This window comes from Streptomyces sp. NPDC086554, from assembly GCF_040686095.1.
GTDB lineage: Bacteria > Actinomycetota > Actinomycetes > Streptomycetales > Streptomycetaceae > Streptomyces.
Genome location: NZ_JBFBJK010000015.1, coordinates 57672 through 113965 on the forward strand (window position 1 = coordinate 57672; position 56294 = coordinate 113965).

Sequence of the window (56294 nt, forward strand, 5' to 3'; positions counted from 1 at the left end):
CTGCTGGGTCTCGGCGAGGCCCAGCTCCCAGGGGCCGCCCGCGTGCTTCAAAGAAGTCAGAGGCGAGGCGCCCGTACCGCCGTCGTGACCCGAGATGAGTACGACATCGGCGTGCGCCTTGGAGACGCCCGCGGCGACCGTGCCGACGCCGACCTCGGAGACCAGCTTCACGTGAATCCGCGCCTGCGGGTTCGCGTTCTTCAGGTCGTGGATCAGCTGGGCCAGGTCCTCGATGGAGTAGATGTCGTGGTGCGGCGGCGGGGAGATCAGGCCCACGCCGGGGGTACTGTGCCGGGTCTTGGCGACCCAGGGGTACACCTTGTGTCCTGGCAGCTGGCCGCCCTCGCCGGGCTTGGCGCCCTGGGCCATCTTGATCTGGATGTCGTCGGCGTTGACGAGGTATTCACTCGTCACGCCGAAGCGGCCGGACGCGACCTGCTTGATGGACGAGCGCCGCGCCGGGTCGTACAGACGGTCCGGGTCCTCGCCGCCCTCACCGGTGTTGGACTTGCCGCCCAGCTGGTTCATGGCGATGGCGAGGGTCTCGTGCGCCTCGCGGGAGATCGAGCCGTACGACATGGCGCCGGTCGAGAACCGCTTGACGATCTCGGAGGCCGGCTCGACCTCGTCGATGGAGATGGCGGGGCGGTCGCCCTTCAGGTTGAAGAGGCCGCGCAGCGTCATCAGGCGCTCGGACTGCTCGTTCACGCGGTCCGTGTACTTCTTGAAGATGTCGTAGCGGCGGTTGCGCGTGGAGTGCTGCAGGCGGAAGACCGTCTCCGGGTCGAAGAGGTGCGGCTCGCCCTCGCGGCGCCACTGGTACTCGCCGCCTATGTCGAGCGCGCGGTGTGCCGAGGGCACGCCGGACGCCGGGTACGCCTTGGCGTGCCGGGCGGCGACCTCCTTGGCGATGACGTCGAGTCCCGCGCCGCCGATCTTCGTCGTCGTACCGCTGAAGTACCGCTCCACGAAGGCGGATTCGAGACCGACGGCCTCGAAGACCTGGGCGCCGCGGTAGGAGGCGACGGTGGAGATGCCCATCTTGGACATGACCTTCAGGACGCCCTTACCGAGGGCGTAGATCAGGTTGCGGATGGCGTCCTCGGCCTCGATGCCCGGCAGGAACGTACCCGCGCGGACGAGGTCCTCGACGGACTCCATCGCCAGGTACGGGTTGACCGCCGCGGCGCCGTAGCCGATGAGGAGGGCCACGTGGTGGACCTCGCGCACGTCGCCCGCCTCGACGAGCAGACCCACCTGGGTGCGCTGCTTCGTGCGGATGAGGTGGTGGTGGACGGCCGCGGTGAGAAGCAGCGAGGGGATCGGCGCGTGCTCGGCGTCGGAGTGCCGGTCGGAGAGCACGATCAGGCGGGCGCCGGCCTCGATGGCGGCGTCGGCCTCGGAGCAGATCTCGTCGATGCGGGCCGCGAGGGCGTCGCCGTCGCCGCTGACGCGGTAGAGACCGGACAGGGTCGCGGCCTTCATGCCGGGCATGTCGCCGTCGGCGTTGATGTGGATGAGCTTGGCCAGCTCGTCGTTGTCGATCACCGGGAAGGGCAGCGTGACGCTGCGGCAGGTCGCGGCGGTCGGCTCCAGGATGTTGCCCTGCGGGCCGAGCGAGGAGTGCAGCGAGGTGACGAGCTCTTCACGGATGGCGTCGAGCGGCGGGTTGGTGACCTGCGCGAACAGCTGCGTGAAGTAGTCGAAGATCAACCGCGGGCGCTCGGAGAGTGCCGCGATCGGAGTGTCCGTGCCCATCGAGCCGAGCGGCTCGCCACCGGACTTGGCCATCGGCGCGAGGATGATGCGCAGCTCTTCCTCGGTGTAGCCGAAGGTCTGCTGGCGGCGCGTGACGGAGGCGTGCGTGTGCACGATGTGCTCGCGCTCGGGCAGGTCGGAGAGCTCGATCTCGCCGGCTTCCAGCCACTCCTGGTACGGAGCTTCGGCGGCGAGTCCTGCCTTGATCTCGTCGTCCTCGACGATGCGGTGCTCGGCGGTGTCGACGAGGAACATCTTGCCGGGCTGCAGACGGCCCTTGCGGACGACCTTGGCGGGGTCGATGTCGAGGACGCCGACCTCGGAGCCGAGGACGACGAGGCCGTCGTCGGTGACCCAGTAGCGGCCCGGGCGCAGGCCGTTGCGGTCGAGCACGGCGCCGACCTGGGTGCCGTCGGTGAAGGTGACGCAGGCCGGGCCGTCCCAGGGCTCCATCATCGTGGAGTGGTACTGGTAGAAGGCGCGTCGCGCCGGGTCCATCGAGCCGTGGTTCTCCCACGCCTCGGGGATCATCATCAGGACGGAGTGCGGCAGCGAACGACCGCCGAGGTGGAGCAGTTCGAGCACCTCGTCGAAGGACGCCGAGTCGGAGGCGTCCGGCGTACAGATCGGGAAGACGCGATCGAGCTTCTCGGCACCGAAAAGGTCCGAGGCGAGCTGCGACTCGCGGGCCCGCATCCAGTTCCGGTTGCCCTTGACCGTGTTGATCTCGCCGTTGTGCGCGACGAAGCGGTACGGGTGGGCGAGCGGCCAGCTCGGGAACGTGTTCGTCGAGAAGCGGGAGTGGACGAGCGCGACGGCCGAGGCGAAACGGCGGTCGGACAGGTCCGGGAAGAAGGGCTCCAGCTGGCCGGTGGTCAGCATGCCCTTGTAGACGATCGTGCGGGCGGAGAGCGAGGGGAAGTACGTCCCGGCCTCGCGCTCGGCGCGCTTGCGCAGCACGAACGCCTTGCGGTCCAGCTCGAGGCCCGTGCTCTCGCCGTCGGCCACGAAGATCTGCCGGAAGACCGGCATCGTCGAGCGGGCCGTGGCGCCGAGCAGCTCGGGGGCGACGGGGACATCGCGCCAGCCGAGGACGGTCAGGCCTTCCTGGGAGGCGATCGTCTCGATCTGTGAGACGGCGGCGTCGGTGGTGCCCGCGGTGTCGACCGGCAGGAAGGCGATGCCGACGGCGTACGCACCGGCCTCGGGGAGCGCGAAGCCGGTGGCCTCGCGCAGGAACGCGTCCGGGACCTGCAGCAGGATGCCCGCGCCGTCGCCGGAGTCCGGCTCGGAGCCGGTGGCGCCACGGTGTTCGAGATTGCGCAGTACGGTCAGCGCCTGTTCGACCAGCTCATGGCTGGCTACACCGGTGAGGGTGGCCACGAACCCGACGCCACAGGCATCGCGTTCGTTACGGGGGTCGTACATGCCCTGGGGGGCAGGGCGACCATCCATGGGCGACCAGGCGTGCGTACGCATTGGCTCTCCCGTCGTCGTCGTGGCATATGCAGAGCGAGGGACGACGTTGGCCCAGGCAAAATTTCGTGCAGGTTACATGATGGAACGCTTCTCGAAAAGCGGATAGCTCATTCCACCATGTGGACACCGCTCGGAAATGTGGAGAGCGGCAGGGAAGGGGCCTATGCGGACAGATCCATGACCGTAGGCCCAGAGCGACACAGGCCTCATTGCCCGCAGCGCTTACGGCTCATGCCCGGTGGTTAAGGAATCGAAACCGCCGAGTAACGGCTACTTATGCAGGACCCCGCATAGGACTGCATCGGCTCATCCTACGGCGGTACCGAACAAGCTGCCCAGGGCGTACGTCACACCCGCCGCCGCCCCGCCGAGCGCGAGCTGCCGCAGACCGCTGAACCACCAGGAGCGCGCGGTCACCTTCGCGACGACGGCACCGCAGGCGAAGAGCCCGACGAGCGCGAGCAGCAGAGCGGGCCAGAGCGAGGTCGCGCCGAGCAGATACGGCAGTACGGGAAGCAGCGCGCCGAGCGCGAAGGCGCCGAAGGACGACACCGCGGCGACGGTCGGCGACGGCAGATCGCCCGGGTCGATGCCGAGTTCCTCACGGGCGTGGATCTCCAGGGCCTGCTCGGGGTCCCTGGAGAGCTGCCTGGCGACCTCGCGGGCCAGCTCCGGCTCGACGCCGCGCGACGCGTACAGCTCGGCGAGCTCCTTCTCCTCGTCCTTGGGATGCTTGCGCAACTCCCGGCGCTCGACGTCCAGTTCGGCCTGCACGAGCTCGCGCTGCGAGGCGACGGAGGTGTACTCGCCCGCCGCCATGGAGAAGGCACCGGCGGCGAGCCCCGCGAGGCCGGTAATGACGATCGTCTGCTGCGAGACGGCGCCGCCCGCGACGCCGGTCATCAGGGCCAGGTTGGACACGAGACCGTCCATCGCACCGAAGACCGCGGGACGCAGCCAGCCGCCGTTGACGTCGCGGTGGGTGTGGTTGTCGCGGTGCGCCTCGTGCAGCGTCGCTTCGGTCTCGATGATCGCCATGGTGTGGACCCCCTCAATATTTGGACGAGTTCCAAAGTACGCGCGAAAAATCACTCCCGCCAGCAAGGAAGGCCGTACTTACCTGCGAAAACGCGGGTCGGCGGAGGGGGTGCCGACGGCCTCGGAGAGGCGAGCGAAGGAGTGATCTGAGCTCTGGGATGCTCGTGTGAGCACCCCATGTGGCAGGGATGAACCAAGCACCGCATCCAGCGGTTCGCGCACCACCTGCGCAACAGGGAGGCTCGGCATGGCATCCATCGCATGCGTTCCCTCGGTCCCGACGCCCGGCGACGCCGGCGACCTCCGTGAACGGGCGCGCGGCGCGCTGCTCGGCCTGGCGGTCGGCGACGCGCTCGGCGCACCCGCGGAGAACATGAAACCGTCCGAGATCCGGGCCCGTTGGGGCCGCATCACCGGTTACGTCGCCGAACATCCGGCGGGCACGGACGACACCGAGTACGCGATCTTCTCCGGCCTTCTGCTCGCCCGGCACGGCTCGGCGCTGACCGTCGGGCATGTCGAGGCCGCCTGGCACGAGTGGATCGCCGACCTGGACGAGGGCCCGTTCCGCGGCGCGGGCTTCAGCGAGCGCGGCACGCTGGAGAACCTGCGGCGCGGTCTCGCCGCCCCGATCTCCGCCCAGCACCGGCACGCCTGGAGCGACGGCCTGGCGATGCGGGCCGCGCCCTTCGGCGTCTTCGCCGCGGGCCGGCCCGCCGAAGCGGCCCGACTCGTCGCGATCGACGGCTCGGTCAGCCATGACGGTGAGGGCATCTACGGCGGGCAGGCCGTGGCGGCGGGGGTCGCGGCGGCCATGGGCGGCGCCCCGGTGGACTCCGTGGTGGCCTCCGCCCTGTCCGTCATCCCGGAGGACTGCTGGACCTCCCGCTCGCTGCGGCGTGCGGTGGCGGTGGCACACCGCGGGGAACGCGCGGTCCGCTCCGCGGTGGTGATCGGCGGCTACCCCTGGACCGACCTCGCTCCGGAGGCGGTGGGCCTCGCCTTCGGCGCGTACGCCTCGGCGGCGGGCCGCTTCCGGGGGGCGGTGCTGACCGCGGTCAACATGGGGCGCGACGCGGATACCACTGCCGCGGTGGCCGGCGCGTTGGCCGGGGCGACTTGCGGGGTCTCGTCGATCCCCCTGCCGTGGGCGGCGGCGGTCGCTCCCGCGCGGGGAAGCTGCCTGCCTTCGATGCGGGGGCATCACGTCCTGGACGTGGCGGAGCTGCTGATCCCTGACGGGGAGTCGCGATGACTGCCGACAAAGCCGCCGCTTCGCGGCGGATCTCTCCCGCCCACCCACCCGTTTACCCCGCATCGGCCTCAGGCGCCGACACGGCCGTTCCGGCCGCCCCCGCCGTGGGCACAACCCCTCCAGCCGCACCCGCCGTGGGCACACCCCCTCCAGCCGCACCCGCTGTGGGCAGGCGTTCCGCACGGCGGAACGGGTGGGCACAGCCCCCAGCGCCGGGTGCCGATGAACGGGGCGTCCGGGAAAGTGAGGCAAGTCGCACAGAGGGCCTGCTCCTTGGCCTCGCCGCTGGCGACGCCGCCGGTTGGCCCGCCTCAAAGCACCGCGCAGCCCGCATGCCCGAGTGGACCCGCAGACTCACCCGCGAACTCGACACCTTCGCCGAGCAGAACGCAACGACCACCCTCCCCGTCCCCATCGCACTCAACCAGCCCCCAGAGCCCCTCCGCCTCGGCCCCTCCGACGACGCCGAATGGGCAGCCTTCACCGCCGAATCACTGCTCCGCGCGGCGGACGGAACGCTCGACCCCCACCTGCCCCCGGACCGCCGGGTCCGCGCGGCCCTGGACCTTGCCTGGGGCGCCCTCGCCAGCGAAATCGCAGCGGCAGCGGCCCGCGCCCCCGAAGTCGAGTCCGCTGTACTCCCCCTCCGCGCCCGCATCTCCGTACGCGCCGGCCTCGGCAACCTCGCCGCAGGCCTGCGCCCACCCGCCACCGGCCACGACAACCCCCACTTCTTCGACGACGCCGCCTGCGTACGCGCCTGCGTCCTCGCCCTGGTCCACCCGGGCGACCCCGAACAGGCCGCCGCCCTCGCCGAGTTCGACGCCCGCTACACCCAGGACGGCGACGGCGTACACGGCGCCCGCGCGATGGCCGCGGCGATCGCGGCGGCGCTCGGCGGCGCGGAAGTCGACGCCACCGTGGAGGCCGCTCTCGCCCAACTCCCCGAGCACACCGAGATCGGCCGCAACGCCTGGCACGCCGTCAAACTCGCCCGCACCCAGCCGGAGGAAGACGGGGCGTTCGGCCTCGTCCCCCGCCTGGAGCACCAGATCGTCGACCACGTCTACAGCTACGGCATCGCCGCCGCCGAGACCGTCCCGGTGGCCCTCGCCCTGACCACCGCGGCCCGCGGCCGGATCCGCGACGCGGTGCCCGCCGCCGCGTGCCTCTCGCGCGTCGCGGACTCCGCGCCCGCCCTCGCCGGCGCGCTGACCGGCGTGCTCGGCGGTGCGACCGCCATCCCCGAGGCCTGGCGCGACGCCTGCCGCACCCTCTCCGGCTGCGCGCTCCCCCGCCTCGCCGGCACCGACCTGGTGGAACTCGCCAGGCACCTGGCAGCCACGGAACCGACTACCCCAGGAGGACAATCCCGACATGACGCAAGCAATGGAACCACCAGCGGTATCGCTCCCTGAACGCGTCACCGCCTGCCTCGTCGGCGCCGCGGTCGGCGACGCCCTGGGCGGCCCCGTCGAGGGCTACTCCCCCGAGCAGATCCTCGAACGGCACGGCGGCCGCGTACACGGCATCGTCGGCCCCTGGAACGCCGAGCGGTGGCGCACCGCACGCCCCATCGCGCCGTACCACAAGGGCGACGGACACGTCACCGACGACACCTTGATGACCCATGCCCTCGTACGCGTGTACGCCGCCGTCCGCGACCACTTGGACGCCTACGCCGTCGCCGACCACCTGGTCCCCGACCTCATGACGAACCCCCGCTGGATCCCGGAACTGGAGGCCGACGCCCTCCCCCTCCAGCGGATCTTCCTCGCCGAGAAGTGGATCGTCGCCCGCATCCACTACGGCCACGTCGACCCGCGCGAGGCGGGCACCGGAAACATCGTGAACTGCGGCGCCGCGATGTACATGGCGCCGGTCGGCCTCGTCAACGCGGCGAACCCGGCGGGTGCGTACGCCGAGGCGCTCGACGTCGCGGGCGCGCATCAATCGTCGTACGGACGGGAGGCCGCCGGAGTCTTCGCGGCAGCGGTGGCGGCGGCGTGCGTGCCGGGCGCCACTGCGACCTCGGTGATCGACACCGCCCTCTCCCTCGCGAAGGACGGAACCCGGTCCGCGATCGAGGAAGCGGCCGAAGTGGCTTCCCAGCACCGGGAGTTCGAGTCGGCGCTCGCCCCCCTCCGCACCGCGGTCACCCCCTTCGACACGGTCGGCCCCGACTACCGCAACCCGTCCCTCGGCGCCCGCCGCCCCTCGCGCCTCCACTCCATCGAGGAACTCCCCATCGCCCTCGCCATGCTCCTGATCGGCGACGGCGACTACCGCCACACGGTCCTCGGCTCGGTCAACTACGGCCGGGACTGCGACTCCATCGCGACGATGAGCGGCGCGATCGCGGGCGCCCTTGGCTCCGGCGCCCCGCCCGAGTGGGCCAAGACGGTGGCCGAGGCCAGCCGCCTGGACCTGCACGCCCCCGCGACCACCCTCACGGAGGTCACCCAGGAGGTCTTCACCCGGGACGTACACCGCCGCCGCGCCCACGAGTCGGCGTACACAGCCTTGACGGCGACGACATGATCCGCCTCACCTGGGTCCAGCCGGAGGACCTGCTCGGCCACGAACTCCGCCAGGCGGAGGAAGAGGGCCACAACATCACGGCGGTACGCTCCCGCTGGCTGGCAGCAGGCGGCCACCTGGCCCCCGCCAGAGCGGGGGCGTCCCCGACCCCGCCCTCCCCGCACTTGCGGGCCCTTGCGGAGGAACTACTGGCCGAGCTGTCCGACCGGCCCCCGCCCCTGTTGTGGGCAGGCGTTCCGCACGGCGGAACGGGTGGGCACAACCCCCATGCCGGGCCACCGCAAAAGCAGCCCAAGGGCGTCATCAGGCCGAGGCTCCACGCCGCGTGGCTAGGCAGAGCCGCAGGCTGCCTACTGGGCAAGCCAGTAGAGAAGCTCCCCCTGACGGGCATCAGAGCCCTAGCCAAAGCAACGGGCAACTGGCCCCTCACCACCTGGTTCACGGAAAGAGGCGTCCCCAAAGAACTCAGGGAGGCCCACCCCTGGAACAAGCGCTCGGCCACAACAGCCCTCGCCGAAAACATCACCGGCATGCCCGAGGACGACGACCTCAACTACCCCCTCCTCAACCTCCGCCTCCTCCAACGCCACGGCAAATCCTTCACCACCACGGACGTGGCAAAGCTCTGGCTGGACGAGCTCCCCGCGGCCCGCACCTTCACCGCCGAACGCATCGCCTACCGCAACCTCCTCAACGGCATCGAACCCCCGCACACCGCCACCCACCACAACCCCTTCCGCGAGTGGATCGGCGCCCTGATCCGCGCCGACGTCCACGGCTGGACCAACCCCGGCGCCCCCGCGAAAGCCGCCGAACAGGCCCAGCGCGACGCGGCCCTGACCCACACCGCCAACGGCGTGTACGGCGCGATGTTCGCGGCGGCCACCATCGCAGAGGCGGCGGCAGGCACCGGCGACGTCCACCACTGTCTGCGCACCGGCCTCACCGTCGTACCCGAGGACTCCCGTCTCGCCCGAGCCGTCCGCCACAGCATCCAACTGGCCGGAAAGCAGAGCCAGTTCGAGCACGTGGTGGACGAGCTCCACGCCGCCTACGGCCACTACCACTGGGTGCACGTCGTCCCCAACGCCGCCCTCCTGGCCGCCGCCCTCACCCACGCCGAAGGCGACTTCAGCGGCTCCATCACTCGCGCCGTATCCGGCGGCTGGGACACCGACTCGAACGGCGCCACCGCGGGCTCGATCGCAGGCCTGCTCGCGGGCAACCCGGACGCGCTCCCCGACCGCTGGACATCCCCGCTCCAGAACCGTCTCGCCACCTCCATCCCCGGCTTCGACGGCATCGGCTTCGACACCCTCGCGGACCTCACCACCGAACTCGCCCACGAGACCAACGAGATCAACGAGACCAACGCGACCCAGGAGACCCCCCGCCCATGACCCATATCGCCGTGCTCGGCAGCACGAACATGGACCTCATCGCGTACGTGGCCAAGGCGCCGCAGCGCGGAGAGACCGTCACCGGGCGGGAGTTCCGCACGCTCCCCGGCGGCAAGGGCGCCAACCAGGCCGTCGCCGCGGCCCGCGCGGGCGCCGACAACGTCTCGATGATCGGCGCGGTCGGCGCCGACGCCTTCGGCACCCAGCTCCGCAGCACGCTGGAGCACTCCGGCGTCGACACCGACCTGCTGCGCACCGTCGACACCGCGGCCACCGGCACGGCCCACATCGTGGTCGACGACGAGGGCGGCAACGCGATCGTCGTCATCCCCGGCGCCAACGGCACGCTCACCGCGCTCGCCCCCGGCGACGAGGGCCTGATCGCCTCGGCCGACACCCTGCTGCTCCAGCTGGAGATCCCCGTCGAAGGCGTGCTCGCCGCGGCCGAGGCCGCCCGCCGGCACGGCGTACGCACCGTCCTGACTCCCGCACCCGCACAGCCCCTGCCCCCCGAACTCCTCGCCGTCACCGACCTGTTGGTGCCCAACGAGCACGAGGCGGCCACCCTCACCGGCATCACCGACCCGCACGCGGCCGCCAAGGCGCTGCTCGCCCAGGTCCCCGAGGTCGTCGTCACCCTGGGCGCGCGCGGCAGCCTGTACGCGGCCCGCGACGCCGAGCCGGTGCTCGTGGAGGCCCCGCACGTCACCGCCGTGGACACGACCGGCGCTGGCGACACCTTCGTCGGCACCCTCGCGGTGGCACTCGCCGAGGGCGGGTCGGTGCCGGAGGCACTCGCGTGGGCGTCGACGGCGGCCGCGCTCTCCGTCCAGCGTCCCGGGGCTTCGGCGTCCATGCCGTACCGCTCGGAGATCGACAACGAAGCGAACGGACCAGTGTCATGACCCCGCCTCTCACCGGTCTACGCGTCCTCGATGTCGCGACCCTCTTCGCAGGACCGCTCGCCGCGACGATGCTCGGCGACTTCGGCGCGGAGGTCGTCAAGGTCGAGCACCCCACCCGCCCCGACCCGTCGCGCGGCCACGGCCCGTCGAAGGACGGCGTCGGCCTGTGGTGGAAGCTGCTCGGCCGCAACAAGCGCACCATGACCCTCGATCTCTCGACACCGGGCGGCCGCGCCACGCTCCTGCGACTCGCCGCGACCGCCGACGTACTCATCGAGAATTTCCGCCCCGGCACCCTGGAGAAGTGGGACCTGGGCTGGGAGGAGCTGAGCGAGGCCAATCCCCGCCTGGTCCTGACCCGCGTCACGGGCTTCGGCCAGTTCGGCCCGTACGCCCGCCGCCCCGGCTTCGGCACGCTCGCCGAGGCGATGAGCGGTTTCGCCGCGATCACCGGCGAGCCGGACGGGCCGCCGACCCTTCCGCCCTTCGGCCTCGCCGACTCGATCGCGGGCCTGGCGACGGCGTACGCGGTGATGACGGCGCTTGCGGCACGCGACCGCACGGGCCGTGGCCAAGTCGTCGACATGGCGATCATCGAGCCGATCCTCACGGTCCTCGGCCCGCAGCCGCTCTGGTACGACCAGCTGGGCCACGTACAGCCCCGCACGGGCAACCGCTCGACGAACAACGCGCCCCGCAACACCTACCGCACGGCGGACGGGAGTTGGGTCGCCGTCTCCACCTCCGCGCAGTCGATCGCGGAACGTGTGCTGCGCCTGGTGGGCCGCCCGGATCTGATCGCCGAGCCCTGGTTCGCGAGCGGCGCCGAGCGGGCCCACCACGCGGACGCGCTCGACGAGGCGGTCGGCGGCTGGATCGCCCGCCACACCCGTGCGGAGGTGATCGAGACGTTCGAGAAGGCGGAGGCGGCGGTGGCCCCGATCCAGGACGTACGCGACGTCATGACGGATCCTCAGTACGAGGCCCTGAACACGGTCACCACCGTCCCGGACCCCGAACTGGGGCCCCTGCGCATGCAGAACGTCCTCTTCCGTCTCTCCGAGACACCGGGCGGCATCGGCTGGGCGGGCCGCCCGCACGGCGCGGACACGGATGCGGTCCTGACGGAACTCGGCCTGTCCGAAAGGGAGATCACCGAGCTGCGCAAGGCGGGCGCGCTGTGAGAGACACCCCGCTGACCTGGCTGTACGCCCCCGGTGACCGTCCGTCCGTCGTGGCGAAGGCGCTGCTCGCGGGCGCCGATGCCGTCATCGTCGACCTGGAGGACGCGGTCGGCCCCGACCGCAAGGAGTACGCGCGATCGGCCACGGCCGAGCTCCTCTCCGAGCCTCAGCCCGTGCCCGTCCACGTCCGTGTGAACGCCCTGGACGGCCCGCTCGCCGCGGCCGATCTCCGGGCGATCGCGCACCTTCCCGGTGTCTCCGGCCTTCGCCTGCCGAAGGTGACGTCCGCCGCCGACGTCGTCCGCGTCGCCGAGCAGGCGGCCCCCGCGGACGGCGGCGCCCCGGCCCTGCACGCCCTGCTCGAATCGGCCGTCGGTCTCGAGCACGCGTACGCCATCGCCACCGCGCACCCGGCCCTGCACGGCCTGTCCATCGGCGAGGCGGATCTCCACGCGGATCTGGGAGTACGGGACGACGCGGGCCTCGACTGGGCGCGTGCCCGAGTGGTGGTGGCCGCGCGGGCGGCGGGGCTCGCGCCGCCCGCGCAGTCGGTGTACCCGGACATCCTCGACCTGCCGGGCCTCGCCGCGTCCTGCGCCCATGGCCGCGGGCTCGGCTTCCTGGGCCGCGCGGCGATCCATCCCCGGCAGCTCCCGGTGATCGAGCGGGCGTACCTCCCCACCCCGGAGGAGGTGGACCGTGCCGAACAGATCCTCAAGGCGGCGGCAACGGAATCGGGGGCGCTGGCCCTGCCGGACGGCACGTTCATCGACGCGGCGGTGGTGGAGGGCGCTCGGCGGACCCTCTCCCTTACGCACCGCCAACTCTGACCCCGCAGCGCAGCCTCACCGAACAAGCTTTCCCGCCCACCCACCCGATTACCCGGGGCTATCTCCCCGCCCCCTCCGCACACGCGAAGGGGCCGCCGGATCAAACGATCCGGCGGCCCCGTCAACGTACAAAGAAGAAGGCGACTCAGCCCTTCTTGGCGGACTCGGCACCGTCGTTGTCCGCGTCCTCGGCGTCCGCATCCTCGGCCTTGTCCTTGGACGGCTCGGCGTCCCCGCCCTCGGCGGTCTCCTCACCGGCGGGCACAGGCTCCACGATCTCCTCGCGCCCGGGGCGCGACTTCGCCGACAGGACGAAGTAGACGACCGCGAGGATGAACACCGCGATGGCGGTCCAGACGTTCAGGCGGAGGCCGAGGACATGGTGGGCGTCATCGACGCGCATGTACTCGATCCAGCCGCGCCCGGCGCAGTACGACGCCACGTACAGGGCGAACGCCCGACCGTGTCCGAGCTTGAAGCGCCGGTCGGCCCAGATGACCAGGAAGCCGACGCCGATGCACCAGAGGGACTCGTAGAGGAACGTCGGGTGGTACGTGCCGGGTACCCGGCCGTCCTCCGCCGACGTGATCTTCAGCGCCCACGGCAGATCCGTGGCCTTGCCGTACAGCTCCTGGTTGAACCAGTTGCCCCAGCGGCCGATCGCCTGCGCGAAGGCGACGCCGGGAGCGAGCGCGTCGGCCCAGGCGGGCAGCGGGATGCCGCGCCGGCGACAGCCGATCCAGGCACCGACCGCGCCGAACGCGATCGCGCCCCAGATACCGAGGCCGCCCTCCCAGATCTTGAAGGCGTCCACCCAGTCACGGCCCTCGCTGAAGTACAGCTGGTAGTCCGTGATCACGTGGTAGAGACGCCCGCCGACGAGGCCGAACGGCACGGCCCAGACGGAGATGTCGGCCACGGTGCCTGAGCGGCCCCCGCGAGCGATCCACCGCTTGTTGCCGAGCCAGACGGCGACGAAGACGCCGATGATGATGCAGAACGCGTAGCCGCGCAGCGGAATGGGTCCGAGTTCGACCACACCGCGCGACGGGCTGGGAATGAAGGCAAGGTCCATGGCAGGTCCGACGCTACCGTGCCGGGTGGTGCCCAAGGCAACCAGCCCGGCTACGGCTCCATAACTACGCCGCGTCAGCTATGCCGCGTTCGCCTTCTCCACCATCGTCTTCAGCTTCGCCGGGGTCAGCGGGTTCTTCTGGTCCGCGAAGATGTTCTTCCCGTCGAGCAGCACGCTGGGCGTGCCCTGCAGGCCCGCGTCCTGGAAGGCCTTGTTCGACTTGGCGACCCAGCTGTCGTGCTCGCCGTCCTCGACGCACTTCTTGAAGGAGGCGGTGTCGAGTCCGTCGACCTGGCCCGCGAGCTCGATCAGCCGGCTGTTCTTGGCGAAGGCGTCGTCCGTCTCCGCGGGCTGGTTCTTGAACAGCACGTCGTGGTACGGGGCGAACTTCCCGGCGTCCTGGGCGCAGGCCGCCGCGTTCGCCGCGCGCAGCGAGCCGCTGCCGCCCATGTTCCCGTCGATGAGCGTGGCCAGGTGATACTCGGCCTTGAGCTGGCCCTTGTCGGTGAGCTCATGGATCGTCGTGCGGTACGCGTCCTCGAAGGACTTGCAGGCCGGGCAGCGGAAGTCCTCCCAGACGGTGAGGGTCGACTTGGCGCTGTCCTTGCCCGCGGGGAGCGCGAGCTGATCCTTGCCGATCGCCCCCTGCGGGATCGCGACGGGACCCGAAGTGTCCTTGTCGTCGCCCGAGTTGGAGGCGAGCAGGCCCGCCACGGTGGCCAGCGCGAGGACGCCGACGACGGCGGCACTCACGATCAACACCCTGCGCTGCTTCTCCCGCGACTTCTGCCGCTCTCGCTCTTCCGCCAGCCGGTCGCGGGCCGCGCGCTTTCCCTCACGGTTCTTCTCGCTCACACCCCGCCAACGAACCGGGGAGGCACGAGCATGCCTCCCCGGTCCCAGGTCCACCCGTACGAGTTACGCGTTCCCGCGCACACCCTTGGCGAGATCACCCGCGAGCGCGCGGACCGCGGCGAGACCCTCGGCCTCGTCCGAGGCGTCCAGGAGACGCTGGACGAACGCGGAGCCGACGATCACGCCGTCGGCGAAGCCGGCGACCTCGGAGGCCTGCTCGGCGTTGGAGACGCCGAGGCCTACACAGACCGGCAGGTCGGTGGTGGCCTTGGTGCGCCGTACCAGCTCCTGCGCCTGCTCGCCGACGGACTCCCGGGTGCCGGTGACGCCCATCAGGGACGCCGCGTACACAAAGCCCGAACCGGCCGCCGTGATGGTGGCGAGGCGTTCGTCCTTGCTGCTCGGCGCGACGACGAAGACCGTCGCCAGGCCGTGCTTCTGGGCGTGCTCCCTCCAGAGCGCGGACTCCTGGACGGGCAGGTCGGGCAGGATGCACCCGGCACCGCCCGCATCGGCGAGCTCGGCGGTGAAGCGCTCGATGCCGTAGCGGTCGATCGGATTCCAGTACGTCATGACGAGCACCGGCTTGCCGGTCGCCTCGTGGGCCTCGCGGACCGTGCGCATCACGTCGGCGATCTTCAGGCCCGCCTTGAGCGCGATGTCGTCGGCGGTCTGGATGACGGGACCGTCGAGGACGGGGTCGCTGTGCGGGAGACCGACCTCCACGACGTCGGCGCCGCCGTCGAAGACGGCCTTGATCGCCGCGATACCGCCGTCCACGGTCGGGAACCCGGCCGGAAGGTAGGCGATGAGGGCGGAGCGGCCCTCGGACTTGGCCGCGGCGAGGGTGTCGCTCAACAGCTGGCTCTTGCCACCCATGGATACAGCGCCGCTCACTTGGCGTCCCCCTTGATCTCCGCGCCGTTGGCGGACGCGTCCGCCTCGACGGTGGCGTCCGTGTCGTACAGGCCGAAGTACCGCGCGGCCGTGTCCATGTCCTTGTCGCCGCGGCCGGACAGGTTGACGATCATCAGCCCGTCCTTGCCGAGCTCCTTGCCGACCTCGATCGCCCCGGCCAGCGCGTGGGCGCTCTCGATGGCCGGGATGATGCCCTCGGTCCTGGAGAGGAGCCGCAGCGCCTGCATGGCCGCGTCGTCGGTGACCGCGCGGTACTCGCCGCGGCCGCTGTCCTTGAGGAAGGCGTGCTCGGGGCCGATGCCGGGGTAGTCGAGTCCGGCGGAGATCGAGTAGGGCTCGGTGATCTGGCCCTCCTCGTCCTGGAGGACGTACGACCGTGAGCCGTGCAGGATGCCCGGCTCGCCCGCGGTCAGGGTGGCCGCGTGCTCGCCGGTCTCGACGCCGTGCCCCGCGGGCTCGCAGCCGATGAGGCGTACGTCGGCGTCCGGGATGAAGGCGTGGAAGAGGCCGATGGCGTTGGAGCCGCCGCCCACGCAGGCGACGGCGGCGTCGGGCAGCCGTCCGGCGCGCTCCAGGATCTGCCGCCGGGCCTCCACCCCGATGACCCGGTGGAAGTCGCGGACCATGGCGGGGAAGGGGTGCGGCCCCGCGACGGTCCCGAAGAGGTAGTGCGTGCGGTCCACATTGGCGACCCAGTCGCGGAACGCCTCATTGATGGCGTCCTTCAGGGTCCTGCTGCCGGACTTCACGGCGATGACCTCGGCGCCGAGCATGCGCATGCGGGCCACGTTCAGGGCCTGGCGCTGGGTGTCGATCTCGCCCATGTAGATGGTGCAGTCGAGGCCGAAGAGCGCGCAGGCGGTGGCGGTGGCGACGCCGTGCTGGCCCGCTCCGGTCTCGGCGATGACGCGGGTCTTGCCCATGCGCTTGGTGAGCAGGGCCTGACCGAGCACGTTGTTGATCTTGTGCGAGCCGGTGTGGTTCAGGTCCTCGCGCTTGAGGAAGATCCGTGCGCCACCGGCGTGCTCCGCGAAGCGGGGCACCTCCGTGAGGCTGCTGGGGCGGCCCGTGTAGTTGACGAGCAGGTCGTCCAGCTCGGCGGCGAAAGCAGGGTCGTTCTTGGCCTTTTCGTACTCGACGGCTACCTCGTCGACCGCGGCGACGAGGGCCTCGGGGATGAATTTCCCTCCGAACGCGCCGAAGTAGCCCTCGGCGGTGGGGACTTGACCCTCGGGGTCGGGGATGAAGAACTGGCTTGACATGGCTGAATCCTTGTCAGGGCTCGCGATGACGATGGGCGGTGGTGCGCCCCGTCAGGGGCGCGGGGAACTGCGCGACCAGCCCAGGACGGGCCGCAGGCGCGACGAAACCCTGGCCGACAACGGCGCGGGGTTCTTCAGTTCAGGCGGCGCACAAGGCGCCGCTCCGCCATCGCATCCCAGGGATCTGCCCCGGCTCCGCCCCGATGTGGTACCGCACCCGCCTGCCCCGCACGCGCCGCGCAGGCGCCCGGCAGCCGCGAGGGCGGCAGCCGGGTGCGAGGCGGGCGAAGGCGGTCATCGGGAGGGGTCAGCTCCGTCCGTGGCGGAGGGCCGGGTGCGCGCCCGCGGCGACCAGGTCGGAGACCGCGGACTTCGGGTCGCGGCCGGTCACCAGGGACTCGCCGACAAGCACCGCGTCGGCGCCCGCGTTGGCGAAGGCGATGAGGTCGTGCGGCCCGCGCACACCGGACTCCGCGATCTTGACGACGCTGTCCGGCAGCTCGGGCGCGACGCGCTCGAAGGTGGAGCGGTCGACCTTGAGAGTCTTGAGGTCGCGGTTGTTGACGCCGATGACCCGTGCCCCCGCGTCGACGGCCCGCTCGGCCTCGTCCTCGTCGTGCACCTCGACGATCGGCGTGAGGCCGATCGACTCGGCGCGCTCGATGAGCGACTCCAGGGCGGGCTGTTCAAGTGCGGCAACGATCAGCAGAACGAGATCGGCGCCGTAGGCCCGTGCCTCCCACAGCTGGTACGAGGTGACGATGAAGTCCTTGCGGAGCACCGGGATGTCGACCCTGGCCCGGACGGCCTCCAGGTCGGCGAGCGAACCGCCGAAGCGGCGCTCCTCGGTCAGTACGGAGATGACGGCCGCGCCGCCCGCCTCGTAGTCGGCGGCGAGCCCCGCCGGATCGGCGATCGCGGCGAGCGCGCCCTTGGACGGGCTGGAGCGCTTGACCTCACAGATGACCTTGACCCCGTCGCCGCGCAGTGCGGCGGCGCCGTCCTTGGCCGCCGGAGCCTTCGCCGCGCGCTCCTTGAGCTCGTCGAGGCTGACGCGCGCCTGCCGTTCCGCGAGGTCGGCACGGACTCCGTCGATGATCTCGTCGAGCACACTCACGCGAGCGGTCCCCTTCCCTGACGGTAAAGCTGCTGTTTGAACCTCAAGCTGTCCGGCTGCCTCATCAGGCATTCCGTTGGTCACTGCGATGGTATCCGCAGGAGGGCGAAGGCCCCGCATCCGGTTGACACCAGTCCCACGTCCTGGACACTCCGCAACCCCTCGGGCCTGCGCGTTCACCGTTCAATCAAGGGTGCAGCCATGCCCCGAACGGCAGATTGCGTACGAGGGTGAAGACGGCGATCAGCGCCCCGATGCCGTACAGCTGTGCGGTTCCCAACGCGATCCGCAGAGGCCGCCCGCGCACCGCCCGCACCGCCCACAGGGTCCACACCGCGGCGAACACGACGTACCCGGCGACGGCGAGCGCGTTGGCGCCGAGTGCCGTGCCGATGTCGCCGTGGATGAAGGCGTGGGCGCTGCGCAGTCCGCCGCAGCCGGGGCAGAAGATGCCGGTCAGCCGGAGCAGCGGACAGGCCGGGTAGTGGCCCGGCTCGTTCGGGTCGACGGTCCCCACGTACGCGAAGGCGGCCACGACCGAGCCGAGCACGCCGACGGGCACGGCGAGGCGCCGCAGCGCGAGGCCTGCGGCCGGTGCCGTGCTCCCGGGTTCAGCGTTCACCCGACGCATTCTGCCCTCCGGGGGCGCCCGCCGCCCTGCGGGGAGACACGCATGAGGCGGCCCGGCACCTGCCGGACCGCCTCATGCGTGTGCGTACGAGAAACCCGTACGGGAATCCCGTACGAGAGAAACTCAGCCCTCGGAGTGCGCGAGCTGGGCCGTCTGCGGCTGCCGCTTGGGGGCCTGGCCGAGGCCCGCGGCGCGCATGGCGACGCCCACGAGGCCGCCGACGCCGATGATGACCATGCCGGCCCAGAATCCGAGCGGGTTCGCCATCACCATGAAGGCACCCGATACGCAGAAACCGATGAAGGCGATGATGACACCGGTCCAGGCGGCCGGGGTGTGTCCGTGGCTGCTGCCCGCCATGACTTGCTCCTCGTTGCTGTATGCGTGGTGGTGAGTCGAACGCTCACTGCTCCATTGTCCCGTACTCGCGGGAATGCCGTGAGCGGGGGGTCATGCCTCGCGGGTCGGGTCCTCGCCGCGGTCGAGTGCCTTCCACAGGTCCTCGGGCCGGTCGGGGTCCACCTTGGGGGCCGCCTTGCGGGGGCGGGGGGCGCCGTCACGCTCGTAACGCCCGGACATCGCGGGCCAGGACCTGCCGTACGTCAGGGCGAGCAGCCCGGCGACCAGGATCAGCGCGCCTGCGGCAGCCGCGGCGTACGGCCAGCCGGTGTGGCTGAGATCACTGATCGTCGCGGCGGCGTCGCCGGAGGCCTCGGCGGCCTTCTCGTCGAGCGCGCCGCTGTCGTTCGCGGCGAGGAGGGCGGCGGCCACCATGCCCGCGCCGCTCAGCGCGAGCAGCAGCGAGACGAGCATCCGGCCCGCCTTGCGGACCGCGAAGACGGCGACGAGGGCGGCCAGGCCCACTATCGCCAGGGCCGCGGGCACGCCCGTGACATCGCTGCCCGTGGCGGTCAGCGGCAATTCGCCGCCCGCCACCGACGCGGTGCCGTGGGCCCAGGCCCGGCGGGACGCGAGCAGTGCGAGAGCCGCGCCGACGGCGCCGAGCAGCAGGGCCACGGCGATGCTGCGGCGGCCGCCGCGCCGGGCCCGGGTCTCGGGTTCGGCGTCGGCCGTGGCGGCGTCGGTTCGGGGCGTTGGTACGGCAGAAGTCACCCCTCCACTATCCCTCACGTCCATCCGTGGGCCGCAGCCGGTTCGCCGTGTGGACGGCCCGCAGGACCGCGGCCGCCTTGTTGCGGCACTCGGTGTCCTCGGCGACCGGGTCGGAGTCGGCGACGACTCCCGCGCCCGCCTGCACATACGCCGTGCCGTCGCGAAGCAGCGCGGTGCGGATGGCGATGGCGGTGTCGGAGTCGCCCGCGAAGTCGAGATAGCCGACACAGCCGCCGTAGAGGCCGCGCCGGGACGGTTCGACCTCGTCGATGATCTGCATCGCGCGCGGCTTGGGCGCCCCGGAGAGGGTGCCCGCGGGGAAACAGGCGGTGAGGACGTCGAAGGCGGTGCGGCCTTCGGCGACCTGTCCGGTGACCGTCGACACGATGTGCATGACGTGCGAGTACCGCTCGATCGACATGAAGTCGACGACCTCGACCGAACCGGGCTCGCAGACGCGCCCCAGGTCGTTGCGCCCCAGGTCGACCAGCATCAGATGCTCGGCACGCTCCTTGGGGTCGGCGAGCAGTTCGTCGGCGAGCGCCTGGTCCTCCTGCGGGGTGGCGCCGCGCGGCCGGGTGCCGGCGATGGGGTGCACCATGGCGCGCCCGTCCTCGACCTTGACCAGGGCTTCGGGCGAGGACCCGACCACATCGAAGCCGTCGAAGCGGAAGAGGTACATGTACGGCGACGGATTGGTCGCCCGCAGCACCCGGTAGACGTCCAACGCGCTTGCTTCACAAGGGGTTTCGAAGCGCTGCGAGGGGACGACCTGGAAGGCCTCGCCCGCGCGGATGCGCTCCTTGATGTCCTCGACGACTGCCTGGTACTGCTCGCCGCCCCACAGCCCCGTGTACTCCGGGAGCTCGGACGGCGGCAGGGCGGAAGCGGGCTGGGCGACGGGCCGGGACAGATCGGCCTCCATCGCGTCGAGCCGGGCGACCGCGTCGGCGTACGCCTCGTCGACGCCCGTCTCCAGGTCGTTGTGGTTGATCGCGTTGGCGATCAGAAGCACGGACCCGTCCCAGTGGTCGAGGACGGCGAGATCGCTGGTGAGCAGCATGGTCAGTTCGGGCAGCCGGAGATCGTCCCGCTCGCCGGGGCCGATCTTCTCCAGGCGGCGCACGATGTCGTACCCGAGATAGCCGACCATCCCGCCGGTGAACGGCGGCATCCCGGACCCCAGGTCGTGCGGGGTGTGCAGGGTCTGGACGGTGGCGCGCAGGGCGTCGAGCGGGTCGCCGGACGTGGGGACGCCGATGGGCGGGGTGCCGAGCCAGTGGGCCTCGCCGTCGCGCGTGGTGAGGGTGGCGGCGCTGCGGACGCCGACGAAGGAGTAGCGAGACCATGAGCGGCCGTTCTCCGCGGACTCCAGGAGGAAGGTGCCGGGCCGCTCGGCGGCGAGCTTGCGATAGAGCGCGACCGGAGTGTCGCCGTCCGCAAGGAGCCTGCGGCTGACGGGGATCACTCGGCGGTCGCTCGCGAACTTGCGGAAGGTCTCGAGATCCATGGGAGGAGCTTACGGCCGTGTGGGTGGGGGCCGGTGTCGGTGGCGCTCGCGTGCGACGCGAGCCGCTAGAAGGGGACGATGAAGACGACCGGACACCGCGCCCTCACCCCTCTCGCCCTCCTCGTCGCCGCGACCGCGTTCGCGGCCGCCGCGCCCGACCAAGTGGTGTGGCCCGCCCCCAAGGACGTACCGGAGCGGGTCCGGGCGGCGGGCCTGGAGATGCTCGACGCCGAGGCGATGGACATGCACATCCACACGACCCTGAAGGTGTACTCCGACGGCCGCCCCGTCACGGTCCCCGCGGACCTGGGCATCGACCGCTCGGGCCCGAAGCCGCGTTACAGCCCGCTGCACACGCACGACACGAGCGGCACGCTGCACGTCGAGTCGGAGCGGTGGCAGGACTTCACGCTGGGTCAGCTGCTGACCGAGTGGGGCGTACGCGATCGGGTACGGGAGGACAACTGCCACGCCGACATCGCGGGGCACCGGGTGCCCGGCGACCCGTCCCGCATCGTGCTCAGGGACGGCGAGACGATCACGGTGCGGTGCCGGTGACGTGGGCTTCGGTCACTCCTCGGTGCCGGTGAAGGTGACCGTGAGGGTGTCGGTGTCGAAGCAGGTGCGGGTGCCCGTGTGACAGGCGGCGCCGATCTGGTCGACCTGGACCAGGACGGTGTCCGCGTCGCAGTCGAGGGCCACGGACTTCACGTACTGGAAGTGGCCGGACGTGTCCCCCTTGACCCAGTACTCCTGGCGGCTGCGCGACCAGTAGGTGCAGCGCCCCGTGGTGAGCGTGCGGTGCAGCGCCTCGTCGTCCATCCAGCCCAGCATCAGCACCTCGCCGGTGTCGTACTGCTGGGCGATGGCGGGGACGAGCCCGTCGGCGCCGCGCTTGAGGCGGGCGGCGATCTCGGGGGCGAGGCTGCTGGGCGGGGGCGTGGCGGTCATACGGCCATTGTGCCGCGCCGGTGTGGTCCGGTCGGCCCGCGTCCACTGCACGGACGGCCTACTCGGTCGTAGGCTGGGGGTATGTCGACCCATGCAAAGCGTGAACGACTCCTCCTCGCCGATCTGTTGGAGGCGGCGGGCCCCGACGCGCCCACCCTCTGCGAGGGCTGGAACGCCCGGGATCTCGCGGCCCATGTGGTGGTGCGCGAGCGCCGCGCGGACGCCGCGGGCGGGCTCCTGATCAAGCAGCTGGCCGCGCGGCTCGAACGGGTGCAGGCCGAGTTCGCCGCGAAGCCGTACGAGGAACTGATCCAGCTGATCAGGACAGGTCCGCCGCGCTTCTCGCCCTTCTCCCTCAAGCAGATCGACGAGGCGTCGAACGCCGTCGAGTTCTACGTCCACACCGAGGACGTGCGCCGCGCCCAGCCCGACTGGACGCCGCGCGATCTTGACCCCGTCTTCTCCGACGCACTCTGGTCCCGCCTGGAGCGGATGGCCCGCCTGGTGGGCCGCAAGGCCCCCGTCGGCGTGGTCCTGCGCCGCCCCGACGGCCGGACGGCGGTGGCGAACCGCGGCACCCCGGTGGTGACGGTGACCGGGGAGCCCGCCGAGCTCCTGCTGTTCGCGTACGGCCGCCAGGACGCGGCCAACGTGGAACTGGACGGCGAGAAGGACGCGGTGGCGAAGCTGCACGAGGCCAAGCAGCTGGGGATCTGACAGGGGTCCGGGCGGGCCCTTCCCGCCCACCCGCCCGATCACCCCGCAGCTCGGCCGCGCCGAACAAGCCTTTCCCGCCCACCCGCCCGAAACCCCGAATTGCCCGCCCACCCCGCCGGTAGGTAGGGGCGGGGCTGGGGAAAGAATCAGCTCGGCAGCTCAGCCCCCCGCAACCCCCGCGAGCACACCCCATACAGCCCCGCCAGGCCGCAGGCCACCGCGCTCGAGGTGAAGACCGGCGCCGTCCCCCACGCCTCCACGGCGACCCCTGCCACGGGGTACGTCAGCGGCGCCACGCCCAGGCTGACAAGACCCGCGACGGCGGTGACCCGCCCCAGGTAGGCGGGATCGGACGCGGTCTGGGCGAGGGCCCCGGACACCGCCCCCGTGAGACCCACGACGAGCCCCGTCACGAACGCCACCCCCACGGCGCCCCAGAGCTGCGGCACAAAGGCGATCCCGGCGACTCCCACCGCTCCCAGAAGACACGTGACGGACAGGACGAGCCCCGCCCTCGCCACCCGCCCCCGCACCGTCAGCCACAGCGCCGACGCCCCGGCCCCCGCCCCGAATCCGGCCAGCACGAGGCCCATCCCCGACGCGCCCCACCCCCGCTCGTCGGCCAGCATGACGAGCCCGATGTTCAGCGGCCCGACGAACCCCAGGTCGGCGAGGGCGACGACGACCATCAGCGGCGCGAGGACCCGGTGCCGCCGGATGTAGCGCAGCCCGTCCCCCAGTTCGCGCCACGCCGTCCGCCCACCGTCCGCCGCGTCGTCGGGCGGCAGCTCCCCCATGCGGACGGACATCAGCAGCGGCAGCGACACCGCGAACAGCAGCCCCGCGATGCCGAACGCCGCCGCCGGACCGCCGAGCGCGACACCGAGCCCGCCGAGCGGCGCCCCGACAACATGGGCGAGCCGGATCACCAGCCCCCGCATGCCCTGCACCCGCGCCAGCTGGTCCCGCCCCGTGACCCGGGCGGGCAGCGCACCCACGGCCGGCATGAACAGCGCGTCGACCGCCCCGAAGACCAGACCGAGTAAGGCGAGCAGCCACAGCCCGGGGCTCGTCACGACCAGCAGCACCGCCACCGTGAGCACCGCCGCACACCGCACCGCGTCACTGCCGATGACGACCCGCCGCGGCCCGAACCGGTCGGCGATCACTCCCCCGCCCAGCATCAGCAGGGCCCGCGGGACGGCGCTCACGGTCATCACCAGGCCCGCCTGCGAGGGACTTCCGGACTGCACCGCCGCCCAGGACAGGGCCAGGTAGTAGATGTTGTCGCCGACGGCTGACGCGCTGTACGCGCCGAGCCAGCGCAGGACGTTGCCGTCGCGGTGCGCGGGGCGTTCCCCGGCGGGGGCCGTGCGTATGACGGGCGTCGCGGTCACGGTGGGAAGCCCTTCAGGGAGTCCGGAACGGGAAGCTGTACAGATGCAGCGCGACGTTCTCGCGCCCCTCGGTGTCGCCCGCCGCCTCAGCGGCCTTGCCCTGCTCCTCGTACGTCTTGATGAGGGCGTGGATCTCCTCGTTCAGCCGCGTGAGCTCGCCGGGGTTCAGCCGGGCGAGGAAGTCCGACTGGTCGGCGGCCAGGCGCCACCGCTCGCCCCAGGCCGTCTGCTGGTCCAGGTAGGTCTCGTACTGCTCCTTGCGGAATGCGATCATCCGGCGGACGAGCGCCGCGTGCGCCGCGACCCCCTCCGGCGTGTCCTTGAAGTCCTCGTGCCGGAAGCTCACGGTCTCCTGCGCGGCCTGCCACCACCGCTCCCGCGCGTCCCCGCTCTGCGCATCGGCCTCCTCGATGAGGCCGTGCTCGGCCAGCTTGCGCAGGTGGTAGCTCACGAGTGAGACGGCCTCGTCGACCTGTGCGGCGAGGTGCGACGCGGTCGCCGGGCCCGCCACCCGCAGCGTGCCGTAGATCTTCAGGCGCAGGGGATGCCCGAACGCCTTGAGGGTGCCGAGGTCGGTGATCCGACGGGGCTCGGGGGGCTTGGGCTGCTTGTCGTCCATGCCCTGAAACGTAGATGTGAAAGAAAACTTGCGCAATATAAATTGCGCAAGTTTCCCTTCGCATCTCGGCAGCAGTAAGCCCCGGCCGCCACAGGGCGACCGGGGCTTACCAACGGAAAAGCGCCTCAGCGGACGGGGTGCCCCGCCCCCCGCAGCGTCTCCTTCACCTCGCCGATCCGCAGATCCCCGAAGTGGAAGACCGACGCGGCGAGCACCGCGTCCGCGCCCGCGGCGATGGCGGGCGGGAAGTGCTCCAGCTTCCCCGCGCCACCGGAGGCGATCACCGGAACCGTGACGTGCCCCCGCACCGCCTCGATCATCTCGATGTCGTAGCCGTCCTTCGTGCCGTCCGCGTCCATCGAGTTGAGCAGGATCTCCCCCGCGCCCAACTCGGCGGCCTGGTGCGCCCATTCGACGGCGTCGATCCCGGCGGACTTGCGGCCGCCGTGGGTCGTCACCTCGAAGGAACCGGAGGCAGTCCGCCGCGCGTCCACCGAGAGCACAAGCACCTGGCGGCCGAAACGCTCCGCGATCTCGCGGATCAGCTCGGGGCGCGCGATGGCGGCCGTGTTCACGCCCACCTTGTCGGCACCGGCCCGAAGGAGCTTGTCCACGTCCTCGGCGGTGCGCACTCCCCCGCCCACCGTGAGCGGGATGAAGACCTGCTCGGCGGTGCGCCGGACCACGTCGTACGTGGTCTCGCGGTTGCCGGAGGACGCGGTGATGTCCAGGAAGGTGAGCTCGTCGGCGCCCTCGGCGTCGTACACCTTGGCCATCTCGACGGGGTCGCCCGCGTCGCGCAGATTCTGGAAGTTGACACCCTTGACGACGCGGCCGTTGTCCACGTCCAGGCAGGGAATGACTCGTACGGCCAGGGTCATGACGGCTCAGCTCCCCGGTACGCCTCGACCTCGACCTCGACGACCAGGCTCGGGTCGATGAAGCCGGAGACGATGATCATGGATGCGGCGGGGCGGACGTCGTCGAAGAGCTCCTTGTGGGCCCTGCCGACCTCGTCCACGTCCCGCGCGTGGGTCAGATACATGCGGGTGCGTACGACGTGCTCGCGGCCGAGGCCCAGCTTCTTGAGGGCCTCGACGGCTACGTGGAACGCGTTGGCAGCCTGCTCGTAGGGGGTTCCGGCGTCTATGACGCCATTGACCACCGACGTACAACCCGACACCAGGACAAGGCCGTTGGGCAGCTCGACGGCGCGGGAGTAGCCGACGGCTTCCTCCCACGGTCCGCCCGAGCTCACCCTGCGGACGATGTCGCTCATGACGACACCGCTGCGAGGGCCTCTTCCAGCGTGAAGGCCTTCGCGTAGAGCGCCTTTCCGACGATCGAGCCCTCGACGCCCTGCGGGACGAGCTCCGCGATCGCGCGCAGGTCGTCCAGGGACGAGACACCGCCGGAGGCGACCACCGGGCGGTCCGTCGCCGCGCAGACGTTGCGCAGGAGCTCCAGGTTCGGGCCCTGCAGCGTGCCGTCCTTGGCGATGTCGGTGACGACATAGCGGGCGCAGCCCTCGGCGTTGAGGCGCTCCAGGGTTTCGTAGAGGTCGCCGCCGTCGCGGGTCCAGCCGCGGCCGCGCAGGGTCGTGCCGCGTACGTCGAGGCCGACCGCGATCTTGTCGCCGTGCGAAGCGATGACCTTGGCGACCCACTCCGGGGTCTCCAGGGCCGCCGTACCGAGGTTCACGCGCGTGCAGCCGGTGGCGAGCGCGGCCTCCAGGGACGCGTCGTCGCGGATGCCGCCGGACAGCTCGACCTTGATGTCCATGGCGCCCGCGACCTCGGCGATCAGCGCGCGGTTGTCGCCGGTGCCGAACGCGGCGTCCAGGTCGACCAGGTGCAGCCACTCGGCGCCCGACCGCTGCCAGGAGAGGGCGGCCTCCAGCGGGGAGCCGTAGGAGGTCTCCGATCCGGACTCGCCATGGACGAGGCGCACGGCCTGGCCGTCACGGACGTCGACGGCGGGGAGGAGTTCGAGCTTGCTCACAGAGGTCCCTGACATTCCTAGAGGGTTCCGATCCAGTTGGTGAGGAGCTGGGCGCCGGCGTCGCCGGACTTCTCGGGGTGGAACTGGGTGGCCCACAGTGCGCCGTTCTCGACGGCGGCCACGAAGGGCTCGCCGTGCGTGGTCCAGGCGACCTTGGGGGCACGGAAGGCGGGGTTGCCGACCTCGAAGTCCCAGTCGTGCACGGCGTACGAGTGCACGAAGTAGTAGCGGGCGTCGGCGTCGAGGCCCGCGAACAGCTGGGAGTCCTCGGGCGCCTTGACTGTGTTCCAGCCCATGTGCGGCACGATGTCGGCCTTCAGCGGCTCGACGACGCCGGGCCACTCGTCGAGGCCCTCCGTCTCGACGCCGTGCTCGATGCCGCGGGCGAAGAGGATCTGCATGCCGACGCAGATGCCCATCACGGGTCGGCCGCCCGCGAGCCTGCGGCCCACGATCCAGTCGCCGCGCGCCTCCTTGAGCCCCTGCATGCAGGCGGCGAAGGCGCCGACGCCGGGGACGAGCAGGCCGTCGGCGTTCATGGCCTTGTCGTAGTCACGGGTGATCTCGACGTCCGCTCCCGCGCGTGCGAGGGCGCGCTCGGCGGAACGGACGTTCCCGAAGCCGTAGTCGAAGACGACGACCTTCTTCTGGGGAGTCTGGGGAGTGCTCATGGCGTGTGCGTTCCTCCTCAGTTCCAGTAGTCGAGCCGCAGGACGCCCGCGGCCAGGCACATGGCGGCGCCGATGGACAGGAGCGTGATCATGCTCTTCGGCATCCCCTGCTTGACGAAGGAGATGACACCGCCGATCAGGAAGAGTCCGACGACGATGAGGATGGTGTTGAGACCAGTCATGGTTTTACAGCGCGCCCTTCGTGGAGGGGAGGATCCCGGCGGCGCGCGGGTCACGCTCGGAGGCGTAACGCAGGGCGCGGGCCAGGGCCTTGAACTGGCACTCCACGATGTGGTGGGCGTTGCGGCCGTAGGGCACGTGCACGTGCAGGGCGATCTGGGCCTGCGCGACGAAGGACTCCAGGATGTGCCGGGTCATCGTCGTGTCGTACGTGCCGATCATCGGCGCCATCGTCTCGGGCTCGGTGTGCACGAGGTAGGGGCGGCCGCTCAGGTCGACGGTCACCTGGGCGAGCGACTCGTCGAGCGGGACCGTGCAGTTGCCGAAGCGGTAGATGCCCACCTTGTCGCCGAGCGCCTGCTTGAAGGCGGCGCCGAGCGCGAGGGCCGTGTCCTCGATGGTGTGGTGGGTGTCGATGTGCAGGTCGCCCTCGGTCTTGACCGTGAGGTCGAAGAGGCCGTGGCGGCCGAGCTGGTCGAGCATGTGGTCGTAGAAGCCGACACCCGTCGACACCTCGACCTTGCCGGTGCCGTCGAGATCGATCTCGACGAGGACCGACGTCTCCTTGGTGGTTCTTTCGACCCGTCCAACGCGGCTCATGCCTGCTGCTCCTTCTTCAGTTCGCGTACCGCATCGAGGAACGCGTCGTTCTCTTCGGGGGTTCCGGCGCTGACCCGCAGCCAGCCGGGCACTCCGTTGTCCCGGACCAGGACGCCCCGGTCGAGGATCCGCTGCCAGACCGTGTGGGCGTCTTCGAACCGCCCGAACTGCACGAAGTTGGCGTCCGAATCGGTCACTTCGTAGCCGATCGCACGCAGCTCGGTGACGAGCCGGTCGCGCTCGGCCTTGAGCTGCTCGACGTACTTCAGGAGCGTGTCGGTGTGTTCGAGGGCGGCGAGCGCGGTTGCCTGGGTGACGGCCGACAGGTGGTACGGCAGGCGTACGAGCTGCACGGCGTCGACGACCGCCGGGGCGGCGGCCAGATAGCCGAGGCGCAGACCGGCCGCGCCGAACGCCTTCGACATGGTGCGCGAGACGACCAGATGCGGCCGTCCCTCGATCAGCGGGAGCAGCGAGTCGCCGTGGCTGAACTCGACGTACGCCTCGTCGACCACGACCATCGACGGCTTGGCGGCCTGCGCGGCTTCGTAGAGCGCGAGGACCGTCTCGGCCGAAACGGCGTTGCCCGTGGGGTTGTTGGGCGTGGTGATGAAGACGACGTCGGGCTGGTTCTCGGCGATGGCCTTCGTCGCCGCTTCGACGTCGATGGTGAAGTCGTCCGTGCGGGGGCCGGAGATCCAGCCCGTGCCGGTGCCGCGCGCGATGAGGCCGTGCATCGAGTACGACGGCTCGAAGCCGATGGCGGTGCGTCCTGGCCCGCCGAAGGTCTGCAGGAGTTGCTGGATGACCTCGTTGGAGCCGTTGGCCGCCCACACGTTGGCGAGAGTGACCTCGTGGCCGCCGGTGCGGGTGAGGTAGCGCGCGAGCTCGGTGCGCAGCTCGACCGCGTCCCGGTCGGGGTAGCGGTTGAGGTCGCGGGCGGCCTCGCGGACCCGCTCGGCGATGCGCTCGACGAGCGGCTCCGGGAGCGAGTAAGGGTTTTCGTTGGTGTTCAGGCGTACGGGTACGTCGAGCTGGGGCGCCCCGTAGGGGGACTTGCCGCGCAGTTCGTCGCGTACGGGGAGATCGTCGATGTTGGTCACTTGTTGCCCGGCACCTTCCACCCGAAGCGGGCCTTGATGGCGGCACCGTGCGCGGGCAGGTCCTCAGCCTCGGCCAGCGTCACCACGTGGTGGGCGACATCGGCGAGCGCCTCGCGCGTGTAGTCGACGATGTGGATGCCGCGCAGGAAGGACTGGACGCTGAGCCCCGAGGAGTGGCAGGCGCAGCCGCCGGTAGGCAGGACGTGGTTGGAGCCGGCGCAGTAGTCGCCGAGGGAGACCGGCGCCCAGGGGCCGACGAAGATCGCGCCCGCGTTCTTCACGCGCTCCGCGACGGCGGCGGCGTCCGCGGTCTGGATCTCCAGGTGCTCGGCGCCGTACGCGTCGACGACGCGCAGGCCCTCGTCCAGGCCGTCGACCAGGACGATCGCGGACTGGCGGCCCGCGAGCGCGGGCACGATCCGGTCCTCGACGTGCTTGGTCGCGGCGACCTGCGGCTCCAGCTCCTTGGCGACCGCGTCGGCCAGGTCGACGGAGTCCGTGACGAGCACGGCGGCCGCGAGCGGGTCGTGCTCGGCCTGGCTGATCAGGTCGGACGCGACGTGCGCCGCGTCGGCCGTGTCGTCCGCGAGGACCGCGATCTCGGTGGGTCCCGCTTCGGTGTCGATGCCGATGCGTCCGGTGAAGTAGCGCTTGGCGGCGGCGACCCAGATGTTGCCGGGCCCGGTGACCATGTTGGCCGGGGCGCAGGTCTCGGTGCCGTACGCGAACATCGCGACGGCCTGGGCGCCGCCGACCGCGTACACCTCGTCGATGCCGAGGAGCGCGCAGGCGGCCAGGATGGTGGGGTGCGGAAGCCCGCCGAATTCCTTCTGCGGCGGGGACGCAAGCGCCATCGACTCGACGCCGGCCTCCTGGGCCGGGACCGCGTTCATGATCACGGAGGACGGGTAGACGGAGCGGCCGCCCGGCGCGTACAGGCCCACGCGCTCGACCGGCACCCACTTCTCGGTGACCGTGCCGCCGGGCACGACCTGCGTGGTGTGCGGGGCGCGGCGCTGCTCGCGGTGGACGATGCGGGCGCGCCGGATCGACTCCTCAAGGGCTTCGCGCACGGCGGGCTCGAGACCCGCGAGGGCCTCGGCGAGCGCGGCCGCGGGGACGCGGACCTGGTCGAGCCGTACGCCGTCGAACTTCTCCGCGTAGTCGATCAGCGCCGTGTCGCCACGATGATGCACGGCCTCGCAGATGGGCCGTACCTTCTCCAGGGCGGCCGCGACGTCGAAGTCGGCACGGGGCAGCAGGGCGCGCAGGGCGGGGCCCTCGGGGAGGGCGTCGCCGCGCAGATCGATTCGAGAGATCACGTGGCCAATTCTCTCAGACCAGGATTCCGCGCCGGACCCTGTATCACTGGCTGATATAGATCCCGGAAGACCACGTTCACCACTAGCGTTCAGCTGCTCACTGAGCGGGCATGAACAGGTGTACGAGGCGCAAACGCAGCGCGGCACGGGATCGCAGTACGGGGAGGACAACAGCAGTGGTCGACGGCACCGGCACCGGGGACCCGCCGGATGGACTGACCGCCGCCGAGATCGGCATGTGGCAGGCCTTCCGCAACGGCAGCGTCTACGACCTCCGGTCGGGGGACGCGATGGCCGACGATCCGCACGGCGGCCACCCCTGGGGTCCGGAACGCAGCGTGCGCGCACGCATCGTGTGCTGGCTGCTGCTCGAGGGGCCGCCCGCGCTCTCGGGCCGGGTCTCGTCGCTGAAGCTCTCGGGCCTCCAGATCACGGACGTACTCGATCTGGCGGGCGGCGAGATCCTTCCCTACGCGGAGCTGAAGCACTGCCGCTTCGAGAAGGAAGTGCTCGTCCCCGAGGCCAAGTTCACCACCCTGCGCCTGGTCAACTGCTCGATCCCGCGCGTGGAGGCGGCCCGCGTGCACACGGAGGGCGATCTGCATCTGCCGCGCTGCCGGATCCACAACGGCATGCGGCTCACGGACGCCCAGATCGGCACCGACCTGCTGCTCAACCAGGCCGTGATCTACCGCGACCGGCGCGGGTACTCGATCATGGGCGACGGGCTCTCGGTCGGGCAGGACCTGCAGGCCGAGATGATGGAGTCGCACGGTCAGCTGAGCCTGCGCGGCGCGAAGATCGGCGTCTCCTTCAGTCTGCGCGGCAGCAAGCTCGCCAACCCGTACGGACCGCGCGCGCTCAACGCCCCGCAGCTGACCGTGGAGCGCACGCTCTACATGACGCCCGGCTCGCCCGGTGACCCGCTCAGGACCAGCGGCCAGACACCCGCGCGCGGCACGCGCGTACAGCGCTTCGAGTCCCAGGGCGGCATCCGGCTCGACGACGGGCGGTTCGGTGACGCCGTCGACATGGGCCAGGCGCGCTTCACCCTTGAGAACGACCAGGAGGTGTCGCTGCGCCGCGTCCAGACCCCCGAGCTGCGCTTCCTCGGCGAGGCCCCGCAGCGCGGCAAGATCATTCTGTCCGGTGCGAAGGTCGTCAACCTGATCGACAAGTCGACCAGTTGGCCAGGGCCCGGCGGCCTCCAGATGGGCGGCTTCAGTTACGAGAACCTCGTCCCGCAGGGCAGCTTCCCGCTCTCCCGGCGGCTGAGCTGGGTGGCGGCCGCGACCGCCGAGTACAACCCCGAGCCGTACGAGAAGCTGGCCACGGTGCTGCGCAACGGCGGCGAGGACGCCGACGCCCGCGAGGTACTGCTCGCCAAGCAGCGCAGACGCCGCGAGACGCTTCCGCTGGCGGCGAAGCTCTGGGGCTTCGCCCAGGACTGGACGGTCGCCTACGGCTACCGGCCCGGCCGGGCGGCCCTCTGGATGGCGGTGCTGTGGGCGGTGAGCGCGGTGGCCTTCACGCGCGCGGACCATCCGGCGATCAAGCCGGGCGAGCACCCGAACTGGAACCCGGCCCTGTTCTCCCTCGACCTGCTGCTCCCGGTCATCAACCTCGGCCAGGACAGCTACTGGCAACTGCGCGGCGGCTGGCAGTGGTTCGCGGCGATCCTCATCCTGCTCGGCTGGGTGCTCGCGACGACGGTCGCTGCGGGGGCGACACGGCTGCTGCGGAGGAACTGAGGAGGGCCCCAGGGGGGCGCCAGGGGGCTAACGGGGCTTCAGATTTTGCCTGCCCTTGACCGTTCCCCAGGCAACCGAACGACCGATGCCAAAGCGTCACCAACTACCCCCTGGTACTGCTCCCACCTGCGGTTTTCAATACCCACACCATGCACCTGCTGCGCGCTCTGATCCGCACCTCCCGGATGGTCAAGCACACCCCGCTCCTCGCCGCCGGTCTGACCCCCGACGACGAGGTGCTCCTCGACGTGCCCGACGACCGGCTCGGCCCGGCGCTCGTCGCCGCGGGCCGGGGCGACCACGGCCCGGCCGCCAAGCTGCTCGCCATGACCCGCGAGGCCGCCGAGTGGGAGAACCGCGACCGCTACACCACCCGCCTCGCCGCCTTCGCCCGCTCCCGCTCCGAGTGGTTCGACGACTGGCAGTCCGCCGCCCCGCACGACCCGGACGCGCTGCTCCTCAAGGCCGAACTCGCGGTCGTCCGCGGCTGGGAGTCGCCCGCCCGCGCCGAACTCCTCCGCGAGACGGCACCGCTGCTCACCGCGGCCGCCGAGGCCGACCCCCGCGACCCCGTGCCCTGGCGGATCGCCCTTGACCACGCCCGCGGCACCCACGCGTCCCAGACGGTCTTCGACGAGGTGTGGGCCGAAGCGGTGCGCCGCTCGTCGCACCACTACGGCTGCCATGCCTCGGCCCTGCAGTACCTCTCGGCCACCTGGTACGGCTCGCACCGCCAGTGCTTCGACTTCGCCGAGTCCGCGGCCCGTGCCGCGCTGCCAGGATCGCTGATCCAGGCGCTGCCCGCGCGGGCCGCCTTCGCCTATCTGACCAGCGCGTCGGGGAACGTGCCGCGCGAGCGCCTGGACGCGGCGGCCGACCTGGGCATCGCCCTGTCCGCCGAGTACGAGGCCGGGGACCCCTGGCCGGCCGAGGTCCGCAACCTCCTCGTCTGCGTCCTGGTCCGCCTGGAGCGCTGGCACGACGCCCTGGAGCAACTGCGCCTCATCGGGCCGTACGCGACGTCGTTCCCCTGGGACCGTCTTGCCGACGATCCGCTCGGCCAGTTCCTCGAACTGCGCGACGGCGTGCGCATCGAGGTGGCGTCCACGACCCCGCTGCGCACCGGGCGAGGACGTGCCCACCGCGGCGACCATTAGGCTTTTGGCTCGTGACCACCGTCCGGCTTCCGCTCTTCCCGCTCAACTCGGTGCTGTTCCCGGGGCTCGTGCTCCCGCTGAACGTGTTCGAGGAGCGTTATCGCGCCATGATGCGCGACCTGCTCAAGACTCCCGACGAGGAGCAGCGGCTCTTCGCCGTCGTAGCGATCCGCGACGGACTCGAAGTGGCGCCGAGCGCACCGGGCCTCCCGGACCCGACCTCGCAGCCCGAGCAGGGGCCCGCCGCCGGGTTCGGTGACGACCCGCTCAAGGCCTTCCACGCGGTGGGCTGTGTGGCGGACGCGGCGACGATCCGGGAGCGCGCCGACGGCGGCTTCGAGGTCCTGGCCACCGGCACCACCCGCGTCCGGCTGCACTCGGTGGACGCGTCGGGCCCGTTCCTCACCGCCGAGGTCGAGGAGCTGCCCGAGGAGCCGGGCGAGGAGGCGGGCACGCTGGCCGCGGGCGTCCTGCGGGCGTTCCGCGCCTACCAGAAGCGGCTCGCCGGGGCGCGCGAGCGGTCCCTGTCCACGGGCGCCGAGCTGCCGGACGACCCGTCCGTGGTGTCGTATCTGGTCGCGGCGGCGGCGGTCCTCGACACCCCGACCAAGCAGCGGCTGCTCGAAGCCCCCGACACGGCCGCGCGCCTGCGCGACGAGCTGAAACTCCTTCGCGCGGAGACCGCGATCATCCGTAATCTGCCGTCGTTGCCCGCGACGGACCTCACGCGCGGCACCACGAGCCTCAACTGACGTACGCACCATCTGACGTACGACGCATGACGTAAGGCGTGAACGCTTTGGCGAAGAAGCAGAAGAAGCAGTCGGGCACGGGCGGCACCCCCGCGACGGTCGCCCTCACCGCGGCGGGCACCGGCTACACCGTCCACGCGTACGAGCACGACCCCGCGCACCCCTCGTACGGCGACGAGGCGGCCGAGGCGATGGGCGTCTCCCCCGACCGGGTCTTCAAGACCCTGGTGGCCGAGGTGGACGGCGAGCTGACGGTGGCCGTGGTCCCCGTGGCGGGCACCCTGAACCTCAAGGCGCTGGCCGCCGCGGTCTCCGGCAAGCGCGCGGTGATGGCCGACCCGGCGGCCGCCGAGCGCACCACGGGGTACGTACGGGGCGGCATCTCCCCGCTCGGCCAGCGCAAGAAGCTGCGCACGGTCCTGGACGACTCGGCGTCGGCCCACGCCACGATCTGTGTGTCGGCGGGCCGCCGCGGCCTGGAGGTGGAACTCGCCCCGGCCGACCTGGCGGCGCTCACCGGCGCGGTACTGGCCCCGATCGGGCGCGAATAACCCCTTCGAGCCCCGTCGAGCCCCTTCGGCATCAGGCGTGAAGTGACCCTCGACGCCCGCCCGGTTCTCGACTAGTACCACCCTCATGTCGAAGAAGACGCGCAAGAGGAAGTGGCGGGTGAGGAAGGGCAAGGCGAACCACGGGAGGCGCCCCGCCTAATGGTTCGAGCTGTCCTCGGGCCGAGCCGGATCCCCGTACGCGAGGGGGTACGGCTCGGGGTCCCGCGGCCCGAACAACGCGGTAAGGCCCAGGTGCACAAGGAGCGCGGCGACGGGCCACGCGAGCAGCGTGCCCTTGGCGTTGAGCTCCAGGGGCGCGTCGAACACCACGCCCTTGCCCACCGACTTCGCGTGCGCGACGACATCCGTATCGGGCCCGAGGAAGATCCCGAGCCGCCAGGCGAGCACCGCGCCGAGCAGGCCACCCGCCGTGAGGCCGACGACCAGCGGAATCCCGCCGCGCTTGCGGAGCAGGAAGACGACGAGTCCGCTCACCGCGCCGAAGCCGAGTGCGAGCAGAGTGAACGTTCCGTCGACCCCGATCGCCTGCTCGCCCTCGGTGTCCTTGAGATACACCGCGTCGTTGTCCGCGATCAGCGGCACACGCGGGGCGAGCCACAGCCACAGCAGCCCGAGCAGTACGCCGCTGACAGCCACCGCGACCGCGATGACCACGGCCTGCCGCACTTCGGTCTTCATGCCGGGCCCGTCCTCCTCGTGAGCCGACGGGGCAACGTCTCCGGACGGATCGGCGGCTTGCTGCCAGGGGTCGTGAGGGGACTCGCCGTGGGGCGGTTGGGAGGGCGTCAGCGGTGCAGTCACCCACACATGGTGCCAGTAGTACCTGAGTGCCGCTTCACCGCACAGCCGCGCGGCGGTAGGCCCAGGTGGCGATGGCCAGCGAGGCGACGCCGACCCCCGCGCACACCGCGAGGTCGAACCCGACGGCCGCCCACTCCGGGTCGGGCCCGAAGGTGCGGGCGAGCGCCTCGACTCCGTACGTCGAGGGCAGCAGATCACGCGCGTACTGCAGGATCTCCGGCATCCGCTCGGCCGGAAGCACACCGAGCAGCAGCGCCGCCGACATGCCCAACTGGCCGAGCAGGGTGGCCAGTTCGGGCCGCGGCGCGAGCAGCCCGAGGGCCGCGCCGAGCCCCGCGAGCGCGGCGCCCGCCAGCGGGATCACCGCGACGAGCACCCACAGATGGGTGAGCGGAAGGCCGAAGAGTCCGCAGCCGACGACGGCGGTGACGAACGTGCCGGGCACGGTGAACGAGGCGTAGGCGGCCGCGGCGCCGAGAACCACCGCGGCGGGCGGCACGGGCAGCGTGGCGTAGTGGTCGAGCCCGCCGTCGGACCGCAGCTGCCCGAAGTACTGCGCGAGCAGGTTGAGCGCGACGAACGCGACGACGAGCACGGAGGACCCGGCGACGACGGCACGCGCCTCACCGCCCCCGTCGACCACGCCCCGCATCAGGATCATGATCCCGACGGACTGGAAGGTCGCCACGAAGAGCAGGGGGATACGGGCCACCCGCGCCCGGGAGAGCTGCGCGCGATAGACGGCCGAGAGCGCGGGGAACAGCCGCGCACGGGGCCCAAGGGGCGCGGGGGCGTCGGCCTGCCGCTCGTGGCCGTCGTCAGCCCGTACCGCGGCTTCCAAAGGAACCGCACTCATCGGACGCCCCTCCTGATCATGTGCCTGTCTCGTCGCCGGCTGGCCGGAATCACGCCTTTACCAGCCCCTTGGCATTCCCGCCCAGGGCAAGGTAGACGTCCTCCAGGCTGGGCGTGGCCAGGGTGAAGTCGTCGAGCGAGGCGAAGGCGGCCCCGCCGGTGATCGCCCCGACCGCGGCCCGTGCCTCGTCGGGGGCGAGCCGCAGCGACCAGCGTCGCCCGGATTCCACCGCGGACGAGCGCAGCGCCGCCACCTCGGGGACATCCAGCGGCGCCCGGTCACGCCACACCAGTTCCACCCGGACCTCCCCCGCGACCTGCTCCTTGAGCCCGGCCGGGGTGTCGCAGGCGATGACCTTGCCGTGGTCGAGTACGGCGACGCGGTCCAGGACCGTCTCGGCCTCGATGACGTTGTGGGTGACGAGCAGGACCGTCGTGCCGCGCTCTGCCCGGCGCCGGTCGACGGCGCCCCAGACGGCGCGCCGTGCGATGGGGTCCATGCCGGTCGTCGGCTCGTCGAGGACGAGCAGCGGCCGCTCGCCCACCAGCGCGGTGGCGAAGCAGGCGAGTCTGCGCTGCCCGCCGGAGAGCTTCTTCAGCGGCCGCGACGCGAGGGGCGTGAGCGCAAGCTCTTCGAGTACGCCGTCGCGCTCGGCCCGCGCCTCGCGCACATCGAGGCCGCGCAGGCGTGCGGTCGTCTCGACGGCCAGCGAGACGGTCAACTCGTCGAGCGCGGTGGACTCCTGCCCCAGGTAGGCGAGGATCCGCGCGGCCCGCTCGGGGTGGCGCAGGATGTCGTGGCCGAGGATCTCGACGCCGCCGCTGTCGGGCCGCATCAGGCCGGTCAGCTGGCGCACGAGCGTGGACTTGCCGGCGCCGTTGGGCCCGAGCAGGCCGAAGATCTCGCCGCGCAGCACGTCGAGGCTGATGCCGTCGGTGGCGCGCACCGCGGGCGTGGCCGGCGTGCCGCGCCGGCCACGGGCGGCGGGATACGTCTTGACGAGGTCGCGCACCGCGCAGACGGCATCGCTGCCGTGACCCTGTCGGAGCCCTTGGCGGACCACCTGTACCGAGCGCGTACTCACGAAGGACGAGGGTACGGGGTCCCGTGCACGGCACGACGCCCGGGGCGCCCCGTACGCCCTGTATCGGTCATCTCCGTACGCGTGTGTCACTCCCCCGAGCGGTCGCCCGCCGGCGCGTGTTCGACCGCCGTGCGGACGTCGATCTCGCGCCAGAAGCCCGCCCGGATCGCGTACCGGTCGTGCTCGTCGATCTGGTCGTCCTTGTGCGCGAGCAGGCCGAACCGGGCCGCGTACCGCAGCAGCTCGCCGTCGACGCGGTGCGGGATGCGCGGGTACATCGTCGAGAGCTTCTGCAGGTTGTGCTGTTCGGGCAGGCGGGCCATCCAGCGGCGCGCGAACACCTGCCCCACCTCGAAGGGGTCTCCGCCGACGGTGGTGATGTCCTCCTCGCGGTCGGCCCAGCGCTGCTCGGCCGTGGTCAGCTGGGCCAGCGTCGGCAGCGCCGCGGCCTCCGCGCTCTCGGCGGCGCCGCCGGGCCGCTCGACCCAGCCCTTGTCGGACGACCACCGCAGCGTCGCGTTGGTGGGGTGCTGTGCGGCGGCGGCCAGGGCGCCGGGGCCGCGCAGGGCGGCCAGGTCCTTGGGGGTGGGGACGCCCTTGCCCGCGGGGATGTGGTGGGGGGCGCCGCTGTCGCCGTTGGCCGTGCTCTCCGTGTGCTGCACGCCGGCGGCCTCGTCGGCGGCCCGCTGGGCGCTTGCGGCGAGCGCGGACTCGGGAAGGGGCGCGGAGAGGATCGCGGCGATCTCCGGGCGCGGCGCGGGCGGCGGCGCGCAGACGCCGGTGAGCTCCTTGGCGCGTACGGCCTTGGTGATCCAGGCCCGGTCGAGGACGCGGCGCTCGTCGGCCTCGGCGACCAGGTCCTCCGACTGGTTGTAGTCGCCGTCGCCGGCCTGCACGGCCCACAGGTGGACGGCGACGCCGTGCTCCTTGGCGGCCATCATGCCGGGCAGCAGGTCCCCGTCGCCGGTGACGAGCACGACGTCCGAGCAGGCGCGGTTGCGGGCAAGCTCGGTCAGCTCGGCGTGCATGGCGGCGTCGACGCCCTTCTGGGCCCACCGCCCGTCGCTGCGGGTCAGCGCGCCCAGGCGGACCGTCACGCGCGGCATGACCCGCAGCCTTCGGTGCTCGGGCTGGGGCACGCGGTCGGGGGCGCCGTCGAACCAGTAGATCCGCAGCAGGGGGCGCTCGGTGTCGGACTCGGCGCGCTCTCGGATGCCCTGGATCAGGGCGGCGTGATCGACGGTGATCCGGGACCGGGACGGCTCGCCCGCGAGGAGACTCGCGGCGGCACCCAGCAGATACCCGGCGTCCACCAGGACGATGCAGCGGTCCACGCGATCCACCCTCTTTCCCTGGAGATTCCCTGGAAGTCATGGCTCGGGAAGTAATGCTTCGGGTTTCCTTCGAGTCTGCCCGACCCTGCGGAGGTTAACGGCCGGAACTCGATCTTCGGCGTGGCGTGTCTCGACTTCACTCCCCGAGAACCCTTATTACGCACGGTAATTCTCTGAAATGCGCGCTTTGCCGCCATATGTGAGTCTGGTCGCGTCCTGGCCCCCAGATCCCCCTCAGGAGGAAGATCACAATGGCCAAGAAACAGCACCGCAAGACCGGCGTCTCGGACCGGGGTCGCGCTTCGTCCGCCGAGCAGGCGCAGGAGCAGGCGACCAAGACGTCCGCGGAGCAGGCCGAGTCGAGGATGAAGGACGCCGTGAAGTCACAGGGCAGCCCCGCCGAGGTCGCCCGCAAGCACCAGCGCCGCTTCGGCCACAACTGACCTACACGCAGGCACACATGAAGGGGCGCACCCGGGCTTCCGGGTGCGCCCCTTCATACGGTGGGCCGGGTACTACCCCGCCAGGCAGGACGGGCCGAGCAGCACCTTCAGGTCACCGAAAAGGGCCGGATCGGGCTGCACGCGGTGCCGGTCGAGCCGCAGCACCGTGGTCTTCTGCGCCCCCTGGAGCTTGATCCGCACCTCGCTGTTGCCCCGGTGGTGGCTGAGGATCTCGCCGAGGCGGCTGACCATCGGCGGGGTCACCTTCACCGTCGGGATGGTGATCAGGACGGGCGCGTTGGTGCCCGCGTTCGACAGGTCGGGGACCTGGAGCTCCATCGCGACCAGGCGCGGCACGTCCTCGCGCTTGTCGAGGCGGCCCTTGACGAACACCACGGCGTCCTCGACGAGTTGGGTCGACACCAGCTGGTACGTCGCCGGGAAGAACATGCACTCGATGGAACCCGCGAGGTCCTCGACGGTGGCGATCGCCCAGGCGTTGCCCTGCTTGGTCATCTTGCGCTGGAGGCCGGAGATGATGCCGCCGATGGTGACGATCGAGCCGTCCGAGTAGTCACCGCCGGTGAGCTGTCCGATGCCCGCGTCGGCCTTGTCGGACAGCACGTGCTCCAGGCCGAAGAGCGGGTGGTCGGAGACGTACAGACCGAGCATCTCCCGCTCCTGGGCGAGCAGATACGTCTTCTCCCACTCGTCGGTGGAGAACTCCACGTCGAGCCCGAAGCCCGGCTCGTCGCCGGAGTCGTCGCCCCCTCCGAAGAGGTCGAACTGCCCTTCCGCTTCCTTGCGCTTGACCGCGACGACGTTGTCGATCATCGGCTCGTACTGCGCGGTCAGGCCCTTGCGGGTGTGCCCCATGGTGTCGAAGGCGCCCGCCTTGATCAGCGACTCCGTGGTCCGCTTGTTGCAGGCGGTGGCTTCGACCTTGTCGAGGTAGTCGGGGAAGGAGGTGTACTTCCCCTTCGCCTTGCGCGAGCGGATGATCGACTCGACCACGTTCGTGCCGACGTTGCGGACCGCCTCCAGGCCGAAGAGGATCACGTCGTCACCCTGGGCGGCGAAGTTGTGCACGGACTCGTTCACGTTGGGCGGCAGCACCTTGATGCCCATGCGCCGGCATTCGTTCAGGTAGATGGCCGACTTGTCCTTGTCGTCCTTCACCGAGGTGAGCAGCGCGGCCATGTACTCGGCCGGGTAGTTCGCCTTCAGGTAGGCGGTCCAGTAGGTGACCAGGCCGTACGCCGATGAGTGCGCCTTGTTGAACGCGTATCCGGCGAACGGGACCAGGACGTCCCACAGGGCCTTGATCGCGGCGTCCGAGAAGCCCTTCTCCTTGGCGCCGGCCTGGAAGAGAACGAAGTTCTTCTCCAGCTCCTCGGGCTTCTTCTTGCCCATCACGCGGCGCAGGATGTCGGCTTCGCCGAGCGAGTAGCCGGCGATGATCTGCGCGGCCTTCTGCACCTGCTCCTGGTACACGATGAGGCCGTAGGTCAGGCCGAGCGTCTCCTTCAGGGGCTCTTCGAGCTCCGGGTGGATCGGCGTGATCTCCTGGCGGCCGTTCTTGCGCTCCGCGTAGTTCGTGTGGGAGTTCATGCCCATCGGGCCCGGCCGGTACAGGGCCGAGACGGCGGAAATGTCCTCGAAGTTGTCGGGCTGCATCTGGCGGAGCAGCGAGCGCATCGGGCCGCCGTCGAACTGGAAGACGCCGAGCGTGTCACCGCGGCAGAGCAGTTCGTACGTCTTGGGGTCGTCCAGCGGGAGGGAGAGCATCTCCAGGTCGATGCCCTTGTTGGACCGCACCATCTTCACGGCGTCGTCCATGATGGTGAGGTTGCGCAGGCCCAGGAAGTCCATCTTGATCAGGCCGAGCGACTCGCACTGGGGGTAGTCCCACTGCGTGATGGTCACGCCGTCCGTGTGCCGCACCCAGACCGGGGCGTGCTCGATGATCGGCTCGCTGGACATGATCACGCCGGCGGCGTGCACGCCCATCTGCCGGACCAGGCCCTCCACACCCTTCGCGGTGTCGATGACCTTCTTCACGTCCGGCTCGTTCTCGTACATCCCCCGGATCTCGCCCGCCTCGCTGTAGCGCGGGTGGGTGGGGTCGGTGATGCCGGAGAGGTCGATGCCCTTGCCCAGGACGTCGGCGGGCATCGCCTTGGTGAGGCGGTCGCCCATCGCGTACGGATATCCGAGCACGCGCGCGGAGTCCTTGATCGCGTTCTTGGCCTTGATCTTGCCGTACGTGCCGATCATGGCGACCTTGTCGGCGCCGTACTTCTCGGTCACGTACCTGATCACTTCGACGCGCCTGCGCTCGTCGAAGTCGATGTCGACATCGGGCATGGAGACGCGCTCGGGGTTGAGGAACCGCTCGAAGATCAGCCCGTGCGTGATGGGGTCGAGGTCGGTGATGCCCATGGCGTAGGCGACGATCGAACCGGCCGCGGAGCCACGCCCCGGGCCCACCGCGATGCCGTTGTTCTTGGCCCACATGATGAAGTCGGCGACCACGAGGAAGTACCCCGGGAACCCCATCTGGATGATGATGTCCATCTCGTACTCGGCCTGCTTCTGCCGGTCGTCCGGGACACCGCCGGGGTAGCGGCGGGCCATGCCGCGCCGCACCTCCTCCTTGAACCAGGTGGTGTTGGTGTAGCCCTCCTCCGGGATGTCGAACTTCGGCATCAGGTCGCGCTTCTCGAACATCCCGGTGGTGTCGATCTGCTCGGCGACCAGCAGGGTGTTGGCGCAGCCCTCCTGCCAGGCGTCCGAGGAGTCGATGGCGTACATCTCGTCCGTCGACTTCAGGTAGTAGCCCGTCCCGTCGAAGCGGAAGCGGTCCGGGTCCGAGAGGTTCTTGCCGGTCTGGATGCAGAGCAGGGCGTCGTGCGCGGTCGACTCGTGGGCGTACGTGTAGTGCGAGTCGTTCGTGACCAGGGGCGGGATGCCCAGCTCCTTGCCGATCTTCAGGAGGTCGTCGCGGACCCGGCGCTCGATCTCGATGCCGTGGTCCATCAGCTCCAGGAAGTAACGGTCCTTGCCGAAGATGTCCTGGTACTCGCCCGCCGCCTTGCGCGCTTCCTCGTACTGCCCCAGGCGCAGGCGGGTCTGGAGCTCTCCGGAGGGGCAGCCGGTGGAGGCGATCAGGCCCTCCGACCACTGGGAGATGGTCTCCTTGTCCATACGCGGCCACTTCTGCAGCCAGCCTTCGGCATACGCGTCCGAGGAGAGCCGGAACAGGTTGTGCAGACCGGTCTTGTTCGCCGCCCAGATCGTCTTGTGGGTGTAACCACCCGAACCGGACACGTCGTCACGCTTCTGGTGCGGCTGCCCCCACTTGATCTTCCGCTTGTTGCGCCGCGACTCCGGCGCCACATACGCCTCGATGCCGATGATCGGCGTCACGCCGGCCTTCTGCGCGGAGTGGAAGAAGTCGTACGCCCCGTGGAGATTGCCGTGGTCGGACATGGCGATGTGCGACATGCCCATCTCTTTACACGCGTTGAACATGTCCTTCAGCCGCGCGGCACCGTCCAGGAGCGAGTACTGGGTGTGGACGTGGAGGTGCGTAAAGGGCGGCTTGGTCACGGCGGGAGGCCTCCGAATTGTCACTGCGGCGCGAAGCGCCTCGTTGAGGGGCGGTGGTCGGGCGACGGGTGGGCGGGTGACAGGCTGCGGGCAGTCTGGGGGGACAGCGTGGAAGTCTAATCCGCGGCACTGACAAGCGGCGGGCACTCGGGGGTACCGTCGAGCGTTGGACAGGACGGAACACCTGTCCCGAATGTCATGCACCACCTGGCACCACCTGTTACCTGGAGGCACCCCGCGATGTCGGTCCCGCAGCCCACCGCTGAGCAGCGCGGCGAGCAGATCCTCGCCGTCTTCGACACCGCGTTCGGTGAGCTGCTCGCCGCGGACCCCGCCGCGTTCCGGGTGAAGTTCCGGAAGATGGCCGCCTCCGCCTTCGCGTTCTACCGCGGCACGGCCTGCCTGTTCTACGCGGACCTGGAGCGCGAGCAGCACGGCGGGCCCTTCCTGGACGACCGCACGGGCCGGGTATGGATCCACGGCGACCTGCACGCGGAGAACTTCGGCACGTACATGGACGCGCAGGGGCGCCTGATCTTCAACGTGAACGACTTCGACGAGGCGTACGTCGGGCCCTTCACCTGGGACCTGAAGCGCTTCGCCGCCTCGGTGGCGCTGATCGGCTACACGAAGGCGCTGAGCGACGAGCAGATCACCGACCTGGTGCGGATCTACGCCGCTGCGTACCGCGAGCGGATCCACGACCTGGCGACGGGCGCCAAGAGCGACGAGGTGCCGCCCTTCACCCTGGACACCGCCCAGGGCCCGCTCCTGGACGCGCTGCGTGACGCGCGCTCGCTGACCCGCTTCGGGCTCCTGGAGTCGATGACGGAGATCCGTGACTTCGAGCGCCGCTTCGCCTCCGGCGGCGGTTCCATCGAGCTGGACGCGGCCACCCGTTACAAGGTCCTCGCCGCCTTCGACGGCTATCTGGAGACGCTGCCGGAGTCCTCGCTCAGCCGCCCCGACTCCTACCGTGTGAAGGACGTCGTCGGCCGCCGCGGCATCGGCATCGGCTCGGCGGGGCTGCCCTCGTACAACATCCTCCTGGAGGGCAACAGCGACGCGCTGGAGAACGACGTCGTGATCTACCTCAAGCAGGCCCAGACCCCGGCCGTCTCGCGGCACATCACCGACACCGCGATCCGTGACTACTTCCAGCACGAGGGCCACCGCACGGTCATCTCGCAGCGCGCCCTGCAGGCGCACGCCGACCCGTGGCTCGGCTGGACCGAGCTGGACGGCTCCGGTCAGCTGGTGGCCGAGGTCTCCCCGTACGCCGTGGACCTGGACTGGTCGGACATCGACGACCTGGACGAGATCGCCGCGGTCGTCGCCGACCTGGGCCGCGCCACGGCCACCATGCACGCGGCGGCGGACGACGAGAGCGGCCACTCCGACCTGGTGCCGTTCTCCACGGAGCGCGCGATCGACGCCGCCATCGCCGCCGACGAGGACGGCTTCGGGGATCTGCTCGTGGACTTCGCGCACGAGTACGGCGCACGGGCGCGACGCGACCACCAGATCTTCGTGGACCTGTTCCGCAACGGCCGGATCCCCGGCCTGTAGGCGTCGGGTGATGTGCCCCGTGCAACTCATAGACACCCTTTAGGGCTGTCTTACAGGAACACATGGCACACTCGCTTGCGCGATGGACATAGCCGGGACCCACCTCAGAGCCGTGCGCGCGGCGCTCTTCACGGCCCTCGTCGTGATGCTCTCCGCCGCGTCGCACGTTCTGCTGTCCCGCGCCCCACTGCCGCTGGCCACGGTCGCCGCGATCGCCGCGGGTGTCTTCGTCATCGCGTACGCACTCGCGGGGCGTGAGCGCGGCTATGCACGCATCGCCGCCCTGCTGATCCCCCTGGAGCTGGCCGCCGACACGGTGTTCACCACCGGACAGCACGTCTGTTACGGCCAGGCGGGCGGCCCCGTCGCGGGACCCCTGCGCTCGGTCGGCTTCGACGTGCTGTGCGGCGGCAGCGTCGGCACCCCACTGGCCCGGATGGCCGGCGCCGATGGGCACCGCGCCGCCGTTCTGCTCACCGACGCCGATCCGCGCACCGCCTGGCTGCTGCTCGGCGCGCACATCGGGGTCGGCCTGCTCGCGGCGGCCTGGCTGCGGCGCGGGGAGCGCGCCCTGGCCCAGCTCCTGCGCGCGGTGACCGCCGCCACCTTCCGGCCGCTGCTGATCGCGGTCGCCGCGGTGAGCATCCGGCCGCGGCCCGTACGCCGCCTGCCGCGCCCGGCCCGCCGGGTCACGGCCGTGCGTACGCGGCCGCTCGTGCACTTCGTGGGACGGCGTGGACCGCCGTGCTCGGCCGCCTTCGCCTGAGCACGACCGTCCCCACGTACGTAACCCCCTACGGAGAACACCATCATGAGCAAGCGCAACAGCCAGGCGGCCAAGTCGGCGGCCCGCGAGCGGATCCGCGCCCAGCAGGAAGCCGAGCGCAAGCGCGAGCAGCGGAAGCGGCAGACGATCGTCGGCATCTCCGTCATCGCGGTCCTGGCGATCGCGGGCGGCGTCGGCTACGCCGTGATGCAGGCCAACAAGCCCAGCCACTGGGACGCCGCCAAGGACGAGAAGCTGGTCAAGCCCGCGAACTCCTCGGGCGCGGACGGCACGACCGTCGTCATCGGCAAGGACAGCGCCAAGAAGACCCTCAAGGTCTACGAGGACCCGCGCTGCCCGATCTGCGCCAGCTTCGAGCAGACCGTCGGCCCGACCGTCGAGAAGGACGTCGAGGACGGCAAGTACAAGATCCAGTTCATCGGCGCCTCGTTCCTCGACCGCAACCTCACCGGTGAGGGCTCCAAGAACGCGCTCAGCGCGCTCGGCGCCGCCCTGAACGTGAGCGACCAGGCGTTCGTCGACTACAAGAAGGCGTTGTTCTCCAAGGAGAACCACCCCGCGGAGACCTCCGACAAGTTCAAGGAGGACTCGTACCTCCTCAAGATCGCCAACGAGGTCCCCGAGCTCAAGAAGAGCGCTTCCTTCAAGAAGGACGTCAAGGACGGCACGTACGACCGCTGGGCCATCGAGATGTCGAAGAAGTTCGACGACAACAAGGACAAGGTCGACGGAACGCCGGCCTTCGTCATGGACGGCAAGAAGCTGACCGGCGCCGACCAGAAGAACGCGCCCTCGACGGTCGAGGAGTACAAGACGGCCATCGACGCGGCTCTCAAGGGCTGACCAACGGCTGATCGACGACTGATCAACAGCTGACCAAGGGCTGAACCAGCACAAAAGCCGCACGCCGAGCGGCTGTTGGCGGAAGAGCGGGCGAACTTTTACCGGTCGCCCGCTCTTCGCGATTACTGATCAGTAAGGTAATCGCCCGTGACCAGTCGAACCGGCGCCCAGACGCCACTCAACTCCTCAGCCCCGCGCCGCCGCGCGGTCGTCAAGGCCGCTGCCGCCACCGCGGTCATCGCGGCCCCGCTCGCCGCCGCTCCCTCCGCACACGCCACCGAAGGGCCCGCATTCCACCACGGAGTGGCCTCCGGCGACCCGCTGCCCGACGGTGTGCTGCTGTGGACCCGTGTGACGCCCGTGCCGGAGGCCACGCCCGGGTCCGGCAAGGGGCCTGACACCGAGGTGAGTTGGGAGATAGCCGAGGACAAGGGCTTCACCCGGATAGTCGGCCGCGGGAGATCCACCGCGCGGGCCGCCTCCGACCACACGGTGAAAGCGGACGTAAGAGGCTTGCGCCCTGCCACCGCCTATTACTTCCGCTTCTCCGCGGGCGACACCCACTCCCCCGTGGGCCGCACCCGCACCACCCCCGCGCACGACGCGGCCGCCCCCGGCGTCCGGTTCGGCGTGGTCTCCTGCGCCAACTGGGAGGCCGGCTACTTCTCCGCGTACCGCCATCTCGCGGCCCGCACCGAACTCGACGCGGTCCTGCACCTCGGTGACTACCTCTACGAGTACCCGAGCGGCGAGTACCCGGCCGCCAAGTACGTCGTACGTCAGCACGAGCCGAAGCACGAGATCATCACGCTCGCCGACTACCGCACCCGGCACGGCGTCCACAAGACCGACGCCGACGCGCAGGCGATGCACGCGACGCACCCCGTGATCGCGATCTGGGACGACCACGAGTTCGCCGACAACACCTGGTCGGGCGGCGCCGTGAACCACTCCCCCGAGACCGAGGGCGACTGGGCGCAGCGCATGGCGGCCGCCAAGCAGGCGTACTTCGAGTGGATGCCCGTACGCCCTTCTACTGAAGGCACCGTCTACCGCCGTCTGCGCTTCGGCAAGCTGGCCGATCTGCACCTGCTCGACCTGCGCTCGTTCCGCTCCGAGCAGGCGGGCATCGGCAGCGGTGCCGTCGACGACCCGGACCGTACGCTCACCGGCCGCGCCCAGCTCGACTGGCTGAAGGCCGGCCTGGACTCGTCGGACGCCTCCTGGAAGCTGGTCGGCACCTCGGTGATGATCTCGCCGGTCGCCTTCGGGTCCGTGCCGGCCCATCTGCTCGGCCCCCTCGCGGAGTTGCTCGGCCTGCCCAAGGAGGGCCTCGCCATCAACGCCGACCAGTGGGACGGCTACACCGACGACCGCAAGGAACTCATCGCGCACCTGGTCGACAAGGCCGTGCGCAACACGGTCTTCCTCACCGGCGACATCCACATGGCCTGGGCGAACGACGTGCCGGTCAAGGCCGCCACGTACCCCGGATCGCCGTCCGCGGCCACGGAGTTCGTGGTCACGTCCGTGACCTCCGACAACGTGGACGACATGCTGCACGTCGCCCCGCACACCCTCTCGCTGGTCGCCGTGGGCGCGATCAAGGCGGCCAACCGCCATGTGAAGTGGCTGGACATGGACTCGCACGGCTACAGCGTCCTGGACGTGACGGCCGAGCGCTCGCAGATGGACTACTACGTCCTTTCCGACCGCAAGGACCCCAAGGCGACCTCGTCGTGGGCCCGTTCGTACCGCACGCTCAGCGGCACCCAGAAGGTCGAGCGGGCGTACTCCCCCGTGCGCTGACCCGGGTCACGCGTGTCGCCGACGCCCTTTACTCTTGCGGCATGAGCGGCCAGGGGGACGTGATCGACGGGCGCTTCGAGCTGCTGGAGCGGCTCGGCAGCGGAGGCATGGGCACGGTGTGGCGGGCGCGCGACACCGTGCTGCACCGCGAGGTGGCCGTCAAGGAGGTGCGGCCCGCGGGGCCCGAGCTGACGGCCGAGCAGTCGCGGGTCCTGCGGGAGCGGGTGCTGCGCGAGGCCCGCGCGCTGGCCCGGCTCAATCACCCCCATGTGGTGACGATCCATCAGATCGTCGACACTCCCGCGTCTCCCCACCCCTGGCTGGTGATGGAGCTGTTGCCGGGGCGCACTCTCCAGGACCGCCTGGAGCAGGGCACGCTGACACCGCGCGAAGCGGCGCGCATCGGCCGCGAGCTTCTGTCGGCCCTGCGGGTCGCGCACGCCGCGGGCATCCTGCACCGGGACATCAAGCCGGCCAACGTCCTGCTGCGGGAGCGGTCGCCGCAGGACGCGGGAGGCGTCCCTTCCGTGGTCCTGACCGACTTCGGCATCGCCTCACTGCGCGGCTCCACCCGGCTCACCGCCACGGGCGACCTGATCGGCTCTCCGGAGTACATCGCGCCCGAGCGGATCCGCGGCACCGGCGAGGGCCCGGCGGCCGACCTGTGGTCGCTCGGCCTCGTGCTGTACGTGGCCGTGGAGGGCGTCAGTCCGCTGCGCCGCGCCACGAGCCTGGCGACGCTCGCCGCCGTGCTCGACGAGCCGGTGCCGCCGCCGGTCCGCTCCGGCCCGCTCGCGCCGGTCCTCGACGCCCTCCTCGTACGGGACCCGGCGCTGCGCCCGGACGGGGAGCGGCTCGACGCGATGCTCGCCGCCGTGGCGGACGGGATCACGTGGCAGCCGACGGAGACCTCGGAGCGGCCCGCCGTCGACGTGGGACCGCCGGCCGACGTCAACGCAGGACCGCCGCCCGCCGTCACGGTGGGACCGCCACACGCCGAGCCCCGAAGACGTACGCCTGTGATCGTCGCGGTGGTCGCCGTGGCGCTCGCCCTGGTGGCCGGTGCCGCGCTGGTGCTCGCGCTGCGGGGCGGGGCCGGTACGGGCGGGGAGGAGGACAAGGGCGGCGGGAGCTCCTCAGCGGGGGCTTCGTCCGAGACCTCACCGGAGCCCACGAAGGGGTCCAAGAGCCCCTCCCGGAGCGGAAGTTCGGGTCCGAGTGAGACCCCGCCCCGGAGCGAGAGCCCCGACCCGACCACGCCACCGGCATCCTCCCCCGGCGCCCCGCCCGCCTCGGGCAGCTGGGTCGCCCAGCTCTTCTCCGAGCCCGTCGGCAACGGAGAGGCCGCCCGCGACCGCAGGCTCGCGGCCGTGCGCAAGGACGTGCCGGAGGCGGCGTATGTACGCAGCGACGACTACGCGTCGCTGCGGCCGGGCTTCTGGGTGATCTACGCTCCCGGGCCCTTCGCGGACGGCCGGGCCGCCCTGCGGTTCTGTGCCGAGCACGGCAGGACGTCCGGCAACGAATGCGTCGGGCGGTATCTCAGCTCCAGCGGCGGCGATTACGGCCTGCAGTGCAAGCCGCCGGTGAGCGCCCCGGTGGGGCGCTGCACGCGCGCGTGAAGTCGGCTGGAGGGTTCCCCGGCGACTAGAGGGTCTCCAGGAAGCCCAGCGCCGTCCGCCAGGTCGACTCCGCGGCCTCGGCGTCGTAGTCGTCCAGGTCGGGGTCGGTGTACAGGTGCCCTGCGCCCGCGTAGCGGTAGACCTCCACGTCGGCCCCGGCCCGCCCCATCTGCAGGTACCACGCGCTCAGCCAGTCGTCCGTCTCGAACGGGTCGGGCTCGGCGACGTGCAGCTGCACCGGCAGCTCGTCCACCGTGGCGTTCTCCGCGATGTCGGAGGTGCCGTGCAGGAGCAGAAGACCGCGCGCCTTGTCGTCGCCGAGCGCGAGCGTCTGCGCGGTGGCGGCGCCGAAGGAGAACCCGGCGTAGACGAGACCCCGCTCGGAGTAGGGCGCCGCGGCCAGGATGGCCCGCTTCAGGAGCTCGTCCTTGCCGAGCTCCTCCTTGAAGGCCATGCCTTCCTCGACGGTGTCGAAGGTGCGCCCCTCGAAGAGATCGGGGGTCCACACCTGGTGCCCCGCCGCGCGCAGCCGGTCGGCCGCCGCGTGCACCGCGGGCCGCAGCCCGTACGTCGAATGGAAAAGCACGATGTTCATGAGGCCATCGTGCCACCTACTCTCGGAGGCATGGAGAACGTACTGCGTCCGTTGATCGTGGTCGGCGGCTCGGTCGTGCTCACGCTGGCCGTCGGGTGGCTGGCCGACGTGCTGCTGCGCCGGGCCGACACCCGGCACCCCGACGCCCCGGTGTGGGGCCTCCTGCGCCGCTGCCGGCTGCCGCTCCAAGTCGTCCTGTGCGTGGCCCTGCTGCGCGGCTCGTACGACCAGGCGCAGATCGCCGAGGACCACTCGGCGGGGATCGGCAGAACACTCACCCTGGTGCTCATCGGGTCCATGGCGTGGCTGCTCGTCCGCATCGCGGCGGCCGTCGTGGAAGCCTCGTACGCGCGTTACGCCGCCGCCCACCGCGACCCGGCCCGGGTGCGCCGGGTGCGCACGCAGGTCACGCTCATCCAGCGGGTGGTCACCGCGGTCGTCTGTGTGGTGGCCATCGGCGCGATGCTGCTGACCTTCCCCGCGATGCAGGCGGCCGGAACGTCGCTCCTCGCATCGGCGGGCGTGCTCGGCATCGTCGCGGGCGTCGCCGCGCAGTCCACGCTCGGCAACCTCTTCGCCGGACTGCAGATCGCCTTCGGCGACATGGTGCGGCTCGGGGACACGGTGGTGGTGGACGGCGAGTGGGGCACGGTCGACGAGATCACGCTGACCTTCCTGACCGTGCGGACCTGGGACGAACGCCGGATCACGATGCCCGTGTCGTACTTCACGTCGAAGCCCTTCGAGAACTGGTCGCGCGGCGGCGCCCAGATGACCGGCACGGTCTTCTTCCAGCTCGACCACAGCGCGCCCGTACAGGAGATGCGCGAGAAGCTGCGGGACATCCTGCGCGAGTGCGGCGCCTGGGACGGCAGGGACTGGGGCCTCGCGGTCACGGACACGACGCCGAACACGATCCAGGTGCGGGCCCTGGTCACCGCCAAGGACGCGGACGACATCTGGACGGTGCGGGTCACGGTGCGCGAGCAGCTGATCGGCTGGCTGGCCGAGGAGCATCCCTACGCGCTGCCGCGGGTCAACACCGCCTGGGCCGAACTGCCGCCGGACGGCGAACGTCCGCATACGGCGCCGCCGATCGTCCCGCGCACGGGGCGTGGCTGACACCGCGCCACGGGCCCGGGGCTCAGGGACGCAGACTGCGTACGTCGAGATGGTGCAGGACGCGGTCGACGATCTCGGGGTCGGCGCCGGGCTCGCTGCGCGCCGCGAGCACCTCGTGGCGGGCGGCGGACATCATCTCGCGCTGGATGCGCTGGACGGCCTTGAGCCGGTCGACGCGCTTGGCGTACCGCTCCCGCCGCTCGTCGTCGACGATGTCGGGGCTGATTCTGGCGCCGATGTCGAACGCACCGCGCTGCAGCCGCTCCTGGACGTCCTCCGGCAGCTCCTCGACCTCCTCGATCTCCTTGAGCCTGCGCTTGGCCGCCTTGGCCGCACGGACGGCGAGCTCCCGCTCGATGGCCCGCTCGACATCGGTGTCCGCGCGCACGCCGAGCTTCTTCACCAGCCAGGGCAGGGTGAGCCCCTGGACCACGAGGGTCGCCATGATGACGCAGAACGCGATGAAGATGATCTCGTCGCGGGCCGGGAAGGGATCCCCGCTGTCCGTCTTCAGGGGGATGGCGAGCGCCAGCGCGACCGATGCGACGCCGCGCATCCCCGACCACCACATGACGACGGTCTCGCGCCAGGTCGTGGGAATGTCCTCGTCGTAGTCCCTGCGCTTGTGCAGCTTCTTGGCCAGCCATGTCGCGGGCAGCAGCCACACCAGTCGTACGCCGACGACGACCGCCACGATCGCCGCGCCCCAGCCGAGCATCCGCAGCTCGCGGCCCTCCGACGTACCGAAGACGTTGTGCAGTTCGAGCCCGATGAGCCCGAACGCGACCCCGGTCACCAGGGTGTCGACGATCTGCCAGAACGCCTGCCCGGTGATCCGTCCTTGTACGTCGTCGGCGTCCGCGGCGTTCTCCGCGAGATAGAGCGCGGTGGTCAGCACCGCCAGGACGCCGGAGCCGAGAAGCTCCTCGGCCAGCACATAGCTGACGAAGGGCACGAGCAGCGTGAGGCCGGTCTGCAGGGTGGCTTCGCCGAGCAGCCCCATCAGCTTGTTGGTGAGCCAGCCGAGCGCGAGCCCCACGGCGACGGCGACCACCCCGGAGAGCACCAACTGCCCCACCGCCGACGGCCAGGAGAACGTCCCGCCGACCGCCGCCGCGATCGCCACGTGGTAGAGCACGATCGCCGTGACGTCGTTGAAGAGCCCCTCCCCCTCCAGGATCGACACGAGCCGCCGGGGCAGCCCGAGCGACCCGGCGACGGCGGTCGCGGCGACCGGGTCGGGCGGCGCGACGAGCGCCCCGAGCGCGACGGCCGCGGCGATCGGAAGCCCGGGAACGACCGAATTGGCGACCGCCGCCACGGCCGCGGTCGTCACGAAGACGAGCGCCACCGCGAGCAGAAAGATCGGGCGTCTGTTGGCCGTGAACTGCCGCCAGGAAGTGCGCTGGACGGACGCGTACAGCAAGGGCGGAAGCACCAGCGGAAGGATGAAGTCCGGCGGGATCTCGACGTTCGGCACCCAGCTCACAAAGGCGAGCACGATCCCGGCCAGGGTCATCAGAACGGGCGCGGGCAGCCCGAACCACTCCCCCAGCGGCACGGTCACCACGGCGCCGAGCAACAGAACGAGCAGCAGCGCCAGTTGGTCCACGGTGCGCCCTCCGGCGGTCGGCAAGTCAGACGATCAAGACCTCAACCCTGCCACGCATTCCGCCCGAACCGGACCAATGCGGCGCCACAGCGGGCCGGATCTCCGACCGCCGGGCCGCGTCAGGGGGCGACGTCGTCGTAGCGGCTGCCCACCTTGGCGGCGTTGAGGTAGGCCGTGGCCTCTCCGGTGACGCCGTCGGAGCGGTACACGCCCCACTTGTCGGTCACCCAGTCCGCGCGCAGCGTGGCGGCCTTGTACGTCGAACTGCCCCTCAGGTCCTGCCGCTTGCCGTCGTACCAGAACTGGACGGAGCCCTTGGCCGGATCGTCGGACACCTTGATGCCGACCACGAAGTGATGCCATTCGCCGGTCTTCAGAGGCGCGTCCCACAACTGGGTCGTCTTCAGATCTGGATCGGCGTACTCGAGGTCGATGGTGCCGTTGCCGCGCGCCCTGATCGACAGGGGCGGCGTCGCCGCTCCGCTGCCGTAGTCCTTGAGCTGCCACAGGGCGACCCAGTCCCCGGCGTGGGTGGGCAGCGGGTTCCACATAGCGCGCCAGCCCACGTAGACGGTGTCGCCCTCCTGGAAGCGCAGCCGGGAGCCGTCCGGCCTCTTGTGGCCGCGGGTCTCGACGCGCACCCGCTCATCCGGATCAACCTTGTCGCCCGACGTGTAGAGCTTGTACGTCTTGCCGTACTGCCCCTTGGGGTCGTCGACGACGCCGACCGTGCCCGGCTTGGTCTCGACGCCCTCGAAGACGCTGGTGCCCTTGGCGGGGTCGGCCTGCCAGAGCGAGGCCGCGGTCTCGCCCGCGGAGGCGTTCCAGGTCCCGGCGAGCCCGAGGGCGCCGATCGCGGCCATTGCGCTGGCCATGCTCATGACAGTACGACTTTTACGGTGCTTCCTGGGTGCTGCGGTGCGCATCACGAGCTCCGTGAAGGGAGGGGAGGTGGGATGGCGCGAAGGTAGGGGCCGTCGAGGGCGCCCGTCAAGACCAACTGGAAAGTTTCCTAACGGTTCATCGCGGATCCCCGCCGCTCGCTAGGCCAGCGCCTTCCGCATCGCCCGGTGCGGAATCCCCGCGTCGGGGAACTCCGGGCCGTAGACCGCATAACCGAGCCGCTCGTAGAACCCCAGCGCATGCGTCTGCGCGTGCAGGTCGACGGCGGTCAGGCCACGCGCGCGTGCCGCGTCCTCGATCGCCCGCACCAGGGCCGCCCCGACACCGAGGCCGCGCGCGGCCTTGGTCACCGCGAGCCGGCCGAGCGCGCCCACCTGGGTGTCGCCGCCGTTCTTCGCGGCGGCCGCCGCGCCGGTCAGCAGTCGGCCGGTGCCCAGCGGCAGTCCGTCCGCGCGGACCGCGATGACATGCGCCGCCCCGGCGTCGTATGCGTCGTACTCGAGGTCTTCGGGGACCTGCTGCTCGACGACGAAGACTTCCTTGCGGACCGCGAAACAGGCCTCCAGGTCACCGGGGTCCACAGCGACCCGGCAGACGAAGGCGTCAGCCCCGGCGCTCACGAGCTCTCTGCCCGCACGCGGTCGAGCGCCTGCTGGAGGTCTTCGGGGTACTGGCTCTCGAACTCGACCCACTGGCCGTTCCCGGGGTGCTCGAAACCGAGTCGCACCGCGTGCAGCCACTGGCGGGTGAGGCCGAGCCGCTTGGCGATCGTGGGATCCGCGCCGTACGTCAGGTCGCCGACGCACGGGTGCCGATGTGCCGCCATGTGAACGCGGATCTGGTGCGTGCGCCCCGTCTCCAGCTTGATGTCGAGCAGCGAGGCCGCGCGGAACGCCTCGATGAGGTCGTAGTGCGTCACGGAGGGCTTGCCCTCCGCCGTGACCGCCCACTTGTAGTCGTGGTTCGGGTGCCGGCCGATGGGGGCGTCGATGGTGCCGCTCATCGGGTCCGGGTGGCCCTGCACCAGCGCGTTGTAGCGCTTGTCGACCGTGCGCTCCTTGAACTGGCGCTTCAGCGAGGTGTACGCCCGCTCGGACTTGGCGACCGCCATCAGGCCGGACGTGCCGACGTCCAGGCGGTGCACGATGCCCTGGCGCTCGGCGGCACCGGAGGTGGAGATGCGATAGCCCGCTGCCGCGAGGCCGCCGATCACGGTCGTCCCGGTCCAGCCGGGGCTCGGGTGCGCGGCCACGCCCACCGGCTTGACGATCACCACGATGTCGTCGTCGTCATGGATGATCTCCATGCCCTCGACGGGCTCGGCGACGATCTGCACCGGGGCGGGCGCCTGCGGCATCTCGACCTCCAGCCAGGCGCCGCCGTGCACACGCTCGGACTTGCCGACCACGCTGCCGTCGACCATCACCTTGCCTGCCGCCGCCAGCTCGGCGGCCTTCGTACGGGAGAACCCGAACATGCGCGAAATGGCGGCGTCGACGCGCTCGCCTTCCAGGCCGTCCGGTACGGGCAGGGTGCGGATCTCGGGAATCGTACTCACCCATTGAGTATGCAGGAGCCCACTGACACTCCCGCACCACAGCCGCCCGCCGGAGGCCCCGGGGGAAGGCCCCTGGGGGATCAGTCCTTGTGGACGGTCCCGTCCGGGTCCAGGCCGCGGAAGGACAGGATCACGATCAGGAAGCCACCGCACACGATCGCCGAGTCCGCGAGGTTGAACACCGCGAAGCCCTTCGGAGCGATGAAGTCGACCACTGCGCCCTCGAAGACACCGGGGGAACGGAAGATCCGGTCGGTGAGGTTGCCGAGGGCCCCGCCGAGCAGCATGCCGAGCGCGATCGCCCACGGCAGGCTGTAGAGCTTGCGGGCCAGGCGGGCGATCACGACGATGACGGCCGCCGCGATGCAGGTGAAGATCACGGTGAAGGCCTCACCGAACCCGAAGGCGGCGCCCGCGTTGCGGATGGCCTCGAACCGGAGCCAGTCGCCGACGATCTCGATCGGCTCGTGGTGCTCGAGCTTCGCGACGACGATCATCTTGCTGACGAGGTCCAGGGCGTACGCGAACACGGCCACCGCGAACAGGACGAGGATCCGGCGCTTGCCCTTGGGCTTCTGCTCGTCCGCCGAGTCCTGCTCGTCCGGCGAAGCCTGCTCGTCCTGCTCGCCCCGCGCGTCCTGCTCGCCGCGAGCGTCCTGACGCGCGGCGTCGGAGCCCGAGTCGGACTGCTCCGGCTCGGCTCCCCCAGCCGCCTCAGGGGTATCCGGCGTACCGATGATGCGCTCCGCCTCTGCCACGTGAGTCCCTCAACCTAGGTACCTGACTGGGGACGAGGGTACGGCACACGCGTACGGCCCCACGTGGCCAGGCCGTGGTCAGTAGCGCCGTTCCTGCTTCTGCTTGCACTCGACGCACAGCGTCGCGCGCGGGAAGGCCTGCATCCGCGCCTTGCCGATGGGATTGCCGCAGTTTTCGCAGATGCCGTACGTCCCCGCGTCGAGCCGCTCCAGGGCGCGCTCCGTCTGAAGGAGCATCTCGCGCGCGTTGGCGGCCAGCGACATCTCATGTTCCCGCGTGATGTTCTTGGTGCCGGTGTCCGCGTCGTCGTCGCCGGCGCCG

The 56294-nt window shown here is 70.9% G+C and carries 54 protein-coding genes (2 of these 54 cut by a window edge); 20 read left to right on the top strand and 34 right to left on the bottom strand.

Annotation, left to right across the window (positions count from 1 at the left end):
* On the bottom strand, positions 1-3237 hold the 5' portion of the coding sequence (gene gltB, locus AB0O76_RS24670) for a glutamate synthase large subunit (RefSeq protein ID WP_365495177.1). Its footprint begins 1332 nt before the window's first position; the window shows 3237 of its 4569 coding nt (coding positions 1-3237); the start codon lies at positions 3235-3237; its stop codon lies beyond the left edge, outside the window.
* Positions 3238-3543: 306 nt separating this feature from the next.
* A complete protein-coding gene (locus AB0O76_RS24675; protein WP_365495180.1) occupies positions 3544-4275 on the bottom strand; it encodes a VIT1/CCC1 transporter family protein in 732 nt (243 codons plus the stop codon).
* 247 nt (positions 4276-4522) lie between these two features.
* Between AB0O76_RS24675 and AB0O76_RS24680 the strand changes: the two genes are divergently transcribed.
* Genes AB0O76_RS24680 through AB0O76_RS24710 form a run of 7 tightly spaced genes read left to right on the top strand, consistent with a single transcriptional unit; the run spans position 4523 to position 12390 of the window.
* Complete coding sequence (locus AB0O76_RS24680; RefSeq protein WP_365495183.1) at positions 4523-5530, top strand: ADP-ribosylglycohydrolase family protein; 1008 nt, start codon at positions 4523-4525, stop codon at positions 5528-5530.
* Complete coding sequence (locus tag AB0O76_RS24685) at positions 5527-6948, top strand: ADP-ribosylglycohydrolase family protein (protein ID WP_365495186.1); 1422 nt, start codon at positions 5527-5529, stop codon at positions 6946-6948. The genes AB0O76_RS24680 and AB0O76_RS24685 overlap by 4 nt, the downstream gene beginning before the upstream one ends.
* The gene (locus tag AB0O76_RS24690) at positions 6908-8071 is read left to right on the top strand and encodes an ADP-ribosylglycohydrolase family protein (RefSeq protein WP_365495189.1); all 1164 of its coding nucleotides are present in this window, start codon (positions 6908-6910) and stop codon (positions 8069-8071) included. Before AB0O76_RS24685 ends, AB0O76_RS24690 begins: the two co-directional genes overlap by 41 nt.
* Entirely contained in the window at positions 8068-9471 is a 1404-nt protein-coding gene (locus AB0O76_RS24695) for an ADP-ribosylglycohydrolase family protein (RefSeq protein ID WP_365495192.1), read from the top strand. Before AB0O76_RS24690 ends, AB0O76_RS24695 begins: the two co-directional genes overlap by 4 nt.
* Positions 9468-10376: a ribokinase gene (gene rbsK / locus AB0O76_RS24700; RefSeq protein WP_365495195.1), complete on the top strand. Its 909-nt coding sequence runs from the start codon at positions 9468-9470 to the stop codon at positions 10374-10376. The genes AB0O76_RS24695 and rbsK overlap by 4 nt, the downstream gene beginning before the upstream one ends.
* Positions 10373-11560, top strand: coding sequence for a CoA transferase (locus tag AB0O76_RS24705; protein ID WP_365495198.1), 1188 nt, complete (start codon positions 10373-10375; stop codon positions 11558-11560). Before rbsK ends, AB0O76_RS24705 begins: the two co-directional genes overlap by 4 nt.
* The gene (locus tag AB0O76_RS24710; RefSeq protein WP_365495201.1) at positions 11557-12390 is read left to right on the top strand and encodes a CoA ester lyase; all 834 of its coding nucleotides are present in this window, start codon (positions 11557-11559) and stop codon (positions 12388-12390) included. Before AB0O76_RS24705 ends, AB0O76_RS24710 begins: the two co-directional genes overlap by 4 nt.
* Before the next feature lie 145 nt (positions 12391-12535).
* On the opposite strand, the gene lgt is transcribed toward AB0O76_RS24710, so the two are convergent.
* The 9 genes from lgt to AB0O76_RS24755 form a co-directional block, all read right to left on the bottom strand.
* Positions 12536-13465 carry a prolipoprotein diacylglyceryl transferase gene (lgt, locus tag AB0O76_RS24715; RefSeq protein ID WP_365495203.1) on the bottom strand — a complete coding sequence of 310 codons (930 nt, stop codon included), beginning with the start codon at positions 13463-13465 and terminating at the stop codon, positions 12536-12538.
* A 78-nt stretch (positions 13466-13543) separates the two neighbouring features.
* On the bottom strand, positions 13544-14320 hold the full coding sequence (locus AB0O76_RS24720) for a thioredoxin domain-containing protein (protein WP_365495206.1): 777 nt from the start codon (positions 14318-14320) through the stop codon (positions 13544-13546).
* 63 nt (positions 14321-14383) lie between these two features.
* Positions 14384-15199, bottom strand: a complete 816-nt coding sequence (trpA, locus tag AB0O76_RS24725; protein WP_365495602.1) for a tryptophan synthase subunit alpha — start codon at positions 15197-15199, stop codon at positions 14384-14386.
* Positions 15200-15213: 14 nt separating this feature from the next.
* Positions 15214-16500, bottom strand: a complete 1287-nt coding sequence (trpB, locus tag AB0O76_RS24730) for a tryptophan synthase subunit beta (protein ID WP_365495209.1) — start codon at positions 16498-16500, stop codon at positions 15214-15216.
* Between the two features lie 307 nt (positions 16501-16807).
* Entirely contained in the window at positions 16808-17617 is an 810-nt protein-coding gene (trpC, locus tag AB0O76_RS24735) for an indole-3-glycerol phosphate synthase TrpC (RefSeq protein WP_266868057.1), read from the bottom strand.
* Positions 17618-17804: 187 nt separating this feature from the next.
* The gene (locus AB0O76_RS24740; RefSeq protein ID WP_365495212.1) at positions 17805-18248 is read right to left on the bottom strand and encodes a DUF2752 domain-containing protein; all 444 of its coding nucleotides are present in this window, start codon (positions 18246-18248) and stop codon (positions 17805-17807) included.
* A gap of 123 nt (positions 18249-18371) precedes the next feature.
* On the bottom strand, positions 18372-18608 hold the full coding sequence (locus tag AB0O76_RS24745; RefSeq protein WP_365495215.1) for an HGxxPAAW family protein: 237 nt from the start codon (positions 18606-18608) through the stop codon (positions 18372-18374).
* A gap of 90 nt (positions 18609-18698) precedes the next feature.
* On the bottom strand, positions 18699-19361 hold the full coding sequence (locus tag AB0O76_RS24750; protein WP_365495218.1) for a TIGR02234 family membrane protein: 663 nt from the start codon (positions 19359-19361) through the stop codon (positions 18699-18701).
* Between the two features lie 7 nt (positions 19362-19368).
* Positions 19369-20871: an anthranilate synthase component I gene (locus AB0O76_RS24755; protein ID WP_365495220.1), complete on the bottom strand. Its 1503-nt coding sequence runs from the start codon at positions 20869-20871 to the stop codon at positions 19369-19371.
* Between the two features lie 78 nt (positions 20872-20949).
* Here AB0O76_RS24755 and AB0O76_RS24760 point away from each other — a divergent pair, with 78 nt between their 5' ends.
* Positions 20950-21429, top strand: coding sequence for a hypothetical protein (locus AB0O76_RS24760; RefSeq protein ID WP_365495223.1), 480 nt, complete (start codon positions 20950-20952; stop codon positions 21427-21429).
* 12 nt (positions 21430-21441) lie between these two features.
* On the opposite strand, the gene hisI is transcribed toward AB0O76_RS24760, so the two are convergent.
* Complete coding sequence (hisI, locus tag AB0O76_RS24765; RefSeq protein ID WP_365495226.1) at positions 21442-21822, bottom strand: phosphoribosyl-AMP cyclohydrolase; 381 nt, start codon at positions 21820-21822, stop codon at positions 21442-21444.
* A gap of 81 nt (positions 21823-21903) precedes the next feature.
* Here hisI and AB0O76_RS24770 point away from each other — a divergent pair, with 81 nt between their 5' ends.
* The gene (locus AB0O76_RS24770) at positions 21904-22539 is read left to right on the top strand and encodes a TIGR03085 family metal-binding protein (protein ID WP_365495229.1); all 636 of its coding nucleotides are present in this window, start codon (positions 21904-21906) and stop codon (positions 22537-22539) included.
* A 146-nt stretch (positions 22540-22685) separates the two neighbouring features.
* On the opposite strand, the gene AB0O76_RS24775 is transcribed toward AB0O76_RS24770, so the two are convergent.
* From AB0O76_RS24775 to hisD, 10 genes are all read right to left on the bottom strand, one after another.
* Positions 22686-23936 (bottom strand): MFS transporter, encoded by a 1251-nt coding sequence (locus AB0O76_RS24775; RefSeq protein WP_365495232.1) that lies wholly within the window; start codon positions 23934-23936, stop codon positions 22686-22688.
* 13 nt (positions 23937-23949) lie between these two features.
* Positions 23950-24555 carry a helix-turn-helix domain-containing protein gene (locus AB0O76_RS24780; protein WP_365495235.1) on the bottom strand — a complete coding sequence of 202 codons (606 nt, stop codon included), beginning with the start codon at positions 24553-24555 and terminating at the stop codon, positions 23950-23952.
* A gap of 125 nt (positions 24556-24680) precedes the next feature.
* Positions 24681-25436 carry an imidazole glycerol phosphate synthase subunit HisF gene (gene hisF / locus AB0O76_RS24785; RefSeq protein ID WP_365495238.1) on the bottom strand — a complete coding sequence of 252 codons (756 nt, stop codon included), beginning with the start codon at positions 25434-25436 and terminating at the stop codon, positions 24681-24683.
* Positions 25433-25834: a RidA family protein gene (locus tag AB0O76_RS24790; RefSeq protein WP_365495241.1), complete on the bottom strand. Its 402-nt coding sequence runs from the start codon at positions 25832-25834 to the stop codon at positions 25433-25435. Before AB0O76_RS24790 ends, hisF begins: the two co-directional genes overlap by 4 nt.
* Positions 25831-26556, bottom strand: coding sequence for a bifunctional 1-(5-phosphoribosyl)-5-((5-phosphoribosylamino)methylideneamino)imidazole-4-carboxamide isomerase/phosphoribosylanthranilate isomerase PriA (gene priA / locus AB0O76_RS24795; protein WP_365495605.1), 726 nt, complete (start codon positions 26554-26556; stop codon positions 25831-25833). Before priA ends, AB0O76_RS24790 begins: the two co-directional genes overlap by 4 nt.
* A 17-nt stretch (positions 26557-26573) precedes the next feature.
* Complete coding sequence (gene hisH, locus AB0O76_RS24800) at positions 26574-27227, bottom strand: imidazole glycerol phosphate synthase subunit HisH (protein WP_365495244.1); 654 nt, start codon at positions 27225-27227, stop codon at positions 26574-26576.
* A 17-nt stretch (positions 27228-27244) separates the two neighbouring features.
* The gene (locus tag AB0O76_RS24805) at positions 27245-27409 is read right to left on the bottom strand and encodes a hypothetical protein (protein ID WP_365495247.1); all 165 of its coding nucleotides are present in this window, start codon (positions 27407-27409) and stop codon (positions 27245-27247) included.
* Between the two features lie 4 nt (positions 27410-27413).
* Positions 27414-28007, bottom strand: a complete 594-nt coding sequence (hisB, locus tag AB0O76_RS24810; protein WP_135330188.1) for an imidazoleglycerol-phosphate dehydratase HisB — start codon at positions 28005-28007, stop codon at positions 27414-27416.
* On the bottom strand, positions 28004-29110 hold the full coding sequence (locus AB0O76_RS24815; protein ID WP_365495250.1) for a histidinol-phosphate transaminase: 1107 nt from the start codon (positions 29108-29110) through the stop codon (positions 28004-28006). Before AB0O76_RS24815 ends, hisB begins: the two co-directional genes overlap by 4 nt.
* A complete protein-coding gene (gene hisD / locus AB0O76_RS24820; RefSeq protein ID WP_365495253.1) occupies positions 29107-30432 on the bottom strand; it encodes a histidinol dehydrogenase in 1326 nt (441 codons plus the stop codon). Before hisD ends, AB0O76_RS24815 begins: the two co-directional genes overlap by 4 nt.
* Before the next feature lie 236 nt (positions 30433-30668).
* Here hisD and AB0O76_RS24825 point away from each other — a divergent pair, with 236 nt between their 5' ends.
* The 4 genes from AB0O76_RS24825 to ybaK all read left to right on the top strand — a co-directional run bounded on the left by AB0O76_RS24825 (position 30669) and on the right by ybaK (position 34643).
* Positions 30669-32183, top strand: coding sequence for an oxidoreductase (locus tag AB0O76_RS24825; RefSeq protein ID WP_365495608.1), 1515 nt, complete (start codon positions 30669-30671; stop codon positions 32181-32183).
* A gap of 149 nt (positions 32184-32332) precedes the next feature.
* The gene (locus tag AB0O76_RS24830; protein ID WP_365495256.1) at positions 32333-33340 is read left to right on the top strand and encodes a hypothetical protein; all 1008 of its coding nucleotides are present in this window, start codon (positions 32333-32335) and stop codon (positions 33338-33340) included.
* Positions 33341-33351: 11 nt separating this feature from the next.
* Entirely contained in the window at positions 33352-34092 is a 741-nt protein-coding gene (locus tag AB0O76_RS24835) for an LON peptidase substrate-binding domain-containing protein (RefSeq protein WP_365495259.1), read from the top strand.
* A 47-nt stretch (positions 34093-34139) separates the two neighbouring features.
* The gene (ybaK, locus tag AB0O76_RS24840; RefSeq protein ID WP_360763935.1) at positions 34140-34643 is read left to right on the top strand and encodes a Cys-tRNA(Pro) deacylase; all 504 of its coding nucleotides are present in this window, start codon (positions 34140-34142) and stop codon (positions 34641-34643) included.
* Between the two features lie 156 nt (positions 34644-34799).
* Here the strand turns inward: ybaK and AB0O76_RS24845 are convergent, their stop codons facing one another.
* The 4 genes from AB0O76_RS24845 to AB0O76_RS24860 form a co-directional block, all read right to left on the bottom strand.
* Positions 34800-35465, bottom strand: coding sequence for a DUF2567 domain-containing protein (locus AB0O76_RS24845; RefSeq protein ID WP_365495262.1), 666 nt, complete (start codon positions 35463-35465; stop codon positions 34800-34802).
* A 34-nt stretch (positions 35466-35499) separates the two neighbouring features.
* On the bottom strand, positions 35500-36321 hold the full coding sequence (locus AB0O76_RS24850) for an ABC transporter permease (RefSeq protein WP_365495265.1): 822 nt from the start codon (positions 36319-36321) through the stop codon (positions 35500-35502).
* A gap of 49 nt (positions 36322-36370) precedes the next feature.
* A complete protein-coding gene (locus AB0O76_RS24855) occupies positions 36371-37384 on the bottom strand; it encodes an ABC transporter ATP-binding protein (RefSeq protein ID WP_365495611.1) in 1014 nt (337 codons plus the stop codon).
* Positions 37385-37491: 107 nt separating this feature from the next.
* The gene (locus AB0O76_RS24860; protein ID WP_365495268.1) at positions 37492-38739 is read right to left on the bottom strand and encodes an NYN domain-containing protein; all 1248 of its coding nucleotides are present in this window, start codon (positions 38737-38739) and stop codon (positions 37492-37494) included.
* Positions 38740-38990: 251 nt separating this feature from the next.
* On the opposite strand from AB0O76_RS24860, the gene AB0O76_RS24865 reads away from it, so the two are divergent.
* On the top strand, positions 38991-39182 hold the full coding sequence (locus tag AB0O76_RS24865; protein WP_365495271.1) for a hypothetical protein: 192 nt from the start codon (positions 38991-38993) through the stop codon (positions 39180-39182).
* A 72-nt stretch (positions 39183-39254) separates the two neighbouring features.
* Here AB0O76_RS24865 and dnaE read toward each other — a convergent pair whose 3' ends face one another.
* A complete protein-coding gene (gene dnaE, locus AB0O76_RS24870) occupies positions 39255-42794 on the bottom strand; it encodes a DNA polymerase III subunit alpha (RefSeq protein WP_365495274.1) in 3540 nt (1179 codons plus the stop codon).
* Between the two features lie 240 nt (positions 42795-43034).
* On the opposite strand from dnaE, the gene AB0O76_RS24875 reads away from it, so the two are divergent.
* From AB0O76_RS24875 to AB0O76_RS24895, 5 genes are all read left to right on the top strand, one after another.
* A complete protein-coding gene (locus AB0O76_RS24875; RefSeq protein WP_365495277.1) occupies positions 43035-44363 on the top strand; it encodes a DUF2252 domain-containing protein in 1329 nt (442 codons plus the stop codon).
* Positions 44364-44445: 82 nt separating this feature from the next.
* A complete protein-coding gene (locus AB0O76_RS24880) occupies positions 44446-45129 on the top strand; it encodes a hypothetical protein (protein ID WP_365495280.1) in 684 nt (227 codons plus the stop codon).
* Positions 45130-45174: 45 nt separating this feature from the next.
* Entirely contained in the window at positions 45175-45993 is an 819-nt protein-coding gene (locus AB0O76_RS24885) for a thioredoxin domain-containing protein (protein ID WP_365495283.1), read from the top strand.
* A 147-nt stretch (positions 45994-46140) separates the two neighbouring features.
* On the top strand, positions 46141-47802 hold the full coding sequence (locus AB0O76_RS24890; RefSeq protein WP_365495286.1) for an alkaline phosphatase D family protein: 1662 nt from the start codon (positions 46141-46143) through the stop codon (positions 47800-47802).
* Positions 47803-47843: 41 nt separating this feature from the next.
* Entirely contained in the window at positions 47844-49424 is a 1581-nt protein-coding gene (locus tag AB0O76_RS24895; protein ID WP_365495289.1) for a serine/threonine-protein kinase, read from the top strand.
* A gap of 25 nt (positions 49425-49449) precedes the next feature.
* Here AB0O76_RS24895 and AB0O76_RS24900 read toward each other — a convergent pair whose 3' ends face one another.
* Positions 49450-50019, bottom strand: coding sequence for a dienelactone hydrolase family protein (locus AB0O76_RS24900; RefSeq protein WP_365495292.1), 570 nt, complete (start codon positions 50017-50019; stop codon positions 49450-49452).
* A 30-nt stretch (positions 50020-50049) separates the two neighbouring features.
* Here AB0O76_RS24900 and AB0O76_RS24905 point away from each other — a divergent pair, with 30 nt between their 5' ends.
* Positions 50050-51141, top strand: coding sequence for a mechanosensitive ion channel domain-containing protein (locus AB0O76_RS24905; protein WP_365495295.1), 1092 nt, complete (start codon positions 50050-50052; stop codon positions 51139-51141).
* A 22-nt stretch (positions 51142-51163) separates the two neighbouring features.
* Here the strand turns inward: AB0O76_RS24905 and AB0O76_RS24910 are convergent, their stop codons facing one another.
* The 6 genes from AB0O76_RS24910 to AB0O76_RS24935 all read right to left on the bottom strand — a co-directional run.
* A complete protein-coding gene (locus AB0O76_RS24910) occupies positions 51164-52753 on the bottom strand; it encodes a Na+/H+ antiporter (RefSeq protein WP_365495298.1) in 1590 nt (529 codons plus the stop codon).
* Positions 52754-52872: 119 nt separating this feature from the next.
* Positions 52873-53628, bottom strand: coding sequence for a heparin lyase I family protein (locus AB0O76_RS24915; RefSeq protein ID WP_365495300.1), 756 nt, complete (start codon positions 53626-53628; stop codon positions 52873-52875).
* Between the two features lie 168 nt (positions 53629-53796).
* Positions 53797-54276 carry a GNAT family N-acetyltransferase gene (locus tag AB0O76_RS24920; protein ID WP_365495303.1) on the bottom strand — a complete coding sequence of 160 codons (480 nt, stop codon included), beginning with the start codon at positions 54274-54276 and terminating at the stop codon, positions 53797-53799.
* Positions 54273-55214 (bottom strand): RluA family pseudouridine synthase, encoded by a 942-nt coding sequence (locus AB0O76_RS24925; RefSeq protein ID WP_365495306.1) that lies wholly within the window; start codon positions 55212-55214, stop codon positions 54273-54275. Before AB0O76_RS24925 ends, AB0O76_RS24920 begins: the two co-directional genes overlap by 4 nt.
* An 80-nt stretch (positions 55215-55294) precedes the next feature.
* A complete protein-coding gene (gene lspA / locus AB0O76_RS24930; protein ID WP_365495308.1) occupies positions 55295-55972 on the bottom strand; it encodes a signal peptidase II in 678 nt (225 codons plus the stop codon).
* Positions 55973-56050: 78 nt separating this feature from the next.
* A protein-coding gene (locus tag AB0O76_RS24935) for a TraR/DksA C4-type zinc finger protein (protein WP_365495311.1) crosses the window boundary here: on the bottom strand, positions 56051-56294 show its end. Its footprint extends 644 nt past the window's final position; 244 of the gene's 888 nt are visible here — the last part of the coding sequence; the start codon falls outside the window, past its right edge; its stop codon occupies positions 56051-56053.

What these genes read in the sequence shown, in the direction of transcription:
- AB0O76_RS24675 (WP_365495180.1), bottom strand. Translation starts at nt 4,275, where the DNA reads ATGGCGATCATCGAGACCGAAGCGACGCTGCACGAGGCGCACCGCGAC.
- AB0O76_RS24680 (WP_365495183.1), top strand. Translation starts at nt 4,523, where the DNA reads ATGGCATCCATCGCATGCGTTCCCTCGGTCCCGACGCCCGGCGACGCC.
- AB0O76_RS24685 (WP_365495186.1), top strand. Translation starts at nt 5,527, where the DNA reads ATGACTGCCGACAAAGCCGCCGCTTCGCGGCGGATCTCTCCCGCCCAC.
- AB0O76_RS24690 (WP_365495189.1), top strand. Translation starts at nt 6,908, where the DNA reads ATGACGCAAGCAATGGAACCACCAGCGGTATCGCTCCCTGAACGCGTC.
- AB0O76_RS24695 (WP_365495192.1), top strand. Translation starts at nt 8,068, where the DNA reads ATGATCCGCCTCACCTGGGTCCAGCCGGAGGACCTGCTCGGCCACGAA.
- rbsK (WP_365495195.1), top strand. Translation starts at nt 9,468, where the DNA reads ATGACCCATATCGCCGTGCTCGGCAGCACGAACATGGACCTCATCGCG.
- AB0O76_RS24705 (WP_365495198.1), top strand. Translation starts at nt 10,373, where the DNA reads ATGACCCCGCCTCTCACCGGTCTACGCGTCCTCGATGTCGCGACCCTC.
- lgt (WP_365495203.1), bottom strand. Translation starts at nt 13,465, where the DNA reads ATGGACCTTGCCTTCATTCCCAGCCCGTCGCGCGGTGTGGTCGAACTC.
- trpA (WP_365495602.1), bottom strand. Translation starts at nt 15,199, where the DNA reads ATGGGTGGCAAGAGCCAGCTGTTGAGCGACACCCTCGCCGCGGCCAAG.
- trpB (WP_365495209.1), bottom strand. Translation starts at nt 16,500, where the DNA reads ATGTCAAGCCAGTTCTTCATCCCCGACCCCGAGGGTCAAGTCCCCACC.
- AB0O76_RS24740 (WP_365495212.1), bottom strand. Translation starts at nt 18,248, where the DNA reads ATGCGTCGGGTGAACGCTGAACCCGGGAGCACGGCACCGGCCGCAGGC.
- AB0O76_RS24745 (WP_365495215.1), bottom strand. Translation starts at nt 18,608, where the DNA reads ATGGCGGGCAGCAGCCACGGACACACCCCGGCCGCCTGGACCGGTGTC.
- AB0O76_RS24755 (WP_365495220.1), bottom strand. Translation starts at nt 20,871, where the DNA reads ATGGATCTCGAGACCTTCCGCAAGTTCGCGAGCGACCGCCGAGTGATC.
- AB0O76_RS24760 (WP_365495223.1), top strand. Translation starts at nt 20,950, where the DNA reads ATGAAGACGACCGGACACCGCGCCCTCACCCCTCTCGCCCTCCTCGTC.
- hisI (WP_365495226.1), bottom strand. Translation starts at nt 21,822, where the DNA reads ATGACCGCCACGCCCCCGCCCAGCAGCCTCGCCCCCGAGATCGCCGCC.
- AB0O76_RS24770 (WP_365495229.1), top strand. Translation starts at nt 21,904, where the DNA reads ATGTCGACCCATGCAAAGCGTGAACGACTCCTCCTCGCCGATCTGTTG.
- AB0O76_RS24780 (WP_365495235.1), bottom strand. Translation starts at nt 24,555, where the DNA reads ATGGACGACAAGCAGCCCAAGCCCCCCGAGCCCCGTCGGATCACCGAC.
- hisF (WP_365495238.1), bottom strand. Translation starts at nt 25,436, where the DNA reads ATGACCCTGGCCGTACGAGTCATTCCCTGCCTGGACGTGGACAACGGC.
- AB0O76_RS24790 (WP_365495241.1), bottom strand. Translation starts at nt 25,834, where the DNA reads ATGAGCGACATCGTCCGCAGGGTGAGCTCGGGCGGACCGTGGGAGGAA.
- hisH (WP_365495244.1), bottom strand. Translation starts at nt 27,227, where the DNA reads ATGAGCACTCCCCAGACTCCCCAGAAGAAGGTCGTCGTCTTCGACTAC.
- AB0O76_RS24805 (WP_365495247.1), bottom strand. Translation starts at nt 27,409, where the DNA reads ATGACTGGTCTCAACACCATCCTCATCGTCGTCGGACTCTTCCTGATC.
- hisB (WP_135330188.1), bottom strand. Translation starts at nt 28,007, where the DNA reads ATGAGCCGCGTTGGACGGGTCGAAAGAACCACCAAGGAGACGTCGGTC.
- AB0O76_RS24825 (WP_365495608.1), top strand. Translation starts at nt 30,669, where the DNA reads ATGTGGCAGGCCTTCCGCAACGGCAGCGTCTACGACCTCCGGTCGGGG.
- AB0O76_RS24830 (WP_365495256.1), top strand. Translation starts at nt 32,333, where the DNA reads ATGCACCTGCTGCGCGCTCTGATCCGCACCTCCCGGATGGTCAAGCAC.
- AB0O76_RS24850 (WP_365495265.1), bottom strand. Translation starts at nt 36,321, where the DNA reads ATGAGTGCGGTTCCTTTGGAAGCCGCGGTACGGGCTGACGACGGCCAC.
- AB0O76_RS24865 (WP_365495271.1), top strand. Translation starts at nt 38,991, where the DNA reads ATGGCCAAGAAACAGCACCGCAAGACCGGCGTCTCGGACCGGGGTCGC.
- AB0O76_RS24875 (WP_365495277.1), top strand. Translation starts at nt 43,035, where the DNA reads ATGTCGGTCCCGCAGCCCACCGCTGAGCAGCGCGGCGAGCAGATCCTC.
- AB0O76_RS24880 (WP_365495280.1), top strand. Translation starts at nt 44,446, where the DNA reads ATGGACATAGCCGGGACCCACCTCAGAGCCGTGCGCGCGGCGCTCTTC.
- AB0O76_RS24885 (WP_365495283.1), top strand. Translation starts at nt 45,175, where the DNA reads ATGAGCAAGCGCAACAGCCAGGCGGCCAAGTCGGCGGCCCGCGAGCGG.
- AB0O76_RS24895 (WP_365495289.1), top strand. Translation starts at nt 47,844, where the DNA reads ATGAGCGGCCAGGGGGACGTGATCGACGGGCGCTTCGAGCTGCTGGAG.
- AB0O76_RS24900 (WP_365495292.1), bottom strand. Translation starts at nt 50,019, where the DNA reads ATGAACATCGTGCTTTTCCATTCGACGTACGGGCTGCGGCCCGCGGTG.
- AB0O76_RS24905 (WP_365495295.1), top strand. Translation starts at nt 50,050, where the DNA reads ATGGAGAACGTACTGCGTCCGTTGATCGTGGTCGGCGGCTCGGTCGTG.
- AB0O76_RS24915 (WP_365495300.1), bottom strand. Translation starts at nt 53,628, where the DNA reads ATGGCCAGCGCAATGGCCGCGATCGGCGCCCTCGGGCTCGCCGGGACC.